This window comes from Halolamina pelagica, from assembly GCF_001307315.1.
Classification (GTDB): domain Archaea; phylum Halobacteriota; class Halobacteria; order Halobacteriales; family Haloferacaceae; genus Halolamina; species Halolamina pelagica_B.
In genome coordinates, this window is sequence record NZ_LGUC01000001.1 from 1119315 (window position 1) to 1174771 (window position 55457).

Sequence of the window (55457 nt, forward strand, 5' to 3'; positions counted from 1 at the left end):
GTTCAATTCCCCTTCCGGCCCGCTTCTCGCCTTTCGGAGAACGTGAGAACCCGAGAGCGTCGCGGAAGGATTCGTACGACGGAACGAGCGACCAGCGGGAGCAACGTTCCGGCAGTCCAGAACGCCGTCCGTCCGCTCCGAGCAGCAACCACCTGTGTTTCCCAGTCGGTGATATGTTGCACAACGTTAATGCCGTGCTTGAACGTCTATTCAGACGTTATGAGCACCGACGTGTTCGAACGACTCGACCGGGGGATCGACCGTGTCCGCGAGGAGATCAACGAAGCCATCGACGCCTCTCAGCAGCTCAGCGAGGAGCTCCGGACGACCGTCGAGGAGTCGCTGGAGGAACTCGACGACCGACTGGAGACGATACGGTCCCAGACCGAGGAGCAACTCGACGCCGCAGTCGCCGACTCGCAGGAGTCGGGCGAGGAGGTCCGTCAGGAGGCGAACGACGCCCTCGACGACCTCGAAGACACAGTCGCGACGCTCCGAGAGCGGGTCGAACAGATGGGGGAGGAGGCCCGCCAGGACAGCATCGAGGCGATCGATACCCTGCAGGCCGAACTCGACGACCTCCGGGAACGAGTAAACGAGTGATGGCCGTCGCCGGGAGCGACCCTGGCGCCCCGGGAGCGCGCCCTTTTTGCCCGCGTAGCCGGAATTACCGGTAATGGCGAAAGTGAGCGTCGGCCTTCGCGGCTGGCGGTTCGACGAGGACGAGGTGTTCACCGACGACGGGGAGTGGGCGCCGCTGGACGACATGCCCGACGACAGCCGGAACCGGCTGCTGCGGCTGGGCCTGTTGATGGACCAGCCCTGTGACGCCTGCTACCTCAAGCACGGTGAGGAAGAGAAGCGACGCGCGAACCCCGCCGCCATCGTCTACGGCGAGCCCGGCGACGAGGTCCTGCTCTGTGACGAGCACGAGGGCGACTTCCTCTACTGGTTCCGCGAGGAAGGGGGGAGCGAACTCGCCGGCGAGGAGCAGTTCCGCGACGAGTTCCACGAGTGGTTCGCCGCCGGCAACCGGGCCCCTGACGGGTACGGCCCCGACGAACACGTCGAGGAGGCGCCGGACGAACTGCCGGACCTCCCGACGCCGGAGGAGGCCCAGCGCCGACTCGAGCAGTCCGTCGAGTTCGAGGAGAAGCGCTACGACCTGCGAGCGCCAGACGGTGATGAGGAGGGCGAGGAGGACCTCGACGTGGCCGATCTCGATCTGGACACCGAGTACCCCAGCGGATGAGCGAGGAGCGACCGGCCGACGCCGGCCCGGACATCTCGGTCTGCATCGTCGACGCCCAGACCCCGGGCAACGTCGGCACCATCGCGCGAGCGATGAAGAACTTCGGCCTCGAGGAGCTGCTGCTGATCGACCCGCCGGCGATCGAACCCGACGGGGAGGCGTACGGCTTTGCGGGCCACGCCCGCGAGGACGTGCTTCCCGGCGCCGAGGAGATCGACTTCGACGACCTCTGTGCGAACTACCACACCGTCGGCTTCACGGCGATCACGGGCGAGGACAGCCGGAAGCACGTCCGGTTCCCCTACAGCACGCCCGCGGACCTCGTCGAGGAGCTCCGGGGCGTCGACGCGCCGATCGCGCTCGTGTTCGGGCGCGAGGACAAGGGGCTCTCGAACGAGGAGCTGAGCCGGCTGGATCAGGTCGCCGCCATCCCCGCGAGCGAGGCCTACCCCGTGATGAACCTCGGGCAGGCGGCGACCGTGACGCTGTACGAACTCCGAACGCTCACCCTCGAGGACACCCAGCTGCCCGACACCGAGCCCCACCGGGCTCCCCCGAGAAAGTCGAGCGCTTCCACGACTACTGGGGCGAGTTCTTGACGGCGATGGGCCACCGCGAGCACAAACACGAGAAGACCGAACGCATGTTCCGTCGGCTCGTCGGCCGGGCGAACCCGACCGATCGCGAGATCACGACGCTACTCGGCGTGCTGCGGCGGGCGACCGACCAGCTCGACGAGCGGAAGGAACTGCTCGACGAGCTCGACGAAGAAGACGAACTGCGGCGCTGACGGCGTCAGTCGGCGTAGTGGACCTCGACGCTCCCGTTCTCCGAAAGGTCGCTGTGGACGATCTCCTCGGAGTCACGGATCCCCAGTCGTGCCAGCGGGTCGTCGACGGTCGCTAACACGAACCCACAGGCGACGAGCAGGAACCCCGTCGCGGTCGTGGCCGTCGGCGCGCGGCCGAGGACGGCCCATGCCACCATCGCCGCCGTCACCGGCTCGAGGTAGGCCACGAGGTTCACCCGGACCGGGCCGACTCGGGAGAGCAGCTCGAAGTAGAGCAGGTAGCCCACCACGGCGGCGCCGAACACGAGATAGAGGAAGGGGAGCGCCGACGCGCCGCTTGCGACACCGGCCGGGAACGACTCCCCGCGGATCACCGCGGCGCCGACGAGTACCGTGGAGCCGAGCAGCATCGCCCACCCCTGCAGCGCCGCCGGCGGCAGCCCCACGTCCAGCGTTCGCAGGCCGACCGAGCCGCTGGCGAACAGTGCGACGCCGACGAACACCAGCACGACGCCCGACAGCGGCACGTCGCCGCCGCTCGGGTCCGCGATGACGACGACGCCGGCGAGCCCGAACAGCAGCCCGAGCCCGTCGACGACGTCCGGCGTCTCCTCGGCCAGCAGCATGCCGGCGGCGACGGTCGTCAACACCGGCGAGAGGCTGACGATCACCGAGGAGACCGACCCCGAGATCGAGGCGGTGCCGAGGTACAACAGCCCGTGGTAGCCGGCGACGACGAAGGTACTGACGACGGCGATCGCGAGCCACTCGGCGCGGTCCCGTGGACGGAACCGTCCGCTCGCGGCGGCGACCGCCGAGATGACTGCGCCGGCCAGCAGGTAGCGCAGGCCGGCGAACCACAGCGGCGGCACCGACCCCAGCCCCAGTTCGATGGCGACGAACGAGCCGCCCCAGATCCACGCGAGGGAAACGAACAACACAGCGGCCAGAAGTTGGCCGCGACTCCAGCGAATCGAACTCATTTCGTGTTTAGAACGAATCGAGAGGTGTACTTATGCTTGTCTCTCCCGGTATGGCGATTTTTTGAATCTGTTTCGGGAAATTGGGGAAGAATTAGTGAGAGCACTCACTTCACCACAATCCCTTTGGTTCGAGGTCTCGAACGACCGGTATGGACGAACGCGACGTGCGCCTGCTGAAGGCGATCTCCGATCTCGGCACCGGCAGCCCGGAGCGACTGCACGAGGAGACGGAGATCCCCGTCTCGACGATCCACTACCGGTTGAACAACCTCCGGGAGGCCGGCGTGATCGAGAACGAGCTCTACGACCTGGACCTCGACGCACTGGGGCTGGGCGTGACGGTCGTGATCGAGGTGCTGGCGGACTACAGCGGCTCCCACGAACAGCTCAGCGAGCGGCTGCTCGGCGTCGAGGGGGTGACGGAGGCGTACTTCACGATGGGGGAGACGGACTTCGTCGTCGTCGCCCGGCTCCCCGACAGCGACGACGTGGAGCGACTGATCCGCGCGTTCGAAGACATCGAGGAGGTCGACCGCACCGACTCGACGTTCGTGATCAAGTCCCTCCGGGACGGCCAGCGACCGCTGGAGAGCTACTCGCTCGACACGCTGGTCGGGATGCTCGCCGACGAGTAGTCGAGAGAACCGAGAACCGCCTGTTCAGGCCCGCTTCTGGATCTCCTCGCGCAGCACCTCGCTCACGAGGTCGCCGCCGGCCTGCCCGCGCAGCGCGCCCATGCACTCGCCCATGAGCCCGGAGAACGCGCCCATCCCCTCCGCTTCGACCTGCTCGGCGTTGCGCTCGACGACCTCCTGAACCGCCTCGCGCACTTCGGCTTCGCTCACACCGCCGACGCCTGCCTCCTCCATCGCCTCCTCGGCCGTGAGTTCGGGGGTCTCGGCGAGCGCCGTCAGCACGGGGTTGACGCCCTCCTTCGGCAGGTCGCCGTCCTCGACGAGCAGGAGCGCTTCGAGCAGCGCGTCCTCCCGGATCGCGTCCACGTCGACGCCGTCGCGGCTGAGCTCGGTCAGCGTCGACTCGAGCGTCGAGGCGGCGAACGTCGGGTCCACGCCCGCCTCGACGGCCTCCTCGAACAGCACCATCCGGCGGCCGAAGGCGACCTGCTCGGCGAGCCCCTCGTCCAGCCCGAGTTCGTCGGCGTAGCGCTCGACGCGCTCCGTGAGGAGTTCGGGCGTCTCGATCTCGCTGGGGTCGGGCTCCACCGGCGGCACGTCGGTCTCGGGGTACATCCGCGCCGCGCCGGGGAGCGGTCGGAGGTAGCGCGTGGTGCCGTCGTCGTTGGCGCCGCGGGTCTCCTCGGGCACGCCCTCGATGGCGGTCCGGGCGCGGTCGGCGGCGGCTTCGATCGCCTGTTCGGCCACGTCCGCGCCCGCGGCGACGATAGCCACCGCGTCGTCCTCGCCGGCGTCGACGGTCTCGCGCAGCGCCGCGACTTCGTCCTCGGTCACGCCGTAGGCCGGCAGTTCGTCGGTGTGGAAGATGCCACCCGCGCCGGCGCGCTTGGCGTGATCGGAGAGTTCGGTGCCGAGTCGGCGATCCGGCTGGATCTCCCGGCCGACGAGCCCGTCGAAGCCGTACAGCGGGACGGCCTGCACCTCGCCGCCGGCGTCGAGCGCGCCGCGGATCACGCCGGATTCGGTGTCGGCGAACGTCTCGCTCACGTCGACGACATCGCCGACGGCGGCGTCGCGGGCGTCGAGTTCGTCGCGGATCGCGAGCAGTTCGACCTGCCGGTCGACCTCGTTGGCGACGATGTCGCGGATGTCGCCCAGCGCCTGGACGCCCTTGATCTCGACACGGGCGCCCTCCTCGATCGAGACGTTCACGTCCTGCCGGATCGTGCCGAGCCCGCGCTTGACCGAGCCGGTCGAGCGCAGCAGCATCCCGATGTGTTCGGCGGCTTCGTGGGCCTGTTTCGGCGAACTGATGTCGGGCGCGGTGCCGATCTCGACCAGCGGGATGCCGAGACGGTCCAGGGAGTAGCGGACTCCTTCGTCGGTCTCCTCGACGCGCTGGGCGGACTCCTCCTCGAGCATCACGTCAACGATGCCGACGCTCCCCTCGTCGGTCTCGATCTCGCCGTTCTGGGCCAACAGCGTCGAGCGCTGGAAGCCGGAGGTGTTCGAGCCGTCGATCACCAGCTTGCGCATCACGTGGGCCTGATCGACCACGTCGGCGTCGAGCAGGTCGGCGATGCTCATCGCGACCTCCAGGGCTTCTTCGTCGATGCGGGCGGGCGGCTCGTCGTCCTCCTCGACCAGGCAGGTGGTGTCGTAGGCGAGGTACTCGAACGTGCGGTCGACGCGGCTCTCCTCCATCGCCGCCTCGTCGAGCTCGCCGAGCTCGCTTCGGGTCGGGTGGAGTTCGCGGGTGATCGTGTGGGTCGCCTCCTCCGGTTCGCGGAGTTCGGTGGGCGACTCGCAGAACAGCTTGGTCTCGGTGTCGAGCTGTTGGTGGATCTCGAGGCCGGCCACGAGGCCGAGCTCCTCGTAGTCGCGGGCGTCGTCGCTCATACTCGACGTGGGGGGCGGTGGGGGTAAAAATGGTCGCAGTCGCGGGCGGTCAGCCCGCTCGGCGAGTCCCCTCAGTCCTCGTCGCCGAGGATCCCGCGGTGGGTCATCTTCTCGGGGTTCAGAACCTCCTCGGCCTCTGCCTCGGTCAGGTAGCCCTCAGCCACGGCGACCTCCTTCACGGACTTCCCTTCCGCGAGCGCTTTCTTCGCCACCTTCGACGCCTTGTCGTAGCCGATCGCGGGGTTGAGCGCCGTCGCCAGCGCCATCGAGCGCTCGACCTGGGCCTCGCAGTGTGCCTCGTTGGCTTCGAGCTTCGCCACGAACTTCTCGGCGAACGTCGTCGAACTGTTCGCGAGCAGTTGGGCGGACTCGAGGAAGTTGTGCGCGATCACCGGCTTGTAGAGGTTCAGGTCGATCTGGCCCTCCGCGGCGCCCGCGGAGACGGCGGCGTCGTTGCCGACGACCTGTTTGTGGACCTGGTTCACCGCCTCGGCGACGACGGGGTTGATCTTGCCGGGCATGATCGAACTGCCGGGCTGGTTCTCGGGCTGCTCGATCTCGCCGAGGCCGTTGCGCGGGCCGGAGGCGAGCAGGCGGAGGTCGTTGGCGATCTTGTTCAGGCTCCCGGCGATCACCCGCAGCGCGCCGTGGGCCTCGCTCATGGCGTCGTGGGCCGCCTGCGCCTCGAAGTGGTCGTCCGCTTCGCGGAAGTTCAGGCCCGTCTCCTCGCTCATGTACTCGGCGGCGAGTTCGGGGAACTCGGGGTCGGTGTTGAGCCCGGTCCCGACTGCCGTCCCGCCGAGAGCCAGCTCCGCGAGGCGCGGGCGGACGCTCTCCAGTCGGTCGATCCCCTTCTCGACCTGCGTGCGGTAGCCGCCGAACTCCTGGCCGAGACGGACCGGCGTCGCGTCCTGGAGGTGCGTGCGGCCCGTTTTGACGACGCCGTCGAACTCGGCCTCCTTCGCTTCGAGTTCGTCCCGGAGCGTCGCCAGCGCGGGGCGAAGGTCCTTCTCGACGGCCTCCAGCGCGGCGACGTGCATCGCCGTCGGGATCACGTCGTTGGAGGACTGCCCGAAATTCACGTCGTCGTTGGGGTGGACGACGCGCTCGCCGACCTCCGCGCCGGCGATCTCGGCGGCGCGGTTGGCGATCACTTCGTTGGCGTTCATGTTCGAGGAGGTGCCCGATCCGGTCTGGAACACGTCGACGGGGAACTGGTCGTCGTGCTCGCCGGCGATGACCTCGTCGGCGGCGGCGACGATCGCCTCGGCGGTGTCGTCGTCGAGGTGGCCCAGCTCACGGTTGGCCTGTGCGGCGGCCTTCTTCACCACGCCGAGGGCGCGGACGAACCGCCGGCCGAACACGACGTCCGAGATGGGGAAGTTCTCCACCGCACGCTGGGTCTGGGCGCCCCAGTAGGCGTCTGCGGGCACCTGCACTTCGCCGAGGCTGTCCTCTTCAGTTCGGTAGTCCTCGCTCATGCGCGTTGGGTCGGCCGGTACAGCGTAAAACCCTCCGGTGTCGGCGTGGGCCGCCGCCGTCGCTTGCTACGCCTCGTCCTGCCGCTCGGCGTACTCCTCGGGCGTGAACGTCTCGATCTCCAGGGCGTGGACGCTGTCGGTCATCGCCTCGCCGACGGCGTCGTACACCATCTGGTGCTGGGCGACCAGCGTCTCGCCCTCGAACGCGGGGGAGACGACGACTGCCGCGAAGTGTGCATCCTGGTGGTTCCGGTCGTGGTGTGCACGCGGGAGGCTCACTGTCGCCTCGGCGTCGGGAATCTCGGCCTCGATGATGGCTTCGAGTTCGTCGCTGTCCATACCCCACTTCCCGGGGGCGACGGGGAAAAACAGGTCGGTGGATACAGGCGTGCGTGCTCGCCGCCGAAGGCCACACTCAAGCCGGCAGGCCGTCGACCCGTGGGCGTGTCCGTCGACGATCCCGCAGCCGCCGCGCGAGCCCACCTGCTCGACGAGGCGGCCGACAGTATCGACGCCGTGCTCGCCGCCGCCGACGCGGTGGCGGGGGACTGGCCCCGGCTCGCGGACGGCCGCCCGGCGACTGCCGACCGGGAGGCACTGGTGGCGGAACTGCACACGACGCTCGACGACGCGGGCGTGCTGGAGACGCTCCCCGAGACGCTCGCCGGCGCCGTCGACGCCGCGGGCTACGCCCTCCCGGCGACGCCCGTGGCCGCGCCGCCGTACGTCGTGCTCACCTCCACGGGGCCGGTGCTGCGCGGCACGGTCGACGACGGCCGCCTCGTCGCCCGGATCGACTGTTTCGAGGTCGTGCGCCGACCCGACGGTATCGACGCCGCCGTCGCGTACGCCCACCGGGCGGCGCGGCCGGCCGCGGCGCTGTCGGTCTCGTTCGTGGCGTCCGAGGAGTGAGGGTGGACGGGAGCTACGTCCAGTCGTCGAGCCCGGTCTGGACGAGCGACTCCTCGATCCGCTCGAAGCCGCGTTCGACCTCGTCGGCGTCGACCTCCCACTCGTCGACGACGTACGCGCGGGCGGCGTCGATGTCGGGGTCCACGTCCAGATCCACCTCGTACTCGTCGGTGACCGGCGGGTCGAAGAACAGCTCCCGGATCCGGTCGGCGTTCTCGACGTACACGTCGTCGGCCTCCATCACGCCCCAGATGTCGCCGTGTTCCTTCACGGCTTTCACCGCGGTCTTGGGGCCGTAGCCGCTGACGCCGTCGTTGAAGTCAGTCCCCATCAGCAGCGCCACGTCGACGAGCTGTTCGTAGCTGATCTCGTGTTTGTCGAGCGTCTTCTGGAGGTCCATCAGCTCCGGCTCGCCCTTCGAGGTGAGCTGGCGCAGCGTCCGCGGCGCGCCGAACACCATCGTGTCGTAGTCCTCGCTGCCGGCGTAGTCCACGTCGCCCCGGGCGGCCATGTGGGCGCACTGGGCCTCGCCCTCGGCCGGCGCCTCGATGTACGGCACGTCCAGCCGGTCGAACAGCCCCCGGGTGGTCTCGTGGATCGTGTCGGTCAGGCGCTGGGTGCGGGCGTCGAGCCGCGCGGCCTCGACGCCGTCGCCCGCCTCCTCGGCCTCCTGCCGGCGCTCCTCTGCCTTCTCGCGCTGCTCGCGGCGGCGCTCGACCTCGTCGCTCTTGAGGTCGGTGACGCCGCCGTCGAACACGAACACCGGCGTCACGTCGTGTTCGAAGAACTTCGGCAGCCCCTGGACGACGCCGACGAGGTTCGCGACCTCCTCGCCCGAGCCGGTCGTGTACACGGAGTCGGCGGTGAACTTCACCGTCGTCGTGAGGTAGCGGTAGAGCCAGTTGTGCGCGTCGACGGCGACGACGCTGCCGGCGAGCGAGTCGAAGGAGACGTCCTCGATCGCGGCCACGTCGCGGAGATCCGCGTTGCCCATAGAGCGCGTAGCCGACGGGCGGGCTTGAAGGTGGAGGTTCGCCGATCAGGGCTCCGGCAGATCGGTGGTGCCGCCGCCGCGAGCCCCGTCGGCGCCGTCACGCGGCGCCCCGACGAGGTCGGGTGCCCCGTCGCCCTCGTGGCGGTCGAGGAACGCGCGTTCGTCGTCGCTCAGGTCGCGGTCCTCGTCGGTTCGGAACGTGTCCAGCCCGCACTGGTAGGTTGCGGCGTCGCGCTGGCCGGGTCGTTCGAGCACCAACTCCGCGAGCCCGGTCTCCCGGCCGGTGAACACGAACCCTGCCTTGTACAGCGCGTGGTACGCGAAGGGGTTGTTGACCGCGATCCGGCAGCGCCGGTATCCCTGTTCGGCGGCGTGCTCGGCGACGAACGCGGCGAGTCGGGCGCCGATGCCCTCGCCGCGGCGGTCGTGACGGGTGGTGATGTAGCGGATCCACAGCACCCCGGATCGGTGCGGTCCTCGTTGAACGCGGCGGCGGCGACCACGTCACGTTCGAAGGGGTCGTCCTCGCTGCCCGGGTCGGGACGCGCCACGTCGGCGTCGATGCGCGGCGGCGCAGCACGCGGGCCGCCGGGGTCGCGGGCGACGGCTTTCCCCGTGTTGCTCATGACGAACTTTCCCGCATAGCTGAACTCCCGGAAGTCCAGTCGGAGCCTCGGCCCCGCCTCCGGCCAGCCCAGCAGCGCGAACTCCATGCCCGACTCTCACGGCTGGATGCTTATCAGCGTTCGCTCGTCCGAGGGTTGATTTCGCCGGGTGACCAACCTCCGGCAATGACTGGCTGGCTGGGCCGCGGCGACGTGCGGTTCTTCGACCGCGTCGCGCGGCTGTACGACGTGTTCATGCCGCCCTCGGGGACCGACTGGGCGGTCGAGGCGTTCGAGTTTGCGGACCGCCCGGTCGAGCGCGTGCTTGACCTCGCCGGCGGCACCGGTCGCGTCGCGGCGGCGCTCCCCCGGACTACGAGCCCGTGGTCGCGGACGTGTCCGCGGGGATGCTCGCCCGGGCACGCGACCGCGGGCTCCCGACCGTCCGCGCGGACGCGGGCCGGCTGCCGCTCCGTGACGACGCCGTCGACGCGGCGGTCGTCGTCGACGCCTACCACCACCTCCCCGACCGCGAAGCGGCGGTCCGGGAGGCTAGCCGCGTCGTCGCGCCCGGCGGCGTCGTGGTGATCCGCGATTTCGACCCGACGACGGTGGTCGGCCGCGGAATCGCTCTCGGCGAAGCGATGTTCGGGATGGACTCGACGCTCGTTTCCGCCGACGCGGCGACGCAGGCCCTCACGCGGGCGGGACTGGGGGCGCGCGTGCTCGACCGCGGACCCGTGTACACGGCCGTCGGTCGTGTTCCGCCCGCGGACTGATCGGAACGGGAACGAAGGAGTCAGTACGGAGGAGGGGAAAGCCGGGGCCATGAGCGAGTCGTTCCTCTCGAAGCGGGTCGACCGGTCGGCCGCGCCGCTGGCGGTCGGCGACGTGATCGCGATCGTCGCCGTGATCGCGATAGGTATGGAGTTCGGACACAACACGCTCACGGGGCCGGTGGCGCTGCTGGAGACCGCGGCGCCGTTCCTCGTCGGCTGGGCCGTCGTGAGCATCCCGATCGGCGCCTACTCCGCCGGCGCCGCCGAGTCGGCGAAGGCCGCAGTGCCGCTGGCGCTGCGCTCCTGGGTGCCGGCGGCGGCTATCGGCGTGCTCCTCCGCGGACTGCTCCAGACCAGCCTCGACCAGGGGCTGCTGATCTTCTTCGGCGTGATGCTGGTCACGGGCGGTGTCGCCCTCGGCGGCTGGCGCTGGGTCGCGTTCAAACTCCGGTAGGCGGCGCAGCACTGACGGTTCTTGCGTTGGGCTTGTTTCGCCGATGGCCCCGCGCCAGTCGACGTCGCATCACCTGCCACCATAAGTTACGAGAATTCACGGTGGCGGTTCCTCAAGCGTTCCCAAAAGGCCACTAGTGGCCACGGCGCTGGCTATCTCGACGACCGGAGTAACAGTTAATATCGATGCTGGCAAAGATCCTATCGAGGTATGATCGGCTACTACGACTACGTTCTGGCCCTGATTCCGGGAGTGTTGATCGGAGTGACGGCAGCGCTCTCCCTGTTCGGGATACCGTTGCGCGGCGCCCTGTTCCTCGGGGCTGGGGCGTCGACGATCGTAGTCGCCCACGCCTTGTTCGTCAGGAGCCCAGTGCCCGACGGCTACCAGGCGCCCGACGGGCCCGCCCGCTCGGAGTCGTCGGCGTCGAACGCCGACTGACCGCCGACGGCGCCAGTCCGCGACTGGGTCGGCAAGTACGCTTTAGACGCTTGCCACCCACGGTTCGTGTATGACCGAAACGCTGTTCCTGCGGAGTGACGAGCTCGACGGCCTCGCGACCCCGGCGGAGTTCGTCGACGCCGTCCGCGAGGGGTATCGCCAGCGCGGCGAGGGCGCCGCTGCCGAACCACGGACCAAACTCGGGCGCGAGGCGCCGCCGGGAATGCTGACCACGTACGGGGCGATCCTGCCCGACACGGGCGCGATGGGTGGCTACATGTACAGCGCCGGCTTCGCCGAGCGCGACGCGTGGTTCGCGACGCCGCTGTTCGACGCCGACTCCGGCGAGCCGCTGGCGCTGCTCGACGGCGCGTCGATGAACCCGTTCAAGACGGGGGCGACCGGCGCGGTCGGCGTCGACGCGCTCGCCCGCGAGGACGCGGACAGCGTCGCCGTCATCGGCTCCGGTGCCCAGGCGCGGGGGCAGCTGCGCTGTACCGCCGCGGTGCGCGATCTCGAGACGGTCTGGGTGTACTCCCCGACCAAGGAGTCCCGCGAGAGCTTCGCCGGCGAGATGAACGAACGCCTCGACGCCTCCGTCGCCGCCGTCGCCTCCTCCGCGGCGGCGATCGAGGACGCCGACGTGGTGATCACGGCGACGACGGCGTCGGAGCCGGTGTTCGACGGCGACGACCTCGAGCCCGGCACCCACGTCACCGCGATGGGGCAGTACGACCCCGACAAGCGCGAACTCGACGCCCGGAGCATCGAGCGATCGACGTACGTCCCGGACCTCCGCGCCCGGGCGACCCAGGACGCCGGCTCGTTCATCCACGCGCTGGAGGCGGGCGTCGTGGACGAGGACCACATCCACGCCGAACTCGGCGAGGTGGTCGCCGGCGAGGCCGAGGGCCGAACCGACGACGAGGAGATCACGGTGTTCGACTCCGGCGGCACCGGGATCGAGACGGTCGCCGGCGCGTACCTGCTGTACGAGAAGGCGGTCGACGACGGGCTGGGCGAGACGATCGACTTCTCGCCGGCGAGTCAGGCACTGACTGGGGAGTAACACCCCCGTGTTCGACTGGCTCTTCCCCACCTGGACCTCGCCAGGGTTGCTCGCCCTCGTCGTCGGCCTCCGGACGCTCTGTAACGTGGGCCTGACGGCGTCGATGCGGGAAGCGTCGGGCGCCGACCGCGCGGTGGCCGCTGGCGCGGCGCTGACACTCGCCTCGCTCGTGCTGACTGTCGGCGTCCTGCGCGGCTCGTTCGGGCTGACAGTGAGCCACGTCGAGAGCCTCGTGCAGGTGTCGCTGCTCGTGCTCACCGGCGCGGTCGTTCTCCGGGGTAACGGGGGGAAGCGTGCCAGAAACCGGGCGATCCTCGCTGGCGCGGGTGCGGTGGTGCTGTATCTGCTCTCAATCCCGCTGTTCGGTGAGGCGACAGTGGCGCCGTAGCCGGCGTCGCTCGCGGCGGCACAGCCGCCGCTCGTGGCCGCGAAAATCACCGGCGGAACGCGTCCGACGACAGGTATAACCCACCGTATCGCCTCGTTTCGAACGAGCGGAGCGACCGCCACACATCACCATTCAGCCCGGATCGGGCACTCATCATGCAAGACACAGCCAAATACCTCATCCACGCGAAACTATCGGCGGACGGTGTGATCGAGCGGAGCGACGTCGTCGGCGCGGTGTTCGGCCAGACCGAGGGACTACTCGGCGACGAGATGGACCTGCGGGACCTGCAGGACTCCTCGAAGGTCGGCCGCATCGACGTGAGCGTCGAAACCGAGGGCGGCCAGTCCTTCGGCGACGTGACCATCGCCTCCTCGCTCGACAAAGTCGAGACCGCGATCCTCGCGGCGTCACTGGAGACGATCTCCAGAGTCGGCCCCTGTCAGGCCCGCCTCGAAGTGACGAACATCGAGGACGTCCGCGCCGCAAAGCGCCGTATCGTCGTCCAACGCGCCAAGGAACTGCTCGCGAACTCCTTCCAGGAGACGGTTCTCACGAGCGACGAACTCCACGAGGAAGTCAGGGAGTCAGTCCGCGCCGGCGAGATGAACGAGTACGAGGGCTACCCCGCCGGCCCCAACGTCGAAGACGGCGACGCCATCGTCGTCGTCGAGGGGCGGGCGGACGTGGCCCGACTGCTCGAGTTCGGCGTGAAAAACGCCGTCGCCGTCGAGGGGACGAACGTCCCCGACGCCGTCGCCGAACTCACCGAAGCCCGAACGACCACCGCCTTCCTCGACGGCGACCGCGGCGGCCAGCTCATCCTCCGGGAGCTCGGCCAGGTCGGCGACGTGGACTTCGTCGCGTTCGCGCCCGAGGGCGAGTCGGTCGAGGAGCTCCAGCGCGGCGAACTGCTCGCGGCGCTCCGGGAGAAAACGCCGTACGAGGTGTACGAACGCGCCCGGCAGGCGGGCGACCCCGAGTCCGCCCGCGAGGTCGCGACCGGGGGCTCACGCCCCGGGACCACGGCGGCCTCGCCCGCCGTCGACGGCGAGACACCGACGCCCCGTGAGGAGTCGGCCCAGCCGGCTGCCGCCGAACGCTCGGCTGACGCCGACGCCGGGGCTTCGTCGGACAGTCGCTCCGGCGACGGGTCGGCCGCGTCGGCGACGGACGGTGGATCGCAAGCGGACGGCGGGTCGGGGGCGATGGCCCAACCGTCGCTCGTCGACCAGGTCGAGGGGCGTCCCGACGCCCCGGACGCCGCGGCGGCGTCGACGTTGACCGACCACGTTCGGGCGGTCGTCGGCGAGAACGCCGGCACGGTTCGGCTGCTCGACGAGGAGTGGGAGCCGCTGACGGAGGCGCCCGCCGACACGGCCTACGAGACCGTCGACGAGAGCGAGGGGGCCTACGCGCTGGTGCTCGACGGGGAACTCGACCAGCGAACGCTCGACGCTGCGGCCGACCGCGACGTACAGCACGCGGTCGCCAGAACGACCGGCGAGTTCGTCAAACAGCCCGCGACCCCGCACGTGCGGCCGGTCGACGGTTTCCTCTCCTGATCGGGGCTACCGTTCGGGACACTCCGGCAGGTGCGACGCGATGTCCGGCACCGACTCCCCACAGAGGCTACACTCGAACGGCTCGGTCTGTCGACCGCCGCGGTCGGTGTAGTCCACCTCGTACCCTTTCTCCGACAGCACCTCGCTGACCACGTCCCGCTTCTCGTGGGGCACCGACGCCCGGAGGCGACGCCGAACCGAGTCCGCGGAGATCTCCTCGATCTGGCTTTCGTTCTCCGCCAGCCATGCCTCGATCACGGCCGACAGCGCGTGCTCGTCGCGGAGATACGCGATCCCCGTCAGCCCGCCCGCGACGCCGGCCGTCGACCCCCCGCCACCCGGGCCGCCGGAGATGTTGAGCGTCCCGATCAGCGCCCGCACGTTCTTCGCGAGGTTCTGCACGGGGAGGTCGTCGCGGGGGACGGGCCGTGCTCCGCGAGGTACCGGACGGCTCGCGAGTCGGCTGGCTTCTTCGGCATGCTTTCACACGGTACTGTACGCTCCAGAAATGTATGCGTATCGGCAGGTCAGCCGTCGTCGACGACGGCACGCAGCAGGTAGCCGGCGCCGTCGTCGTAGGCGTCGGGCTCGACGGCGACGCGCTCGAAGCCGAGCTCGTGGTAGAGGCCCTGTGCAGCCTCGTTCTCGGCGGCGACCCGAAGCACGACTGCCCTCCCGGGGTCGAGCCGGTCGAACAGCGCCTGAAACAGCGCGCGTCCCCGGCCCTGGCGACGGTAGTCGGGGTGGACGACCAGTTCGGCGGCGTAGACTGGCTCGCCCGGAAACCAGAGGAGGTAGCCGACGACGGCACCCGACGCCGTCGAGACGAACAGGCTGCCGCCGGCGACGGGGGCGAGCAGTTCGGGCGCCGGTTCGGGGAGATACTGCTGGAGGCCGCGAACTGCGGGGCGGTCCTGGGGGCGACCCTCGCGGATCACACCACGAACGAGAGCATGACGCTCGCGAGCGCCCCGACCAGCGTGGCGAGCAGGTTCACCGTCTCGTTTTCGAGTCGGTCGCCCTCGACGGTGGCGCCGAGCACGCTGTCGGCCGTCATGCCGGCGAACCCGCCGACGGTGACTAGCGCGACGACGGTCGTCGACCCCTGGGGACGCTGAGCAGGACGACCGCCAGCAGCCCGACCAGCGCAGCGCCGAGGAGGCCGGCGAGTTCGCCCTGCCACGTGACGGCGCCGTCGGTGCCGGGGGGACGCGCTCGCCGGTCGTCACCAGCCGCGGGGTGTCGAACAGGCCGCCGATCTCGCTGGAGAGCGTATCGCCCGTCGCGGTCGCGAGCGAGCCGGCGAACGCCAGACGGAACAGGTTCGGGTCGATCGGGAACTCGCCCGTCGAGACGGCGGCGAAGCCGACGACGGCGGCGAGTGCGATCCCGGCGTTGCCGAGCACGTTCCCGAGCCCGCGGGCGCCCTCGTTCTCCTCGGCGACGCCGCGCTCGGCTTTCTCCTCGTAGCGGAACTTCGTCGTGAGCGACCCGATGCCGAAGAAGGTGAGCAGGATGACGAACCACCCCGGCCCGCCGAACCCGATGCTGACGAGGCTGAACACGACGCCCGCGAGCATCCCTTCCCCGGAGGCGGTGCCGGTGGCGTAGGTGAACCCGCCGAGGAACAGGGCGACGCCGAGTGCGAGCGCCACGTCCAGCACGTGAACTGCGGGCACGAGCGCGCCGACGACGAGCATCGAGGCGCCGACCGCGAACGTCACGGCGGCGGTGTCACCGGGCGAGAGCATCGAGCGCGTGAGTGCGCCGATCAGCGCCGCCATCGCGGCGTGGAACGTGAACGTCGTTGCGGCCCCGAACCCCACGTCGACGCCCGCCATCGCGAACGGCGTCGACGCGAGGGCGACGACGATCAGTTGGGCCAGCAGCGCGGCGACGAAGGCGGCGACCGCGAACGCCGCGACGACGAGGAACTGCTCGTCGAGGCGGTCGCGGACGGCAGTCGCGCCGAGGTTCCCGACGCCGACGGTGACGACGCTGGCGGCGAACGCCGGGAGCGGCATCGTGTAGGTCGCGGCGACCGGCGGCGCCGCGAGGAAGGCGAGGACGGCGGCGGCGAGGGCGAACGAGGCGAGGCCGTACAGCCGGCCGGCCTGTCGGTCGCGCGGTCGGGCGAACAGCGCGAACAGCGGGCCGTCGTCGACGAGAAACGCCGCGGCGCCGGCGACAGCGAGAAACGGCAGCGCCGTCGCCCGCCCGAGAAGCGGCGCTGACAGTGCGAGCAGGGAGACTGCGGCGAAGCCGGCGTCGCGCCTGAGCCTCCGGTTCACGTCGTCGGCTACCTGCGACGCGTACTTAACGCTCCCGACACCTCGCCGGGCGTCGAGCGCGTCGGCTCCTCGGGACCGAAAGTATCGGCCGCCGACGAAGGGTTTTCGAGCACGCGACCGCTACTCGGCCTCGTGGGAGCGTACGACGCCTATCTCGCCCTCCGCCATCGCCTCGCCGACGCCGACGGCCCCGCCCATGTCGCGTTGGTGCTCACCGAGCGTGATTTACTGGAGCAGGGCGCCTACGAGACGCTCGAAGCGACGCTGCGCTGGGCGTTCGACTACGGCGCCGAGCGCGTCACCGTCTCGGTGTCGGTGCTCGACGAGGCGGTCGTGCCGACGCTCGTCCGGGAGCTCCGGGGAATCGACGCACCGCGGGCGGTGGCCGTCCGCGGCCCCGACGACGCCGAGCGCGCGGCCGCGCCGATCCGGATCAACGTCGGCCTCGGGGGTCGCGGCGAGTTCGCCCGCGCGGTCCGGGAGATGGCCGAAGACGTGGCTGCCGGCGACCTCGACCCCGCGGACGTCGACGAGGAGACGGTGACGGATCACCTCGTGTTCCCGGAGGAGCCGGATCTGCTGATCAAGACCGGCGCCGAACGGCTCTCGGACTTCTTGATCTGGCAGTCGACCTACTCGGAGCTGTACTTCACGGACGTGAACTGGCGGGACTTCCGGAAACGGGACTACCTGCGGGCGGTGCTCGAGTTCGAGGACCGGCAGCGCCGTTTCGGCGAGTAGTCGGGGCCAGGTTTATTCTCCCGTCGGCGTAGACTCCGGGTATGCGTCCCCGCAGATCCCTCCACGTCGTGTTCGCCCTCCTGCTCGCTCTCGCGGCCGTCGCTGCCGTGCCGGCTGCGGACGCCCGCGCGCCGCCGACGCCGGTGTGTGGCGTCTGCTCGTTCGACACGACGGTCGACGGGACCGACGTCGCCGCGGACGAGAGCGAACTCACGGTTCGGATTCACGCGAACGGCTCGACTACCTGGATCGCGACGGTCGAACTCGCTCGCGGGGCCGCGTCGATGGCCGAGAACGACTCGTTCCGGCGTGCAGTCGTCGACGAGGCGATGGGCTGGAGCGTCGCCGAGCCTGAGGCCGTCCGGAGCAGCGTCGACGACGGTACGCTGACAGTCAGGTACCGCGACGACGAGGCCGCAGAGCGCCACGTCGGCGCGGTGGTGTTCACGCCCCTCACTCCGGAGGGCCCGAACGCCCTGTTCGCGTCTGGGGGTGAGGGGCCGCGCTACCTCGGCACCGACCGGTTCACGCTCCGCGCGCCGGCGGGGTACGACCTCCACGGCGGCGGAGAAACGGGAGACGCGGGCGAACTCGTCTGGACCAGAGCCGACGGTACGGAACGAACGTCCCTCGACGTGAGCGACGACCCCGTCGCGGTCGACGCCGATTCGGCCGCCCCGGGAATCCGGACGTGGTTCGCGCGGCTGCTGAGCTAGTCGGCGGACTCGGTGCCCCGAGCGTCGAGTTCGGCCTCGATCTCCGGGGCCGCCCCACCGGGGAGCTTCTCGCGCAGGCGCCCGGCGACGGTGCGGGCCTCCGCGAGTTCGGTCTCCGCGACCGCGCGGACGATCGCGGCCGCGCGCTCTCGGCGGGTGCGCTGCCACGAGCGCTCGCGGGACTGGTAGGTACGGATCCCCCGCAGGAAGTCGGTCTTCGAGAACTCCGGCCAGTACGGCGCACAGAAGTACGCCGCGGCCTCGTTGCCGTTGGCGTGCCACGGCAGGAAGTTCGAGGTGCGCTCGTCGCCGCCGGTGCGGATGATCAGGTCCACGTCGCGGACCTGCCGGCCGTAGAGCCGATCGTCGACGAGTTCGATGTCGATATCGCTTGGCGCGAGGTCGTCGTCGTCGACGTCGTCCAGCACGTCGCGGGCGGCCCGGAGGAGTTCGTTCCGACCGCCGTAGGCGAGCGCGACGTTCAGCCGGAAGGAGTCGTACCCGGCGGTGTGGTTCTCGGCGTACCGGATCGCCTCCTGGACGCGCTCGGGGAGGCGGTCGGTCTCGCCGATCGCGCGGATCGCCACCCCGTTCTCGTGGATACGGTCGTTGTCGGCGATGGAGGTGAGCTTCTCCTCGAGCAGGTCGTAGAGGTGTTCACGCTCCTCTGGCGGGCGCTTGAAGTTCTCCGTCGAGAACGCGTAGAGGGTGAGCTCTTTCACGCCGAGATCCTGACACCACTCGAGCACCTGCTCGGTGGTCTCGGCGCCGGCGCGATGCCCCTCGGGAGCGTCGTCGCCCCGTTCCCGGGCGTAGCGCCGGTTACCGTCCTGGATGATCGCGACGTGGGAGGGACCGCCGTCGCCCTCGCGACGGAGCAGCCGCTCGTAGGCCCGCACGAACTGTTTTCGGACCCACTGCTTCATGGGTGTCGGTGCGCCGTCGTGAGGTATGAGTCTTGTGACGTATCGAGGCCACGGCTCGCTCACTGCCGAGACCGCCGCCCCGCGGCGGGAGAAACTGTGTCGTGGCCGTGTGCAATCGCCGTCGACGCCCGTTCGCGGGTCGGGTCCCACAAACGGTTTAACCGAGAGCGACGCAGTAGGGGCCATGGACCCCGTCGCGCTCCAGTTAGACATCGATTTCCGGCAGCTCGGCGTCGAGGCCGGATCCGGCGCCCTCATCGGCGCCCTGATCGGCTTCGCCGCGAAGAAAGTCGCCAAGATCATCGCCGTGCTGGTCGGCATCGAGCTGGCGGTGTTCAAGTTCCTCGAGTCCCGGGAGATCATCACCGTCGACTGGGACAAGCTCACGTCCGGGCTGATGGGCGCTGGGCAGGACGCCGCCACCGGGACGCCGCCGTCGTGGGTCGAGACGATCCTCTCGACGGTGTCGGTGTCGGCCGGCTTCACCGGCGGCTTCTACGTCGGCTGGCGGCGGGCCTGAGCGGCAGTTCGAGAACGCGCCGGCAGTTCGTTACCGGGTTTTGAGGTCGTCTTTCTCCTTGACGATGCTCGTCTCGGCCTCGCCGCTGGTCTCCTCGTTGACCAGGTCGTAGAAGTCGTTCTGCATCCCCGCCGGGAACGTGACGACGCCGATCCAGGAGCCGTCGGCCTGCCACTCCTCGCGTTCCAGGTCGCCGTACTGGCGGATCTTCGCCTGTGCGCTGCCGGCGTAGTCCGCCGGGACGTTGACCGCGACCGTGATCTCGTCGAACCGAATGGGGATCACCGGCCGGAGCGCGTCGAGCGCGTCGTCGACCTGCGTCTCGACTGGCTCCATCGGATCGACCGTGAAGCCGGCCTCCTCGAGCGCCCGCTCGATGCGCTCGGGGGGTGGGGCGCGTTGTCCATCTGGGGGTTGACGGCGTTGCGTGCGATCTTGTTGATCAGCGCGTTGTGCTTCTGCTCCTCCATCTCCTTGCGCTGCTCGGCGGTGATCTGGATCTCCCCGCGCTCGACGACCTCCGGGATGATCTCCATGGGGTCGGTGGTGTCGAACACTTCCTCCAGCGCGCTCTCGGCGGGCCGATCGCCACGTGAGGCGTTCTCGAACACGTCTTCGGCGGCGATCACGTCCTCGAGCTCCCCCTCGAACTCGCCGCGTTTCATCTCGAGTGCGGCGTCGGGGTCGATGAGCACCTCGAAGCGCTCGCCGTGAGACTCGAGCCGCGCGGTGACGGCATCCTCAAGCGGAATCATGCTTCAGGGTTCCACGGCCGGGACCATAAACCGTCGCCCTCCGTTCAGCCGAAGGCGCCGAGACTCGACTGCATCTCCCGCTCGCTCGGCCCCTCGCTCACCTCGTACCCGACCAAGCTTCGCAAGTCGACGGCGTAGGTGCTCCCGGCCCGCTCGAGCAAGAGGATCCGACCCTTCACGCCCCGAACCGTCCCCGTGGCCATCGTTTCGGTCACCGGCCGGCCGTCGAGATCGAGGCCGTAGTCGAACTCGAACGTCTCGATCGGGTCGAAGTCGGCCAGTAGGGCCTCCCAGGCGTCGTCGGCGACCGAGCGGCCGAGCCCGTCGATCTTCGTCGGCATGCGGACGCGGTCCGGGATGCGCTCGGCGATGCCGGCCTCGATGCGCCGGGCGGCGCGACCGTCGTCGACGGTCCGAACGTGCGCTGCACGATCGGCGCCCTGCTCCAACAGTCGCGTCTCGAGGCGCCACTCGCGCGTGACGCCGACTTTGAACACGTCCGGAGCGAACGCGGCGAGATACACCGCGTGGTCCTCGAAGCAGTCCATCTCGTCTTTCAGACACTCCCCGGTACACTTGGCACAGACCCAGACGTGACTGTGGGCGTCGCAGTACGGCGCCCCGTCGGCGTCGCAGGCGGTGTGGCCACCCTCCTCGACGACGCCGGCGCAGTGGCGCTCGCCCAACTGATAGGCGATCTCGGTGCCGGGCGTCAGATCGACGTACTCCACGTCGCCGTCGCGGGCGAGCAACAAGCCGCCGTCGCCGGCGTCGTACCCCACGAACTGCACACGCCGGCTTGGACGTGGTCCCGCATATGACTGTTCATCCGGGCGGTCGGTCAGGGTGCCGACCCGACCGGCCACGCGAATATTTCTCCACAACTGGCACAAGAATATGTGTGCTGACTATTAGTTACGGGTTATTACCAGTAGATTTTTCAAACCACTGCGCTTGTTCCTGACTGCCATGCCAGAGGATAACTCGGGGGCGAAGCGTCGAACCGTACTCAAAGCGACCAGTGGTGCCGTCGCGGCCGGGGCGTTCTCCGGGCTCGCGTCGGCGGACGACGCGACGGTCGAAGTCAACGTGGGCTACGAGAACGATCGTGGTCGCGGCGCCGCGATGGAGGCGGCGAGCGAGGTCGTCCGGGAGTTCAACTTCGACGCGCTCACGATGCGCGTGTCCCGGAACGCGATCGAGGGGCTCGAGCAGAACCCTCACGTTCGCTACGTCGAGGAGAACGGCACCATGGAGGCGCTGGCCCAGTCGGTCCCGTGGGGACAGGACCGCGTCGACAGCGAGGTGGCCCACGCCAACGGCGACACCGGCGAGGGCGCCGATATCGCCATCCTCGACACCGGAATCGACTCGGACCACCCCGATCTGACTGCGAACGTCGGCGCCGGCAAGGCGTTCGTCTCCTGTAGCACGAAAGGCGGCTGTCGCTACGGCGCCAAGCCCGCGGACAACACCTGCTACAACTCCTGGGACGACGACAACGACCACGGCTCCCACTGCGCCGGCATCGCCGACGCCGTCGACAACAGCCAGGGGATCGTCGGGGCGTCGACGACGGCGACGCTCCACGCGGTGAAGGTGCTGGACAAGTGCGGCTCCGGGTCGTTCTCGGACATCGCTGCCGGGGTCGAGTACGTCGCGGACCAGGGTTGGGACGTCGGCTCCATGAGCCTCGGCGGCTCCAGCAGTTCCTCGGCGCTCAAAGACGCCTGCCAGTACGCCCACGACAAGGGCGTGTTCCTCGTCGCCGCCGCCGGCAACTCCGGGCCGTGTACGGACTGTGTCGGCTACCCCGCGGCCTACAGCACGGTGATGGCCGTCTCCGCGACCAGCTCCGACGACAGCCTCGCCGACTTCTCCTCGACCGGCCCGGAGGTCGAGATCGCGGCGCCGGGTGACAACATCAACTCCACGGTCCCGGGTGGCTACAGCCAGTTCTCGGGAACGTCGATGGCGTGTCCGCACGTCGCCGGTGCCGCCGGGCAGCTGATGGCCAACGGCGCGAGCAACACCCAGGCTCGGGACACGCTGAACAGCACGGCCGAGAATATCGGGCTCGCGAGCAACGAGTCGGGGAACGGCCTCCTCGACGTGGCCGCCGCGCTGGGCTACGACTCGAGCGACAACTGAGTTGGCGATCTGGTCCCCGTTCCTGCCGCTGTTCGGCGTGAAAATACTGGGGGTGATACCGGTCGGCCCCACTGCTCGACCGGTGACCCGGTCTCAGGCGTCAGAGGCGTCCCGCACGTCCATCGAGCGGCAGTTCGGACACCGAACGCCGATCATCCGCGTCTTCGGGCGATCGAACTCGGTGCCACACGACGCGCACTCGTAGCTGAACACGTCCCCGTCGTCGTCGGACCCGCCGGAGATCGCGTCCGAGATGGAGCGAAGGAGCCCTACGCTCATTGGCTCTCTACCGTGAATTTGTCCCGCGAACCGTTTCAACGTTCGGCTCGTTCCCCCACAGGTAGAACGGGTGCGCCTGACCGCCGGAAAATCAGTGAACAGCGGCCGGATCGATATCCGCCTCCCGCAACGCGTCGACGTAGTCGTCGTAGGCGACCTGGATCGTGTACTCCGCGACCGCCCGGGCGTCCGTCCAGTCGCCGTCCGTCTCACAGAGCGTCGTCAGCAGGTCGAGGCCGCGCTCGGTCCCTGCCTCGGTCTCCGCGCGCAGTTCACGGAACAGGTCGGCGCGCCGGCTGTCACCCGCGTCGACGAAGAAGGAGACCAGCCGCGAGTGGGTGCGCTCGGCGACGAGCCCCCGCCCCACCATCCCCGCGGCGACGCGGTGGATCGCCCCCTCACGGCCGCGGAGGTACTCGTGGAGCGGGCCGCCGTCGTGTGGCTCGTACCCCGAAGCGCTCGCTGGCAGTGCCGCGAGGACGCGTCTCCGGTGCTCTTGTTCCCGGTCGGCCACGTCCTCGAACGCCTGCCGGACACGCTCGTCGTCCTCGTCGACGGCCCAGCGGGAGAACGTCGTGTGTGCGGCGTGTTCTGAGTCGGCGGCCGCTTCGAGCACGCGCCGCGTCGTGGGGTCGGCGTCGGTCAGCGCGGCCAGCAGCGACGCCGAGCCGAGCCGGTCCAACTCGGTCGATTTCGCGGCCTGCACGCGGTCGCGGAAGGTGCCGCCGTCCATCTCGCCGTCGGCTCAGTCGTCGTCGGCCGCGGCGTCGGCGGCGTCGGCCTCGGCGTCCTCGATGCTCGGCGGGTAGCTCCCGCGGTCGAGTTTGAGGTCGGACTTGGGGCGGGCCATACACGTCAGCGCGTAGTCCTCGGCTTCCTCCTCGGTGAGCGCGCGCTGCTCGACGACGGTCTGTTCGACCTCGCCCTCGATGATCTCCGCGGAACAGGCCAGACACATCCCCACGCGGCAGGAGTACTCCTGGGCGATCCCCTCCTCCATGCAGACCTGCAGGATCGGGCGGGTCTCCGGGACCTCGATGGTCTCGCCGGTGCCGACGAACTCCACGGTGTGCTCGGTCATACTCCGGGGCTGGGTGGGGCGCCGAGAAAAGCGTTTCCTGATACGCCCCTACTCTTCCTCTTCCTCGTCTTTCTGTCGGATCGTGAGGACGGGAACGTCGGCGGTGCGGACGACGCGCTCCGTGACGCTCCCGAGCAGGAACCGCTCGACGCCGCTGCGCCCGTGGGTACCCATCACGACCAGGTCGACGCCTTCGCTGTCGACGTAGTCGAGGATGCGACGGTAGGCCGTCCCGGAGACGACGTGGGTTTCGACCTCGACGCCCGCGGTCTCGGCGGCGTCGACGACCTCCTCCACCGCGCGCTGGCCTTCCTCCTCGAGCGCGTCGATCACGAGCTCGGAGCCGGACTCGATCGACGAGAAGGCGCTGGCGTCGACGACGTACAGCGCGTGGATGGTGGCGTCGTACGTCTCGGCCAGCGAAACGGCGTGTTCGATCGCGGTGGTCGCAGCGGGGCTTCCGTCTGTGGGTACGAGGATGTCGTCGTACATCTCGTCCGCACAGTAGGTCGGCAGGGATTAGAAACCCCGGTTCAGTCAAGCGCCTCTCGGACGGCCGATTCGCACGCCCGCATCCCCTCGTAGCGTTCGTTCTCGCCGTCGCCAAGCGACACGGACTCGACGACGCGCCATCCCTCGTCTTCGTAGGCCAGGCCCTTCACCCAGTCCTCGGTCGCGAGGAGCACGCCGTCGATGCCCTCGCCTTCGGTTTCGCTGACCTCCACCGCCATCTCGATCGCGTCAGACCGGTTGAACGAGGCGAGTTCGGCGTCGCGCAGCGGGCGATCCGGGAGAGAGTCGAGCACGCTCATAGCTACGTGTCGACCTGCGTGGCCAAAGGCGCTTCCGAACGTTCCCTCGCGGCACGGCCGCTTCCGAAGCTTCTTGCTACAGGGGGCGACAGGAACCCCTATGTCCCGACTCGACCGGGTCCAACGAGCCGTCGTCGCGGTCGCGGCGGTCGCGCTCCTGGCCCGGTTTGTCGGCCTCGGCGCGCGCCCGTTCCACTGGGACGAGGCCCGCGTCGGCTACTGGACGCTGCGCTCGCTTGAAACCGGCGTCTACGAGTACCGCCCGGTCGCTGGCGGGCCGTTCCTCTACGTCGTCTCCCGCCGACTGTTCGCGCTCGGGCTGACCAGCGACGCCGCCGCACGCGCCCCAGTCGCCACGATCGGCGGCCTGCTGCCGCTCGCGGCGTTGCTGTTCCGGCGCGCACGGGATCGAGCAAGGGAACGGGATCGAGTAACGGGGCTTTCGGACACCGAGACGGTCGCGCTCGCGCTCCTGCTCGCGCTCGCGCCGCCGCTGCTCTACTACGCCCGTGTGCTTCGGGGGACCTGCCGCTGGCGGCGTTCGCACTCGTCGCCGTCGGCTTCGTGTGGCGCGCACACCACCGAGGGGATCGCCGGGCGTTCTACGCCGGCGCCGCGGCGTTCGGGCTGGCGCTCACTACCTCGGGGTTCGTGCTCGCGGTGCTGGGGTGCTGGCTGCTCGCCGCCCTGCTCACCGTCGACGAGGGCCGCATCCGGGGGAGGAAGCGACAGCGATCCGGGAACGCGTTCGCCAGGGTGCCGCGAGCGTCGTCCGTCGCCGCGTCGCACTCCTGCGGGGGACCGCCGTCGCCGTCGTCGTCGCGCTCAGCTTCTACGTTCCGCGCGGGCGAACCGACCTCTCGGCGCCCGCGTCGCTGCTGGCCGCGCTCGAATCCGGCACCGTCGGCGCCGTCCAACGCTTTCTTGCGGTGCGCGTGCTGGGTCGGCACGCGCCGCCGACGTACACCAACGATCACGCGCTGCTCCCGTACGTCGCCGGAACCGCCGAGGTGCTGCTGGCGGCGGCGCTCCCGGTCGTCGGCCTCGCGATCTGGGGGTTCTTCCGGGAGCGCTACGCCGGCCGGTCGCGCCCGGTGGTGAACTTCGCCGCCTACTGGGCCGGTGCGGGACTGTTGCTGTTCCCGCTGGCGACGGAGGTGAACCAGCCCTGGGTCGCCGTCCACGTGCTCGCTCCGGCGACGGTGCCCGCGGCCGTCGGTCTCGCCGCGCTCTGGAACGCCGCCGCCGAGAGCATCGCGGCCGACGAGGCCGCGCGACTCGCCGCGGCGCTACTGCTGCTCTCGGCTGCCGGCGTCCACACTGGCGCTGTCGTCGCCGGTGAGGTGTACGACGCGCCCGAAGCCGACGACGCGCTGCCGGGGTACGCCCAGCCCGGCGCCGAGTTCCGTGCCCCCGCCGCGGCGATCGAGCGCGCGGTCACGGACGGTACGGGCGTCGACGTGCTCTACGTCGGCGCCGACCTCGCGGTGCCCGACGAGTCGACGCTCGATCGCCCTCCAGTTCCCGAGGCGGCACGCGGGGCGTTCTCGGCGCGGCTGCCGCTCGCGTGGTACGTCGAGCGCGCCGGCGCCGAAACCGCGAGCGTCGACGCTCCGAACGCGATGGACGAGTCGGCGCCGCCGGTCGTCGTCACGACGCCGGCCCACCGGCGCGCGGTCGCCGACCGGCTGTCGGGTTACGAGCGCTACGAGATCGAGCAGGGCCTGACGGACCGGCGGCTCGTGGTGTTCGTGGAGTCCTGAGAACGGAAGCGGGTGGTTTGGGCGCTGAGCTACCGGAAGCCCATCGCTTCGATCTGTTCTTGATACCGGTTTCGGATGGTGACCTCGGTCACCTGGGCTACGTCAGCGACCTCGCGCTGGGTCTTCTTCTCGTTACAGAGCAGCGACGCCGCGTAGATCGCCGCGGCGGCGAACCCGGTCGGGGACTTCCCCGAGAGCAGTCCCTGCTCGGCGGAGACGTCGATGATCTCGGTCGCCTTCGACTGCACCTCCTCGCTCAGGCCGAGCTCGGAGGCGAAGCGCGGCACGAACTGCTTGGGGTCGACCGGTTTGAGCTCGAGGCCGAGCTCCTGGGAGATGTACCGGTAGGTTCGGCCGATCTCCTTCTGGGGCACGCGTGAGACCTCGGCGACCTCGTCGAGGCTGCGGGGGATCCCCTCCTGCCGACAGGCGGCGTACAGCGCGGCGGTCGCGACGCCCTCGATCGAGCGCCCGCGGATCAGGTCCTCGTTGAGCGCGCGCCGGTAGATCACCGACGCGACCTCACGTACCGATCGCGGCACGCCGAGGGCGGAGGCCATCCGGTCGACCTCCGAGAGCGCGAACTGGAGGTTCCGCTCGCCGGCGTCCTTCGTCCGGATGCGCTCCTGCCACTTGCGCAGGCGGTGCATCTGGCTGCGTTTCTCGGAGGAGAGCGACCGACCGTAGGCGTCCTTGTCCTTCCAGTCGATCGTCGTCGTCAGCCCGCGATCGTGCATCGTCTCGGTGATCGGCGCGCCGACCCGAGATTTGCTCTGGCGCTCGGAGTGGTTGAACGCCCGCCACTCCGGGCCACGATCGATCTGGCGCTCGTCGAGCACCAGTCCGCAGTCGTCACAGACGAGTTCGCCCTGGTCGTCGTCGGTGACGACCTCGTCAGACCCACACTCCGGGCAGGTGAGAACCTCGTCGGCCGACTCGTCCTCGGACTCAGACTCCCGCTGTCGCTCCCGGCTCGGACGTTCCATTAAAAGGTTTCTGGTGACCCCGACAGATAAGGCTTTTTTCGTCCTTGGGTAGAGCACAGAACTAATCGCCCGACTGAGTCGCCATGCTGTGGTTCCTGTCAGATCCCACCAGCTGGCGGGGGCCCGGATGTCGTCGTCGTGTGATTACCACTGCGAATTAAGAAAGACTTTTGCATAACTAGTAGCTATGCGTGAGTATGAGCACGAGCCCCACGCGCGTCGAGTCCGCGGTGTCGTCCTGTCGCCCGTCGAACGTCGAACCTGTCGCGCTCTCGGCGTCGTCGCTGTCGACGACTGCACCGGAGTACCTGCGGGAGCTGAAAGCCGAACTGGCGTCGGAGGGTTACCAGCCCGCGGAACTCACGGTGGCCGCCAGCTTCGCGGAGGACTGTTCGCTCGCGACCCAGTCCGAAGCTGATCGACTCCGTGACGTGGTTCGAGCGGGGGCGTTCCTCGGCGTCGGCGTCGTCCGCGTCGAGGTCGAGACGGTCAGCAACCCCGAGAAGGTCCGGCCGGCGCTCGAAGCGCTCGAAGAGCGGGCCCGTCGCGAAGGCGTCACGCTTTCGGTCGACGGTCTCGACGTGTCGGCCTGAATGGGCAAACGGGCACTGGCCGAACGACTCCACGGGCTCGCGGGGTTCCGCGACCCCGACCTCAGCCTCGAACAGTACCCGACGCCGCCGGATCTCGCGGCACACCTTCTCCACCTCGCGGATCTCCAGGGCGACATCGCCGGCCGGACGGTGCTCGATCTCGGCGCGGGTACGGGCGTGCTCGCGCTCGCGGCCGCCTGCCGCGACCCGACGCGCGTGCTCGCTCTCGAGCGCGACGCTGACGCCCTCGCCGTCGCAGGGGAGAACGAGCACGCGGTCGCGCCGGGAACCCCCGTCGACTGGGTTCGCGCCGACGCGACCCGCGCGCCGGTGCCGTCGAACTCGGTCGAGACGGTCGTGATGAACCCACCGTTCGGCGCCCAATCCGGCAACGAGGGGGCCGACCGGGCGTTCCTCCGTACGGCGGCGACGGTCGGAAGCGTCTCCTACTCGATCCACAACGCCGGCAGCCGCGACTTCGTGGAGTCGTTCGCCGCCGACGAGGGGGCACGGTCACCCATGCCTTCGCCGCGGAGTTCGACCTCCCCCGGCTGTACGACCACCACGAGCGCGAGCGCGAGGCGATCGAGGTCGAACTGTTCCGGATCGAGTGGGCCTAGTCGGAGCGCCCGGGCATCTGCCACTGCCGCGGTCCCGAGACGGACAACTCGTCGACGACGAGCCACAAGCCGGCGGCAAGCAGGGCGTAGCCGACTACCAACAGCGCCCCGTTGAGAAACGTCACGCAGCTATCGGCGGCGATCCCGATGCGGACACCGCTTCGAAAGATCTCGAGCGCGCCGCCCATTCGGTCACAGCCCCCGCCGAACGCGGTCACCGGCGCGGCGAGGATCAGCACCATCCCCCAGACGGCGAAGATCGCGCCGCCCTCGGTTTGCCGCCACACGGCGGCGGCTACCGCCGTCGTACCGACGCTGACGACCACGACGGGGAGCGACGACACCGGCCCGGCGCCGTCGACGCCTGCCGCCGCGAGTCGGACGGAGGCCGAAACCGCGAGGAGCTCGGCGGCCACGACCGCGGTCGCCCCCGCGAGCGCGAGCGCCGCGCGCGCCGGTAGCTGTCTCGACGGGAACACGTCCCCCAGTGGTTGGGTCAACGACCTAACTGTTTCGTCGCCACGAACCGTCGGAGCTATGGCCCGACCGGCCGGGCGGTCGGACATGGACGAGACGGTCCTCGAGATGCTGGATCGGAACGCCGACCACGCCGAGACGTTCGACACGCGGTTCGAGGGGCTCGAACACGAACAGCACCCCGACGCAGTCACGGTCTGCTGTTCGGACTCCCGGGTGCTCCAGGACCACCTGTGGGGCAACGACGAGCCGGGCCACCTGTTCACCTGCGGCAACATCGGCAACCGGGTCGTTCAGCGCACCGGGGCGGGCCCGCGCGTCTCGGGCGACGTGCTCTACCCGCTGGCGCACACCAACACCGACGTGGCCGTCGTCGTCGGTCACACGGGCTGTGGTGCGGTCACCGCGACGTACGACAAGCTCACTGACGGCAGTGCGGAGCCGCCGGGCATCGAACACTGTCTCGACCTGCTCGCACCGGGCCTCGAGTCCGGCGTCGACCGGCTCCCGGCCGGCCTCTCGCGTGAGGACGCCGTGAACCACCTCGTGGAGTACAACGTCGACCGCCAGGTCGAGTTCCTGCTCGACAGCGACGACGTGCCGGAGTCGGTGCAAGTCGTCGGCGCCGTCTACGACTTCCAGGACGCCTACGACGGGAAGCGCGGCGAGGTGCACGTGATCAACGTCGACGGCGAGACGGACCCCGACGCGCTGCGGGCGGCCCACCCCGAGATCGACTCGCGGGTCCAGCGCCGCTGGACGTACTGATCGCTGTCAGAAAACCGACTGCAGCCGTCGGACTCAGAGGTCGACGCGATCGCCGATCTCGACCAGTTCCAGTTCGCGCGGGTGGTCGAAGGAGTCGACGTGATCGTGAAGCGCCGTCGGGTCGGCAGTGAGCCCCTTCCACATGTCCCAGTGACTCGGCAGAAGGCGGTCGACCTGCAGCGCCCTCGCGGCTTCGACGGCTTCGCCCTCGTCGTTGTACCACTTGGTGTACGCCGGCTCCCGGCTCTGTTTGTCCGGGATCATCCCTGCGGTCCCGAAGGCGACGATGCCGAGATCGATGTCGAACTCCTCCCCAGCGCCGTGAACCACTCGGCCGGTCGGGAGTCGCCGGGGTGGAACACCGACCCGGCGTCGTGCTCGAACACGTAGCCGACGGGGTGCTCGGCGTCGGGGTCGTTCACCTCGACGACGTGGACGGTGAACTCGCCGATCTCCAGCACGTCGCCCTCCTCGACCTCGCGGAACTGCTCGTCGTCGATCGCCCAGCGGTCCGCCCACGCCTGCTCCTCGCGGGCGGCCGCCATCGACGCGTCGGGCGCGACGAAGGGCGCGCCGGTCCGCTCGAGGATCGGCGCCTGGGACTCGCCGTGGACGTGATCGCTGTGCTCGTGGGTCGCCAACACCGCGTCGGCGTCGTCAACGTCGGCCGGGTCGAAGGGAACCGGGATCATCCGGACGGTGCGTGGCGGGTCGCCCGTGCCGAGATAGGGGTCGACGAACAGCGTCGTCCCCTCGCTCCCCTTCAGCACGAACCCGTTGCAGCCGAGGTACCAGACCGCCACGCCGTCGGGGTCGGCCGCCGCGATCTCCCGCGGGAGCCAGTCGCCCCAGTCGCTCGTGGTCATGTGCTCTGTTCGGGTCGGGCCGCTCATAGCCGTTGTGACGTAGCGAGTGGAAGCCCACCCCTTCAGGGGTGGGAGGATGTCAAACCCCCGAAGATACTCAAGGGTCGGTCGTGTTAGGTAGTCACATGAACTCCTCCACCCGCGAGACGGCCGCGTTCCTCCAGATGGCCGAGGCGATGGCCGCCGCGGCGGGCGACGCCGCCGCTGCCGCCGCGGACACACTCCCGAAGCGGACCTGATCGCCGGTCGCGATACGGAAACCGCGACAGTTCGCGCGCCAGTCTGGCTTGCACAGCCACGGCGTAGACTCGACGATCGCGATACGGAGATCGCGACAGTTCGCGCGCCAGCTGGCTTGCACAGCCACGGCGTAGACTCGGCGATCGCGATACGGAGATCGCGACAGTTCGCGTGCCGTGACTGGCACGGACCGAAACGGGGAAACCCGCTCCCGGCCCACTCCCGCGTAATGGAGACGGGCCGCATCGACGTGTCTTCGCTCGACGGACCGTTCGACCTGCAGTCGACCCTGGAGAGCGGGCAGACGTACCTCTGGGAGCGCGCCGACGGCGACGGCTACACCGAGTCGGCCGCCCACGGGGGCGACGCGTGGTACGAAACCGTGCTGCCGCCGACGCCGGGGCTCACCGACCGACCGACGGTCGTTCGCGCGCGCCAGCGCGGGGGTGTCGACGAGGGGGTGATCGAGTGGGAGGCCGGCGCCGTTCCGGAAGACGCCGCCGATGCGGCGCCCGCCGACGCTCCCGTGGCACCCACCGAGCCCGTCGACGGCGAGGCGATCCTCACCCACCTGCTCCGCCTCGACGACGACCTCGCGGCGATCTACGACGCGCTCGAGGACCTGCCGCTGCTCTCGCGGGCGTTCGAGCGCTACCCCGGGATGCGGCTGCCGCGCGACCCGCCTTTCCCCTGCCTGATCACGTTCATCTGTTCGGCGCAGATGCGCGTGGGCCGGATCTTCGGCATGCAGAGCGCGCTTCGGGAGGCGTACGGCACACCCGTCGACCTCGGCGACCGAACCCTCCACGCCTACCCCACCCCGGAGGCGCTCGCGGCCGCGACCGAGGAGGAACTCCGCGAGTTGAGTCTGGGCTACCGCGCGCCGTACGTCCAGCGGACCGCGGCGATGGTCGCCGACGGCGAGGCACGCCCCGAGGACGCCCGCGGCCGCCCCTACGAGGAGGCCCGCGACGCGATGACTCAGTTCGTCGGCGTCGGCGACAAGGTGGCCGACTGCGTCCTCCTGTTCTCGCTGGGCTACCTGCAGGCGATCCCGCTCGACACGTGGATCCAGACCGCGATCGGCGACTACTTCCCGGACTGCGAGGGTGGGAACTACACCGAGACCTCGCGGTCGATCCGGCAACGACTCGGCGCCGACCTGCCCGAGCGCGGGGACGTGTTCGGCGAGAGCGGCGCCGACGCCTACGCCGGCTACGCCCAGACGTACGTGTTCCACCACCTCCGGACCGACGGCGACTGAGCCCACCGAATCGGCGACACCGTCGTCCACCCGAACTGACAAGCCATCGCCTCCCCAACCCCTGGGTATGTCTACCACCCCCTACGGCGAGTGGGAGTCGCCAGTCGCTGCCGCGGACGTCGCCGCCGATACGCTCCGGTTCGGCCCCGTCTCGGTCGACGACGGGAGCGTCTACTGGCTGGAACGCCGCCCCGACGAGGGGGGCCGCGGCGTGATCGTCCGCGCCGACGCGGGCGATCCAGCCGAGCCGATGGAGGTCACGCCCACAGAGACGGACGTACGGACGTTGGTCCACGAGTACGGCGGTGGCGACTTCGCGGTCCAGGACGGGCGCGTGTTCTACGCCCACTTCGACGACCAGCGGCTCTACCGCATCGACGGGACGGACGACGACCCCGAGCCGATCACGCCCGAACCCGAGACGGAACACGGGCTGCGGTACGCCGACATGGAGATCAGCCCCGACGGCGAGCGCCTCTACGCGGTTCGGGAGCGTCACGAGGGCGCCGCCGCCGACGTGATCAACGAACTCGTCGCGCTCCCGACTGACGGGAGCGCGCCGCCCGAAGTCGTCGCCGACGGTCACGACTTCTACGCGTTCCCCCGGCTCTCGCCCGCCGGCGACCGCCTCGCGTGGACGACGTGGGACCACCCGCGGATGCCCTGGGACGGCACCGAACTCCACGTCGCCGCCGTCGACGACGACGGCTCGCTCGCCGACGAGCGCGTGGTCATGGGCGGCCCCGAGGAGTCGGTGTTCCAGCCCGGCTGGAGCCCCGCGGGGCGACTCCACGCCGTCTCTGACCGAACGGGCTGGTGGAACCTCTACGCGCTCGACCTCGACGGCGACGACGAGCCGACGAACCGCACGCCCGAGGCGGCGGAGTTCGGCGTCCCGCAGTGGACGTTCGGGCTCGCCACCTACGCGTTCCTCGACGACGGCCGGGTGGCAGTCCTGCGGAACGCCGACGGCGAGTGGTCGCTCTGCCTGCTCGACGAGGACAACGAACGCACCGACGCGGGGCTGCCGTACTCGGCGTACCCCCACGCGCGCCTCGCGACCGACGGCGAGACGCTCGCGTTCGTCGGCGGCGGGCCGACGACGCCGGAGACCGTCGCCCGCTGGACACCCGGTGAAAGCCCCGAGCCCACTCAGCTCCGGCAGTCGTTCTCGCTCGACCTGGCCGACGGTATGGTGTCGGAGCCGGAGCACGTCGACGTGCCGACCCGCGACGGCGAGACCACCCACGCGTTCTACTACCCGCCGACGAACGCCGACGAACGGGCTCCCGAGGACGAGGACCCGCCGCTCGTGACGATGGTCCACGGCGGCCCGACGAGCCAGACCCTCCCGGTCGCGACGCTCGGCGTCCAGTTCTTCACCACCCGCGGGTTCGCCGTCGCCGACGTGAACTACCGTGGTTCGACCGGCTACGGCCGCGACTACCGCGACGCGCTACAGGACGAGTGGGGCGTGCTCGATACGGCCGACTGCGTCGACACTGCCGAGCATCTCGCAGAAACAGGCCGTGCGGACCCGGATCGTCTGGCGATCACCGGCGGGAGCGCCGGCGGCTACGCGGTGCTCTGTGCGCTGGCGTTCCACGACACGTTCGACGCCGGCGCGAGCCACTACGGCGTCGCCGATCTGGAAGCGCTCGCGACCGGCACCCACAAGTTCGAGTCACGCTACCTCGACGGGCTCGTCGGCCCGCTCCCGGAAGCTCGGGACACCTACGAGGCGCGATCGCCCGCGCTCCACGCGTCGGAGATCGACGCGCCGTTGCTCCTACTGCAGGGGGGTGAGGACCGTGTCGTCCCCCAGGAGCAGGCCGAGGACATGGTCGACGCGCTGGTCGCGACGGAGACGCCGTACGCCTACGCGCTGTTCCCGGCAGAGCGACACGGCTTCCGGACCGCGGAGGCGACTCGCCGGGCGCTGGAGCTCGAACTCGCGTTCTACGGGGAGACGTTCGGCTTCCAGCCGGCCGACGAGATCGAGGAGGTCAAACTCCACGAGGGCCAGCGGTCGGTCCGGCGGGTGGAGTAGCCCCTTCGGCTACTCAGAGCGTGAGCGTCGTGTCGGGCATGCCGAGGAAGGCGGTTTCGTACCCCTCGTGTCTGGAGATCTGCGGGGGCGAGTCGACCGTGATCGTGAACTCGTCGCCGGCAGCGACGCCCTCGACGACCGCCCCGTAGTGGATCCCGAGGTCCGGGCCGAGCCACTCGTTCAGGTAGCCGTCGAAGCGCGTCTCGCCGTCCCGTGACAGCGTCGCCGACAGCGACATCTGCGGCAGCGGGAAGCGGTTGTACGGTGTGCGCGGCGAGACGGCGACGTACTGCTGTCCCTCCTTGCCGCCGAATCGGGTGGCGTCGTCGAGGGTCGTGACCACGAACTGGGCGTCGCCGCTCTCGGTCGTTCCCCGGACCGTTCCGGGGAGGTCGTCCGCCGTGGGCGCCTGCATCGTCGGGACCATGTCCATCTGCATCGGCTCGGCGGCGCCGAGGGTCCCCTGTCGAGCCTCGGCGATGTCCTCGAACGGGAGGTCACGGAGCTCCGAGGGCTGGTAGTCGAGCGTGAACTCGAACTCGGCGGCCGCTGTGTCGGCCAGTGGCCCGGTTCGACGCTCACCGCCAGCCCCCACCGAGACGGTGACAGTGTACTCGCCTGCCTCGGGGAGTTCGATGTTGTCGCCGAAGTGATACCCCATCTGCTGGGCGAGCATCGGCCACGGGTTCAGGCCGTCGACGACCGACTCGCCGTCCCGGGTCACGTCGACGCGGGGGCTCACGTCCGAGGGGATGACCCCCGTCTCGCTGTGCCAGACGACCGGCATCAGGTGGAGCGCGTCGTCCGATCCCACCTCGACCTGCGTGGTGTCGCTACCGGTGACAGTCCAGAACCGGTGGGGGTAGCTGTAGGTCAGCGCACAGCTGTAGCCGCCGTCGCTGCCCATCTCCCCCATCGCCATCCCCTCCGTGTGGGTGGGGACGTAGACGGCGTCCGGACGGTTTTCCACCAGCGACGGCTCCAGGCTGCTCGATTCGAGTTCGAACCCGAGACAGCCCGCGAGGCCGCCGACGCCGGTGGCGCCGACGCCGGCGAGGAACGCCCGCCGGGAGCGCTTACGCATTGGCCACCTCCGCGTTCTCGGCGGCGGTCGCACGGGGGTCCGCGGGCGGGAGCGCCCGCAACGAACGCGGCGGGACGAGGAAGTTCCCCCGGCGGACGGTGTTGATGTACTGCAGGATCCCGTTGTTGGTGCGCTGGCCCACCGCGGAGTCGCTGTCGATCTGATCGCCGTTCATCGCCTCGCGGGTGGTGACGAAGTCCGTGATCGTCCGCTGGAGCGAGAGGAAGTGAAGCCCCGCGTGGTCACGATCGGTCGAGTCGAAGTCCCGGCGCAGGATGATCGGCGTGTCGTCTTCCCGCACGTCGACCATCTTCTGGCTGTGGCCGACGACGCCCTCGCGCCGTGCCGTCTCCATCGGGTCGCCGCAGTCGTCCATCCGTGTGTCGCTGCCCAAGTTTCCGCCAGCGCCCTCGACCACATCGTTCTGCGCGTGGTGGGGACAGAACATCTTGGAGACGCGCTGGTCGCGGGTGTCCTGCTCGTACCACTGCGTCAGGTTCAGCGTCAGCGTCGAGAGCTGCTGAGTCGTCCCGCCGGCGAAAGGGCCCTGCTGAATCGTTACGCGGTCCTCGGTGGGTTGGTTGCCGTCGAACGCCGACTCGAACCCCATGTACAGCGGCGCGTCCTCCGGCACCGGGTCGTCGTCGGGCACGCCGTCGACGTCCTGGTTCTCGGCGGGGAGCCCGTCGCCGACGAAGCCGGTCCGGCGCTCGGCGAGGCTGAACACGTCCGTCAGCGCGGCTTCGGGCTGGGAAACGCCGTTGAGTTCGCCGAGTTCGCCCTTCAGCGCCTCCTCGGCGCCCATCACGACCTCGCCGTGGTCGCTGGCGAGGTGGACGATCGCGTCGACGGCGTCGGCGTCTGGATCCTCGAAGGAGGAGAGCGCGGTGGGTTCGGGCAGATCGACGCTCTCGGGGAGGTCGTCGTCGAACCGGTCGAAGTAGTACGGCGAGTAGCTGATCGTCAGCAGCAGCCCCGCGGCCGATCGCTCGTAGGCGCGCTCGACGCCCGCGAGCGCGGCTTCGACGGTCTCGCGTTCGGCGTCGGTGGGTGTCCCGTCGCCGTAGTCGAGCGCCAGCAGCACGCGGTGGCGGGGGTGGTGGTTGTTCCCCGCGTCGGTCGTCGGGAGCGCGGCGTTCCAGGCGTGCTGGCGCTCCGGGAACGTGGCTGACGGCTCCTCGGGGCCACGTGGCACGTCGATCGACGGTCCGCGGTCCAGACAGGCCGACAGCGCTGCCGCGCCGCCGATGGCGACGGCGGACTTCACGAACGCGCGGCGGTCGATGCCGGGGGAGTCGCTCATACCCGTGCTACCACTGCGAGAAGAAAGTGGGTTCTGGTGCGCCTCTCGAAACGGCGCCCGCGCCGGTTACACTTCGAGGAGGTCGTCGACGAGCCGGGTGAACCGATCGACGAGACGGTCGCCCATCTCCGGCTCGACCGTGGCGAGCAGCGACTGCGTGGCCTCGGGATCCGACAGTGAGAGATGGACTCGGCCTCGTTCGTCCCGGCGTTGATCGACGAGGCCCGCCTCCCGGAGTCGATCGACGTGGTAGGAGAGGGTGCTCCGAGCCACGCCGACAGCCTCAGCGAGGTCGGCTGCCGGCTGCTCACCACCCAGGAGCGTGACGAGTACCGCGCGGGCGGTCTCCCGGCGCGCTAGCGCGATCCGTTGCCGTTCCTGGTCGTCGTACCCCGGCGGGAAGTAGTGGGTACGGCCGTACCAGTCGTCGGCGACGACACGGTCCGCCCGTCGGAGCCGCCGGAGATGGTACTGAAGCTGGCCGGTCGCGAGGTCTAACTCCCGGCCAAGCGCGCTCGCGTGCCGGCCGGGATGCTCGCGGACGTGTTCGAGCAGGCGCTCACGGGTGTCGTTCATCGTTCCTGGTCACCCCAGTGTGCCGCGTCGTCGTCGTGCCCGCCGTCGGCCCGGGCCGTGCCCGCCGTCGGCTTTCCGACGAGGTAGACGGCGGCGATCACCAACGCCGCCATCACCACGTCGAGTCCGTGCTCGAGGGTGTGGTGGATCCCCGGCCCGACGGTGCCGAGGTAGGCCGCCAGTCCCACGGCACTTCGGGCGAGTAGCGTCGACAGCGCCAGCGCCACCAGCAGGTAGCGCCGGGAGCGTCGCCGGACGAACGCGGCGATGGCGAGGCCGGCGACGACGGCGGTCAGCGCCGCCGCGAGGCTCAACAGAATGAATATCGTCGGGCCGTTCCCGTGGACGCCGGCCGCGAGCGGCCCGCCGGTGGCGACGCCGTTCATTATCGGCGCTTTGCACTCGATGGGGATACGCCTCTCGATACGCTCGCCTCGTGAACGACCGAGCGTCGATCTCTTGACGCGGGTACGGAAAACGAGTGAGTGCGGCGCTGGTGGCCTGAGCGACCGGCTCAGTCGTCGGCCAGCGGCGCGCCGTGTTCGGTCTCGGGCTTGTTCCGCAGACAGGAGGAGAGGTGACCGTTGCCGTGGTCGGTCTCCTGTGGCACCTCCTTCTCACACGGCGTCGTGAACGTCGAGAGCTGCTCGTTCGCGTCCTCGATGCGGCCATCGGCGAGCGCGTCGAGCGCGTCCTGCAGGATCGACTCCGCCTCGGGATCGTAGAGCTCCTCGGCGAGATCGAACTCCATCCGGAGCTCCTGTTTGATGGTTTCGTCGTCGATGCTCGACGGGTCGTCGTTCTCCAACGCGAGCGCCTCGCGGATGCTCTCGGGGTCGACCTCGCCGCTCCGGACGCGGTCACGGAACGTCAGCAGCGCACGCCAGCGCTCCTGTTCGAGGTCGAACTCGTCGGACTGTATCACCATGTGACACCGCGTGTGGAACTTACAGCCCGACGGCGGGTTGGTGGGGCTCGGCACGGTCCCTTTGAGCTCGATGTTCTCCCGCTGTGCCGACGGGTCGGGACGCGGGATCGCCGACAGCAGGGCCTCGGTGTAGGGGTGCTGCGGGTTGCTGAACACTTCGTCGGTGTCACCGATCTCGACGATCTCGCCCAAGTACATCACCGCGACGCGGTCACAGACCTCCCGGACGACGCTCATGTCGTGGCTGATGAACAGCATCGAGAGGCCGAACTCCTCCTGGATGTCGTTCAGCAGCGAGAGGATCTCCGCGCGGATCGACACGTCGAGCGCGGACACCGGCTCGTCGGCGACGATGAACTCTGGGTTGAGCACGAGCGCGCGGGCCAGCGCGATGCGCTGTTTCTGGCCGCCGGAGAACTCGTGGGGGTAGCGGTCGTAGTACTCGGCCTCCAGCCCCACGCGTTCGAGCAGGTCCTCGACGATCTCGCGCCGACGCTGCTTGTCGGTCATCCCGTGGACCAGCAGGAGTTCGGCGACCGAACTCCCGACGGTCATTCGCGGGTCAAGACTGGAGGAGGGGTCCTGGAAGATCATCTGGGCGTCCCGGCGGAACGCCTTCAGCTCTTCGTCGTCGAACGTCGTCACGTCGTTGGGGTGGCTGCCGTCCCCGTTACGGCTGCGGCCCGCCCGGTCGCCGCCGTTGAAGATGACCTCGCCCTCGGTGGCTTCCTCGAGTCGGATGATCGAGGAGGCGGCGGTGGACTTCCCACAGCCGGACTCGCCGACGAGCCCGAGCGTCTCCCCCTCGGCGATGTCGAAGCTGATGCCGTCGACGGCTTTGGCAGCGCCGACCTGCCGGGAGAGGATCCCCTGAGTGATCGGGTAGTGCTTCTTGAGGTTCCGCACCGAGAGGATGGGGTCCTCAGTCACCGGAAACACCTCCGGTTACCGCGCCGTCCTCCTGTGTGAGTTCGCCTTTCACGGTGTCGGGGTCGTACCCCTGCTGGTAGTGGACACAGGAGACGGTGTGGGTGTCCGACAGCGGCTCTTCCGGCGGCTGGTCGCCGGCGGTGCACTCCTCGACGGCGTAGTCACAGCGCGGCGCGAACCGGCAGCCGTCCGGCGGGCTGATCGGCGACGGGAGCGATCCGGGGATCCCCTCGGCCGAGCGCGCCTTCCCGGGTAAGCACTCGAGCAGCGCGCGCGTGTACGGGTGGGAGGGGTCGTCGAAGATCTCCTCGACGGTGCCCCGCTCCATCACCTTCCCGGCGTACATCACGACGACGTGGTCGGCGATCTGGGCCACGACCCCGAGGTCGTGGGTGACGAAGAGGATGCTCATGCCGTACTCGTCCTGCAGATCCTCGAGCAGATTGAGGATCTGGGCCTGGACCGTCACGTCCAGCGCCGTCGTCGGCTCGTCGGCGATCAGCAGGTCGGGGTTGGTGACCAGCGCCATCGCGATCATCACGCGCTGTTTCTGGCCGCCGGAGAACTCGTGGGGTAGTCGTCCAGCCGTGCGGCGGCGTTGGCGACACCCACGTCGTTCAGGAGATCGATCGCCCGTTCGCGGGCTTCCTGTTCGGACGTGTCCGGCTCGTGGGTCTGGATCGCTTCCACGATCTGCCAGCCCACCGTGTAGCAGTGGTTGAGCGCGTCCTGGGGGTTCTGGAACACGTGGGCGATGCGCCCGCCGCGGATCTCCCGGAGTTCGGACTCGCTCAGAGCGGTGATCTCTTCGCCGTCGAACTTCACGCTCCCGGTCACTTCACCCGGCGGCGTCGGGACGATCCGGGTAATCGACTCGCTGGCGACGGTTTTGCCCGACCCGGACTCGCCGACGAGACAGACCGTCTCGCCTCTGGGAATCTCGAAGTCGATGCCGTCGACCGCGGTCAGTACGCCGTTGTCGGTATCGAACTCCGTCGTGAGTCCGTCGACCGTCAGTAGTGGTTCGTCAGTCATTGTTCTGCCTCCGCGTCGGCTTCGGGGTTCAGTGCGTCGAGGAGCGCGTCCCCGAGGAAGTTGAACGCCAGGATGGTGAAGAAGAGGAACAGCCCGGGGATCAGCGTGATCCACGGCGCGAACGCCAGGTCCGAGCGCCCCTGCGCGATCAGCACGCCCCAGGAGGGGATCGTCGAGTCACCCAGCCCGAGGAACGCGAACTGCGCCTCGAACAGGATGAACGACGGGATCAGCAGCGTGATGTCGGTCACGATGCTGCTCGCGCTGTTGGGCATGATGTGCGAACGGATCACTCGGTACGTGCTCGCGCCGCTGAGCTGGACCGCCTTGATGTACTCCTCTTCGGTCTTGGCCAGCGCGTTACTCCGCACGTAACGGGCGGTCCCCTCCCACGAGAACAGTGAGAAGAGGACGATGAACAGGAACAGGCTGGCCCCGTAGATGTAGAGGATCAGCAGGTAGAGGATGAACGTCGGGAACGACTGCTGGATGTCGACCCAGCGCATCAGGACCTCGTCGACGAGGCCGCCGGCGTATGCGGCGACCGTGCCGACGATGCTCCCGATGGTGACGACGAACAGCGTCGCGATGAAGCCGATCTTCATGCTGATCTGCATCCCGTAGACGATGATCCGGAAGATGTCCTTCCCGTCACCGGTCGTCCCGAGCGGGTGTTCGAGTGAGCCCTGGCAGGTGCCGCCCGCGACATCACCGACACAGTTGATCGGGTACACGTTGTTGATCTCGAGGAACATCGGCGGCTGGTACTTCGACATCAGGTCGACCGTCGGCGCCGGGATGACCGCCGGGCCGATGACGCCGATGACGAAGATGAACAGCAGCCACCCGAGACTCGCCATCGCGGGACGGTTGCGCTTCATGTCCCGCCAGTAGTACTTCGTCATCCGGGGGTTCTGGTACAGCGGGAGCACCATGTACGCCCCGAACAGGAGCAGCGAGAACGCGAACATCCAATCGAGCTGGGTCACGTCGTACCCCCAGCCGATGAACTGGAACGTCGGGGTGTACTGGTTCCCGAAGTCCATCCCGATTGCGGCGTCCCACGTTCCGGTAACGAAGAAGTAGTCGAACGCCCAAACGATGCCCATCAGCGCTGTTCCCAGCGCGACGATGATGAAGTTCGGCGAAATCTCGCGTTCGGACTCCTCGTCGATCTGGGCCCAATCGATCTCGTCGAAAGATTGTCTGTCCGTTGCCATTATCGATCCTCGAAGCTGATTCGCGGGTCAAGCACTGTGTACACCAGGTCCTGGAGCAGGTTCCCGATGGTCGCCACGAAGGTGAAGAACAGGGTCGAACCAAGCACGAGGTTCGTGTCCTGTGCGACCACCGCGTCGTAGAGCGTCCGCCCCAGCCCCGGGATCCCGAACACCACCTCGACCAGCAGCGACGAGCCGGTGAAGATGGCCAGGAGGTAGCCGACCATCGTCGTCGACAGCGGGACCATCGTCGGCCGGATCACGTGGCGTGCGTAGATCCGGTACGTGGAGACCCCTTGGCCTTCGCTGTCTTGACGAAGTCCGCGTTCGCGTACTCCGCGGACTCGTTACGCGAGACGCGCATGATGGCGCCGATGGAGCCAGTGACGAGCACGAATATCGGTATCGTGAGCTGTATCACGTTCTCGACGCTGAACATCGGCACGTCGGTCTGGTAGACGATGGGGATCCATCGTAACTGGACCCCGAATATCAACAGCAGTATGATCCCGAAGAAGAAGTTCGGGATCGCGTAGCCGAAGAAGGCCAACCCAGTGGCTGCGTGGTCCTTCCAGCTGTACTGGTTGGCCGCAGAGTACACCCCGACGATCGGGCCGATCAACACGGTCAGGATCGTCCATGGCACTGAGTACTGGACGGTGTAGTAGAGCGCACTAGCCAGTGCACTCGTCACCGGCTGGTTGCGGGTGTTCGACCACCCCCACTCAAGCGTGTACACACCGACCACGTAGTCCATGAATCGCACGTGGAGCGGCCGATCGAGTTGGAGTTGAGCCTCCATGCGCTCTTCAGCCTCCGCTGGGTTCTCCCCGTCCATCGCTGCCTGTGTCACCGCCTGCTGGACCTGTGGGTTCGGCGCCGCCGTCAGTAGCCCCCACGTGATCGACACGATGATGAACGTCACGATGGCCGCCCACGCGACCCGTCGGACGATGTACCATTCCATTCCCATTGGTTATAACGACCTCATTTGTGTATCCCTGAAAGCTTCGACCGTGGTTTCCGCTGTATATGCATAATCCCCATCCGTGTGTATGTGTGGCAACCGTCGAACCGGTGTTTACCGGTACGACACGATTACCCCATGTGTGTTTCGATGGATAGCTTCCTCGTACGCTCAAAAAACGCCGAAGGCCCGATGCGGCGTTACTCCTCGCGGTACCAGGCGGGGAAGTCCCAGCCGCTGAAGAAGTTCTCCGCGGGGCCGTTGATGTCGGCCGCGTAGCCGGAGCGGCTGCTCGGGAAGGCGAGCATCCCCATCGGCTGGTCGTCGGCGACGTTGACGAAGATCTCGCTCATGATGTCGTTGAGCTCTTCGGTGCTCTCGGCGTTGTTGGCCTCCTCCCACAGCGTCTCGGCGTCCCAGGACGGGTAGTAGCCGTACGGGTTGTAGAAGGAGTCCTTCTGGAAGAACACCTCTGCGGTGAGCGGGTTGAGCGGGTAGGTGTTGAGGCCGAACACGACCGTCATGTCCCACGGGTTCGCGCTGGTGGCCTTGTCACGCGGACCGGCGTTGTAGGAGCCGTTGGACCACTCGAGCTCGTCGGCGTTCTCCGGCACCTCCTGCTGCCAGTACTCCTGGGAGAACTGCGAGCCCTGAATCGCGTTGACTTCGACGGCGATCCCGGCGTTCTGCTCGAACTCCTGGGCGATGAACTCCGCCATCGAGCGCTCGGTGTTCTGCCCGGCGCTGTGGTAGAGCGTGATCGTACACTGATCGCCTTCGGGGTTCAGGAGTCGACCCTGGCCGTCGTAGCTGTAGTCGTACTCGACGTTGTCGATCGCTTCCTTGATCCGGCTCTGAGTCGGCTCCTGGCCGTAGAGGTCCCCGGTCCCGTACTCCGGCACGTCGGCGTCACTGGGGTACCACGTGGACCAGCGAGGCTGCCAGGTGTACTCGACGTTCGCGTAGCCACGGAACACACCCTCGACCAGCGCCTGCTTGTCGACGGCGCAGCCGAGCCCCTGGCGGAACTTCTTCTCGCGGAAGAGGTTGCCCGGGCCGGCGTTCCATCCGTTCTCACGCATGTTGTAAACGCAGACCTCGTTGTACGGCTGGGGAATGAGGTAGACCTCGACGTTGTCCAGGCTGTCGAACTCTTCGACACGCTCGGGCGGGACTGCGGCGTAGTCGGTCTCGCCGGTCTCGAGCGCGCCGAGGCGGGAGGCCTGCTCCTGAACGACCCGACTCTCGAGGGTCTCGAAGTACGGCGCGTTCTCGAAGAGCTGGTTGATGTCGGTCGCCTCCTGCATGTAGTAGTCCTCGTTGCGGCTGTACGTCTGGCCGCTGGAGCGGTTCCACTCCTCGAGGGTGTAGGCGCCGAGGTTGCCGGTGAACTCGAGCTCGAGCAGCTCCTGATCCTCCTGCAGTCCCTTGTCGTCCTCCTCGTCCACGTACGGCTTGAGGAGATCCTTCGGGATCGGGTACAGCAGCGGGTCGTACGTCTGCGGGTAGAGCAGGTTCGCACTCGGGAGCTCGATCTGGAACTCGAACTCGCCGGTCTGCTCGACCGTGACCTCGCTGGGCCACGAGTTCTGTGCGGACGTCGACGCCCACTCAGACTGGTGGACCTCCTGCACGAGGTAGACGAAGTCTTCGGCAGTGACCTGCCCGTAGCCGGCGCCGAACTCGAGGTTCTCTCGAACCTTCGCGGTCCAGACTTTCCCGCCGTCGTCGGTACTCAGGTCGTACAGCTGGGGGATCACTTCGTTACCCGGCCCGAAGGTGTACCCCATGTCGAGGGCGTAGCCGATCAGCGTGCCGGCGCCGGCCTCGGTGTTGTAGAGCGGGTTCAGCGTGTCGACAGGACTGGAGGTGACGGTGTTGTACGTGCCGCCGACCTCGGGGATCTCGACCTCGCCCTCGGGCGTGGGCGTGTCCTCACCCATCGCGTCTCCTTCAGTCTCCGTCGGCGAATCCGTCGCCGTGTCGGTGCCGTCGCCGCCCGTACAGCCGGCCATCCCGGCTGCACCGGCGACGCCTAGGGCCTGAAGCCATCGGCGCCGGTCGATTCCCGCATTCTTGTCGTCACCACGTCGTCCGTGAGGGTCAGACATGTGGTCCTTCTGTTATCCGAAATAGCTGATAAAACTGTCGTTTGGTACCATGGGGCTTTTACTCATACGTAGACGGGGGTAGCGGCCGATTTGTAACACGATTCGGTAGCAGAAAGTTCGGCCCACAGCACTCAATGACTCGATTCTCCCGTGTCTTCCGCCATTCGGCGATCTGGCCGAGGAAACACGATCTCCCCACTTGCTGGGGGAAGTGAAACGCCCAGTCGTTCATCGTGGCGCGGAGTTCGACCAAGTGGCGCGGAGTTGCCGAGCGTCGTGACACACGGGCTGACCGCCCCTTCCGCGGGTTCCGACCCCGTATAGCGTGGGTGGTTTATCAGCTAGGTCGGTGGTAGAGCGCTTCTAGGTCGCGATTTCTAAGAAATTGAGAATCGTCATCTTCCCCTATACCCCGCCGGTGCCATGGTCTAGATGTGATGAGCTCAGTACCCACGACGACCCGACGGCGCGTGTTGCAGAGCATGGGTGCGGCCGGTGCGACGGCAGTCGCCGGCTGTGTCTCCGCCCCGCCAGCTGAGGAGCAGGCGGCGAAGTCGACCCCGCAACCCCCGAACATGAACGAGAGCCCCGTACTCGACACCCAGCGCATCGCCGGAAACCCGACTGCAGTGCCGCCGCCGATCGACCGCGACAGCCCGACCACCGTCAGCGTCGAGATGACCACCCACGAGCAGGTCGCCGAGGTCGAACCCGGCGTCACCTACACGTACATGAGCTTCGACGGCCGGATTCCCGGACCGATGATCCGGGCCCGCGTCGGCGACCACGTCGAGATGACGGTCACGAACGACGAGTCGAACTCGATGCCGCACAACATCGACCTCCACGCCGTCCGCGGTCCGGGCGGCGGCGCCGAGGCGTCGATGGTGGCCCCCGGCGAGACGAAGACGTTCACGTTCAAAGCCACCTACCCCGGCCTGTTCACCTACCACTGCGCCGTCCCGAACCTGGACTACCACATCTCCAGCGGGATGTTCGGCGCCATCCTGATCGAGCCCGAGGTGGGGCTGCCGGCAGTCGACCACGAGTTCTACCTCGGCCAGCACGAACTCTACACCACTGGCGACGCCGGCGAGGAGGGCCACCACGACTTCGACTTCGAGGCGATGAAGGACGAAGAGCCGACGTACGTGCTCATCAACGGCGAGAAGTACGCTATCGGCCCCAACGGCCACAACGAGATGCAGATCGAGACCGGCGAGAGCGCCCGCGTCTACTACGTCTCCGGCGGGCCGAACCTCTCCAGTTCGCTCCACCCCATCGGCTCGGTCTGGGACGAGGTCCACCCGCAGGGCGGCATCGGGAGCGATGTCCACCGCAACATCCAGACGACGCCGGTGCCCCGGGGTCGGCGGTGATCGCGACGCTGCACTCGCCCGTCCCGGGCCTGATCAAGATCGTCGACCATGCGCTCACCCGAGTCGGCCGCAAGGGCGCGCTGGCTGTCATCGACGTACAGGGCGACCCGAACCCCGACGTGTTCGACCCCGGTCAGGAGTCGAGCAGCCAGGCCGAAGGGCCAGCCGAGTTCGACGGCTGGTTCGACAACGTCGACAACTACGACGGCGTCGCCGACCGGACCGATGAGGACGAGATCACCGTGCAGGTGGGTTCACAGGCCAACGGCGGCGGCTTCGGGTTCTCGCCGGCGGCCGTCGCGGTGTCGCCCGGCACGACCGTCACGTGGGAGTGGACCGGTGAGGGCGGCAGCCACGACGTGCAGGCCGACGACGGGAGCTTCGCCAGCGAGATGGTCGGTGACGCCGGTCACACCTTCAAGCGGGCGTTCGACGACACGGGAACGACGAAGTACTACTGCATGCCCCACAAAACGATGGGGATGAAGGGTGCGATCGTCGTCAAGTGAGTGGCGCTTCCACCGACGAACGCCGTTTTCGCGTCTCGTTTTCGTGGACATCCCTCGCGCGAGCGGTGGCGATCCGCTCGTAGCTATCACTGCGAGTGAATTACCGGTGGAGCAGTAACATTCAGGATGCGCGAAACCGTACGGGCAGTCGCAATGACCTTCGACCTCACCTGGTACGGCCACTCGACGTGGAGCGTCACCGTCGACGACACCGAGTTCCTGATCGATCCGTTCTTCGACACCCCGTTCACCGACACGGATCCGGCTGAGTTGGACCCGGACTACGTCCTGATCACCCACGGTCACGCCGACCACATCGGCGACGCCGGCCGGTTCGAAACAGCCCACTTCGTCTCGACGCCGGAGATCACGAGCTATCTCGCGGACAACTACGGCATCGAGCACGCGACGGGGATGAACCTCGGCGGCACCGTCGAACTCGGCGACGCGTTCGTCACGATGGTGCGGGCCGACCACTCCAACGGGCTGGACACCGAGTACGACGCCAGCGGCGGCATGCCCGCGGGCTACGTGATCAGCGAGACGAAGCCCACACAGGAGACAGACGCCGACTCGACCGCGTTCTACCACGCCGGCGACACCTCGCTGCACTCCGAGATGAAGGACGTCATCGGGCCGTTCCTCGAGCCCGACGCCGCCGCGGTGCCGGTCGGCGACCACTTCACCATGGGGCCGGCACAGGCCGCGATCGCGGTCGACTGGCTCGACGTGGATGTGGCGTTCCCGATGCACTACGACACGTTCCCGCCGATCGAGATCGACACCGACGAGTTCGTTCGCGAGGTCAAAGCGACGGGTAGTGACACCGAGGTCGTCGTCCTCGACGGCGACGAGTCCTACACGCTGGCGGAGTAGGCGTCGACGGGACGGCGCCATCGTCGGGGCCCTTCGGCTGGGCGCCTGCACCGGCGGCCGATTCCTTCGGCCGGGGCAGCAAGATTTAGGCGGCGACCGGACCAACTTCGGATCGCGATGAGCAAACAAGTCACCACAGTCTCCGAGGACGGTTACGCTTCCACGACCGAGGTCCGCGATTTCTCCGTCGACATCGACCCCGGCGGCGAGTCCGCACCCGACACGCTGGAGTCGCTGCTCGCTTCCTACGGCGCCTGCTACGTGCCGGCGCTGCGCGTCGGCGCGAAGCAGCGCGACGTGGGCGAACTCGGAAAGGTCGAACTCTCGATCACGGGCGAACTCAACGACGACGACAAACTCGCCAGCATCCACTTCGACATCGCCGTCGAGAACGACGTGAGCGAGGCCGACGGCGAAGAGGCGATCGACCGCGCGTTCGACCTCTGTAAGGTCCACGACGCGCTCAAGGGCGACCTCCACGCTGAGACGACGTTCGAAGGCGACGCGTTCTGAGCCGGCGACTGCCCTCGCGGCTCAGCCCTCGATTTCTGTGACCCGTTCGCGCTCTACCGAGGCTGGCTCCCGGTCGCGCCGGTACTCCCCGTAGGTCATCGCCTCGCCGTCACAGATGACGAGGTCGGTGCCGACAGGTGATAGATCCGGACCGCGATCGCGCGGCGGCGAGTCGCGGACGACGGGTGGTATGCTACTGGTACCCATACGTAGGGCTACGAGGGAGACTGCATAAGTCTTTGCCCAATACTTCCCTGAGAACCCGTTTAGCGGCCGTTTTGGGGCGTGCCCACTCAGGTGAAGCTTTTTGGCCACGCGGGTGCCACCGCCAACCGTGCCGGCGCTTTCAGTCCACCTCAACCGAGATCGGCCGCGCGACATCGACGCGCCGGCGTCGTACGTGGCCGACGGGCCGTTCGACGTGGCCCTCGAAAACCACGGGGCGGGCTCACACGTCCACCTCAAACTGGACACGTCGCTCTCGCGAGCCGCGAGGCTCCGGGACGACAGCCGCTACATCGACGCCGAGACGACGACCCGCATCGGCGTCGACACCCAGCCGATGAGTGAGCCGGTGACGGGCGAGCTGACGATCTCTGCCGGCTACGGGGCCGAGACGGAGACGGTCGAACTCCGAATCGAGCCGTCCCGCGCGGGCGGCTACGGGATCGACGTGGACGAGACCCTCGCACAGCCACAGTCCGCGGAGAGCGTTCTGGACCGGCTCGACGCCGAGACGATCGGGCTGCTGGCACTCGCCGCGCTCACGCTGACCGTGGCTGTCGCGGTCGCGGTCCTCGTACAGAGCGGCGTCGTCATCGCCGCCGCGGCGTTCGTGGCGCTGGTGACCGTCGTCGGCCTCGTGCTGGCGTTGACCTAACGCTCGGGTACCCGAGCCCGCGGGTGGATGGATTTTTGCTGTCGCCGCTATCAGGCTCGTGTATGTCCACCGCAGCGGCGACGCGCGAGGCCGTGCGCGAGCGACCGTTCCTCCTGCTCGCGCTCCGTGCCGGCGTCGTCAACTACACCGCCGCCGCCGAGTACCTCGATACGGGTGAGACCGAGCCCGTCGCCACCGCGCTCCGCCGGTTCGCCGAGGACCTCCCGGCGCTCGACACACGCGACACCGAGCCCAAGGTCCGGATGGAGAGCGGCGTCGGTCTCGTCGACACGGCAGAGGGGGCGCCCGACGGCGCGCTCCTTTCGGTCGGCGGCACGGCAGTCGCTCCCGACGCGGGCTCGCTGACGGCCGTGATCGCGACGGGCGACGTGGGGACGAGCGCGCTGGGGGCGGTCTGTGGCCGCCTCGATGCCGAGGCGATCGACGCCGCGGCCGCGGCCGTCGCCGACGGCACGCTGTTGGTCGTGGTCGATCGTCGGGCCGGCGTCGACGCGCTCCGGGCGGTCGAGGACGCGCTGTCGCGCGTCCCGCAGTGAGGCGGCTGATCACGGGATCCTCCCGCCAGCCACGCTTCCGACGGCTTCAAACCGCCGGCTGGAGAATCCCCTCGCATGACCCTATCGCTGACCGACACCCTGTCGGGCGAGCGCGAGCCGTTCGAGGCGAGCGGTGAGTCGGTGCGGCTCTACGTCTGCGGGCTGACGGTCTCCGACGACCCGCATCTCGGCCACGCCCGCCTCTGGGCGCAAGCCGACATTCTCCACCGGTGGCTGGCCCACGAGGGGTACGACGTACGCCACGTCGAGAACGTCACCGACGTGAACGAGAAGATCACTGCTCGCGTCGGCGAGCGTGAGGCGTGGGAGACCGAGGCCGACGTGGCCCGCCACTACACGAACGAGGTGCTGCAGCGGATGCGCGACCTGAACCTCCTGCGTGCCGAGGTGTACCCCCGCGTCTCCGAGCACGTGCCGGAGATCGTCGAACTCGTCGAGACGCTGATCGAGCAGGGGTACGCCTACGAGTCGAACGGCTCGGTGTACTTCGACGTGACCGCCTTCACGGAGTACGGGAAGCTCTCGAACCAGGAGATCGACGCCGTGGAGGAGCAGGGCGACCCAGACGAGCGCGGGGAGAAGCGCAACCCCGCGGACTTCGCGCTCTGGAAGGCCGGCGGCGTCGACGCCGACGCGGTCGAGGAGCACCGCAAGCACGAACACGACGGACCACTCCCGGAGGGACAGACCTGGGCGTCGCCGTGGGGCGAGGGCCGCCCCGGCTGGCACATCGAGTGCTCGGCGATGTCGATGACACATCTCGGCGAGACGCTCGACATCCACATGGGCGGACAGGACCTCGTCTTCCCCACCACGAGAACGAGATCGCCCAGAGCGAGGCCGCGACGGGCGAGCGATTCGCGAACTACTGGCTCCACGTCGGCTTCATGCAGGCCGGCAGCGAGAAGATGTCCTCCTCGCTCGGCAACTACTTCACTGTCGCCGACGCCGTCCGTGAGTTCGGCGTGAACGTGCTGCGCACGTTCTTCGCCTCCGCGGAGTATCGCTCCCAGCAGGCCTACACCGAGGAGACCATCGAGGAGGCTCGCCGCCGCTGGGACCGCCTCGAACGCGCCTACGAGACCGCCGTCGAGCACGCCGACAGCGCCGACGCGCTCACGAAAACGGAAGACGGCGAGTTCCGTGACGCGCTCGCCGCGGCCCGAGCCGGGTTCGAGGCGGCGATGAACGACGACCTCAACGCCCGCGAGGCGATGGCCGAACTGCTCGAAGTCGCGACGGCGGTCAACCGCCACGTCGAGGCCGGTGGCCCCTACGACTACCGCGCGCTGCGGGAGTCGATCGAATTCTTCGAGGAGTACGGCGGCGACGTGTTCGGGCTCCAGTTCGGCGACGTGACGGCTGGCGAAGCCGAGATCGCCGAGAACCTGGTGGAACTGGTCCTCGACGTGCGCGAGGAGGAGCGCGACGCGGGGAACTACGAGCGCGCCGACGACCTCCGGGACCGACTCGAGGCACTCGGCGTCGAGGTGGAGGACAGCGACGACGGGCCGACCTACCGGTTCGACTGACGGCGACCGACGGCGGCGGTCCGGCTACTCGCCCGCGTCGGTCGTGAACAGTTCCGTCTCTTCGGGGATCTCGAACAGCCCGAACCGCACACCCGCATCGAGCCAGCCGTAGCCGTAGGAGAACGAGGCCAGCGCGTTCACTGGATCGTCGGCCGCCCGGAAATGGCGGCCGTCGTCGAGGTAGGAGTCGGCCATCTCGTACGTTTCGGCGGCGGCCTCGCCCAGCGGCGTCCCCGGCGGCGCCGCGGGTTCGGCGGCGTCGAGGGCGTCGGCGAGCATCTCGCCGTAGCGGTCGGTTTTCTCCTCTAGATCGGCGGCCATAGTCCGGCGTCCAGCGCTCGGGCGGTAAGGCTGTCGGAGGCGCCGAACGCAGTCTTGCACGAACAGCACACCGACAGCATAACCTACATACCCGGCACCGCCGTACCGACGGCTATGAGCGAGTACGTCGAAGAGGCGGTGGAACACCGTCGACTGATTATCGCCGGAACGGGGATCGCCGGGCTGACCGCAGCGATCTACGCCGGGCGCTCGAACAACGACCCCCTCGTGCTCGAGGGCGACGAGCCGGGCGGGCAGCTCACCCTCACGACCGAGGTCGACAACTACCCCGGCTTCCCCGAGGGGATCTCCGGCCCCGAACTCGTGAACAACATGAAAGAACAGGCCGAGCGATTCGGCGCCGAACTCGATCACGGGATCGTCGTCGACGTGACGGGGCTCGGGGAGAGCGAGGACGGCACCGACGCGCCGCCGTTCCGCGTGGAGATGCGCGACGGCGACGTGTACACCTGTGACGCGTTCATCGCCGCCTCCGGCGCCTCCGCGCGCACGCTCGGGGTCCCGGGCGAGGACGAACTGATGGGCTACGGGCTCTCGACCTGTGCCACCTGTGACGGCGCGTTCTTCCGCGACGAGGACATGCTCGTGATCGGCGGCGGCGACGCCGCGATGGAGGAGGCGAACTTCCTCACCAAGTTCGCCGACACCGTCTACATCGCCCACCGCCGTGACGAGTTCCGCGCCGAGGACCACTGGATCGACCGAATCATGGACAAGGTCGACGACGGCGAGGTGGAGATCCTCTGGAACACCGAACTCACGGAACTCCACGGAACGCCGGAGGACGGCATCGATCACGCCTCGCTCGTCCGCCATCCGGCGGGCCACCCCAAGGAGAAGCTGGAGGCCGGCGAGGAAGACGTCGAGTCGTTCGAGATGGACGTGGGCGCGGTGTTCTACGCCATCGGCCACACGCCGAACGCGGGCTACCTCGAAGGCACGGGCGTCGAACTCGACGACGAGGGCTACCTCATCACGCAGGGCGGCCGCGACGGTGGACAGACTGCGACCGACGTGCCGGGGATCTTCGGCGCCGGCGACGTGGTCGACCACCACTACCAGCAGGCGGTCACCGCCGCCGGGATGGGGAGCGAGGCCGCACTCGACGCCGACGACTGGCTCGAAGAGCGCGAGCGAGCGGACGAACTCGGCGTGGAGGCTGTGGCCGAAGCCGCAGCTAGCGACGACTAAGGCTGTCGCCGGTGTTGACAGCCCGGGACGACTGATGGTGTCGCCGACGCGAGCAGCCGGGGACGACTAACCCGGGCACTCCCCCGTTTCGCGAGCCGAGACCCACAGAACCTTACGTCCGACCCCCGATTCTCGCGTATGGCTGATACGGAGACGTTCACCATCGAAGGCCCCGAGGGCGAAACTGACACCGTGGAACTGCCGCCCGTCATGCTGGAGCTGATGCGCGACGGCGACGAGCCTGACGCCCAGATCATCGCCGACATCGTCCTGCAGGCGTTCGCCCAGCAGGCCCACGCCCGCGTCCACCACGCCGAGGGTGGCGTGAGCAACGAGGTCGAGTCCGCGAACGACACGCTCGAAGAGCTGTTCGAGGAGCGCTTCGGCATCTCGCTGTCCGAAGCGATGGGCCACCAGCACTAACGGCCGCGCCGCTTCTCACACCGTTTTCACTGTCCGATAGCTGCTGCGCCGGCGAGAGTTTATCACTGATAGGGCGACCACCCAGCCCGTGCGATGAGCACTGCCACGGGTCGAACGAGGCGGGAGCGCGACTCACCGACTCGTGGCGCCGTCGAGTCGCCTGCTCGCTACTAACGACGCGGGGGTCAGAGCTTCCCCTGGCGCGCCAGCGTCCGGACCGTCGCTGCGCGTTCCTCGAGCGCGTCCCACTCCGCCGCGTCCTTGTCGTCGACGTGGGAGTACATCAGCCCCATCCGCCCCGTTCCACGCAGCGTCTCCTCGTTCTCCCGGAGGAACGTCCAGTAGAGACTGTTGAACGGACACGCCCCTTCGCCCGTGTCTCGCGACACTGCGTACGGACAAGACGAGCAGTAGTCGCTCATCCGGTTAATGTAGCTCCCCGAGGCGGCGTAGGGTTTCGAGGAGAGGGCGTCGGTGCCGAACGAGCCCATGCCGACGACGTTGGGCGTCGTGACCCAGTGGAAGGCGTCGACGAACCCCTGGTGGAACCATTCGTTCAGCTTCCCGGGATCGGCTCCGTAGACCATCGCGAAGTTCGAGAGCACCATCAGGCGCTCGATGTGGTGGGCGTAGCCGTGCTCCCGGACGTGGCCTACCGCCTCGGAGAGACAGGCCATGTCGGTCTCGCCCGTCCAGTACGCCGGTGGTAGCTCCGCGGTCTGATCCAGTTGGTTCGCGTCGGCCATCTCCGGCATCGAGCGCCGGTAGACGTGTCGCATGAACTCCCGCCATCCGAGGAGCTGCCGGACGAACCCCTCGACGCTGTTGATCGGCACCTCCCCCGCCTCGTAGGCGCGCTCGGCTCGGTCGATCACCTCCATCGGCGTGAGAAGGCCCAGATTGATCGCCGCCGAGAGCAGCGAGTGGCTCATCGCCCACTCGCCTTCGACCATCGCGTCCTGGTACGGCCCGAACTCGGCGAACCGGCCGTCGACGAACGTTTCGAGCGCCGACAGTGCCTGGTCACGCGTCACCGGCCACCTGAACGGTGCCGCCTGGTCGCTGTCGACGAACGTCTCGAACGCCGCATCGACCCACGACGCCACTTCCCGAGTGGTCGCGTCCGGTTCGAACGACGGCGGCTCCGGCGGCGACCAGTCCTCCGGCGGCGTCTCCCGGTTCTCCTCGTCGTAGTTCCACTCGCCCCCTGCGGGTTCGTCGCCGTCCATCAGGACGCCAGTCTCGCGACGCATCCAGTGGTAGAACCCCTCCATCCGGTAGGTGTCGGGGTCGTTCGTGTTCCGGCTCTCCGCCCACTCGTCGAACTCGGCCGGGGTGAGGAGGAACGTCGGGTTTCGGACGAACGAAAGGGTCCCACCACGAGCGTCGACCAGGGCTCGTAGCCGACTTTCGGCGCCGTGGGCGGCCGGCCTGGGCATCGTCAGGTGGTCGCCGGGATGCGCGTCGAAGTGAGCGTCGAGCGCCGCGGCGAACGTGTCGGCCTGTCGGTAGTCGACGGTCAGTCCGCGCGCCCGCACGTCGTCACGGAACTGCCGCATCGCGGCGAAGACGAGGGTCAGCTTGTGTGGGTGGTACGGTCGCCGATCGGCGAACCCGGACGCCTCGATCAGCAGCACACGGTCGTGCTCGTCGAGTGAGGCTGCGGTCCGATCCAGTTGCGTTCCGAGCAGCCACAACGTCATCCGCTTGACTGGGTAGCCGGCGGTCGGCGGGGTCGTTGCATACGCCCCGTCTCGAGCGTCCGCCGTAAAGTTCGACCGGCGGCGGCCGGTGGAGTTTAGAGACTACCAGGCCACTGGTGGGTATGGAGTTCGAAAACGTCCTCCGCGACTGGTTGCTCGGACTGATTGCTGCGCTGCTGGCGGCGATCGCCCTGTCGACGACGCCAGCCGGTGAGGCGTACCTCGGCGTCCTGGAACCGTTGGTGATCGTGCTCGCGCTGGTCACGTTCCTCGCGTTCGTCCTGGTCACGGGCGCCTTCTTCATCTACACCGCGAGTTTCCGGGACTGAGCCGTTCGACGTGTTCGCCGGCGTGCGTGGGTTTTTGCCGCCACAGTGCGACCGGCTCCCATGGAGTACACGACACTCGGCGACACCGGCATCGAGGTCTCGCGCATCGCGCTTGGCTGCATGAGCTTCGGCGACCCCGACTGGCGCGACTGGGTGCTTGGCGAAGAGGCGGGAACGGAACTGATCGACCGCGCGGTCGAACTGGGGATCAACTTCTTCGACACCGCCAACATGTACTCGAACGGCGAGTCCGAGCGCATCCTCGGCGACGCACTCGGGGAGTACGACCGCGACGAGATGGTGGTCGCGACGAAGGGCTACTTCCAGATGCGGGAGGACGACCCCAACTCGGGGGCCTTTCCCGGAAAGCGATCGAGCAGGAACTCGACGCGTCGCTCGACCGACTCGGGATGGACACTGTCGACCTCTACCAGACCCATCGTTGGGACTACGACACTCCGATCGAGACGACGATGCGCGCGCTCGACGACGCCGTCCGGCGCGGGAACGCCCGCCACGTCGGCGCCTCGTCGATGTGGGCCCACCAGTTCGCCGACGCGCTCCACACCAGCGACCGCGAGGGGGTGGAGCGCTACGCGACGATGCAGAACCACTACAACCTCCTCTATCGGGAGGAGGAACGCGAGATGCTGCCGCTGTGTGACCGGGAGAACGTCGGCGTCATCCCGTGGTCGCCGCTGGCCCGCGGCTTTCTCGCGCGCCCCCACGAAGAACTGGAAGCCACGACCCGCGGACAGAGCGAGTCCGACGCCGCCCGCCACCCCTACCTCGAGAACGGCGGCCGCGAGGTGAACGAGCGCGTCGAGGAACTCGCCGCCGAGAAGGACCTGAAGATGGCGCAGATCGCGCTGGCCTGGCTACTGCACAAGGACGCTGTCGAC

At 68.6% G+C, this 55457-nt stretch carries 54 protein-coding genes and 10 pseudogenes (1 of these 64 only partly in view); 32 read left to right on the top strand and 32 right to left on the bottom strand.

All coding sequences use genetic code 11. The features are described from left to right. The first annotated feature begins 219 nt into the window (after positions 1-219). The 3 genes and pseudogenes from SY89_RS05925 (at position 220) to SY89_RS05935 (ending at position 2042) form a co-directional block, all read left to right on the top strand. Positions 220-603 carry a hypothetical protein gene (locus SY89_RS05925; RefSeq protein WP_054583518.1) on the top strand — a complete coding sequence of 128 codons (384 nt, stop codon included), beginning with the start codon at positions 220-222 and terminating at the stop codon, positions 601-603. A gap of 73 nt (positions 604-676) precedes the next feature. Continuing rightward, positions 677-1252, top strand: coding sequence for a hypothetical protein (locus tag SY89_RS05930; protein ID WP_054583519.1), 576 nt, complete (start codon positions 677-679; stop codon positions 1250-1252). Next, a pseudogene (locus SY89_RS05935) lies at positions 1249-2042 on the top strand (RNA methyltransferase). Before SY89_RS05930 ends, SY89_RS05935 begins: the two are co-directional and overlap by 4 nt. Before the next feature lie 5 nt (positions 2043-2047). Here SY89_RS05935 and SY89_RS05940 read toward each other — a convergent pair. Next, positions 2048-2983 (bottom strand): DMT family transporter, encoded by a 936-nt coding sequence (locus tag SY89_RS05940; protein ID WP_189319118.1) that lies wholly within the window; start codon positions 2981-2983, stop codon positions 2048-2050. Positions 2984-3174: 191 nt separating this feature from the next. On the opposite strand from SY89_RS05940, the gene SY89_RS05945 reads away from it, so the two are divergent. After that, positions 3175-3660, top strand: coding sequence for an Lrp/AsnC family transcriptional regulator (locus SY89_RS05945; RefSeq protein ID WP_054583520.1), 486 nt, complete (start codon positions 3175-3177; stop codon positions 3658-3660). Positions 3661-3684: 24 nt separating this feature from the next. Here SY89_RS05945 and gatE read toward each other — a convergent pair whose 3' ends face one another. From gatE to SY89_RS05960, 3 genes are all read right to left on the bottom strand, one after another. Then, complete coding sequence (gene gatE, locus SY89_RS05950; RefSeq protein ID WP_054583521.1) at positions 3685-5559, bottom strand: Glu-tRNA(Gln) amidotransferase subunit GatE; 1875 nt, start codon at positions 5557-5559, stop codon at positions 3685-3687. Positions 5560-5630: 71 nt separating this feature from the next. After that, entirely contained in the window at positions 5631-7040 is a 1410-nt protein-coding gene (locus tag SY89_RS05955) for a class II fumarate hydratase (RefSeq protein WP_054583522.1), read from the bottom strand. Between the two features lie 66 nt (positions 7041-7106). Next, positions 7107-7379 (bottom strand): BolA family protein, encoded by a 273-nt coding sequence (locus SY89_RS05960; protein ID WP_054583523.1) that lies wholly within the window; start codon positions 7377-7379, stop codon positions 7107-7109. Positions 7380-7478: 99 nt separating this feature from the next. On the opposite strand from SY89_RS05960, the gene SY89_RS05965 reads away from it, so the two are divergent. Next, complete coding sequence (locus SY89_RS05965) at positions 7479-7952, top strand: hypothetical protein (protein ID WP_189319119.1); 474 nt, start codon at positions 7479-7481, stop codon at positions 7950-7952. A gap of 13 nt (positions 7953-7965) precedes the next feature. Here the strand turns inward: SY89_RS05965 and fen are convergent, their stop codons facing one another. Together fen and SY89_RS05975 are read right to left on the bottom strand one after the other, a co-directional pair. After that, positions 7966-8946, bottom strand: a complete 981-nt coding sequence (fen, locus tag SY89_RS05970; RefSeq protein WP_054583524.1) for a flap endonuclease-1 — start codon at positions 8944-8946, stop codon at positions 7966-7968. 45 nt (positions 8947-8991) lie between these two features. Continuing rightward, positions 8992-9659, bottom strand: a pseudogene (locus tag SY89_RS05975) (GNAT family N-acetyltransferase). A gap of 275 nt (positions 9660-9934) precedes the next feature. On the opposite strand from SY89_RS05975, the gene SY89_RS05980 reads away from it, so the two are divergent. The 6 genes from SY89_RS05980 to dnaG all read left to right on the top strand — a co-directional run bounded on the left by SY89_RS05980 (position 9935) and on the right by dnaG (position 14247). Further along, positions 9935-10330, top strand: a complete 396-nt coding sequence (locus SY89_RS05980) for a class I SAM-dependent methyltransferase (RefSeq protein ID WP_321163893.1) — start codon at positions 9935-9937, stop codon at positions 10328-10330. Positions 10331-10379: 49 nt separating this feature from the next. Further along, entirely contained in the window at positions 10380-10784 is a 405-nt protein-coding gene (locus tag SY89_RS05985) for a DUF3054 domain-containing protein (RefSeq protein ID WP_054584676.1), read from the top strand. A 210-nt stretch (positions 10785-10994) separates the two neighbouring features. Continuing rightward, positions 10995-11225, top strand: a complete 231-nt coding sequence (locus SY89_RS05990; protein ID WP_054583525.1) for a hypothetical protein — start codon at positions 10995-10997, stop codon at positions 11223-11225. A gap of 70 nt (positions 11226-11295) precedes the next feature. Next, positions 11296-12294, top strand: coding sequence for an ornithine cyclodeaminase family protein (locus SY89_RS05995; RefSeq protein ID WP_054583526.1), 999 nt, complete (start codon positions 11296-11298; stop codon positions 12292-12294). Between the two features lie 7 nt (positions 12295-12301). Next, on the top strand, positions 12302-12682 hold the full coding sequence (locus SY89_RS06000; protein WP_054583527.1) for a hypothetical protein: 381 nt from the start codon (positions 12302-12304) through the stop codon (positions 12680-12682). A gap of 155 nt (positions 12683-12837) precedes the next feature. Beyond that, positions 12838-14247, top strand: coding sequence for a DNA primase DnaG (gene dnaG, locus SY89_RS06005; RefSeq protein ID WP_054583528.1), 1410 nt, complete (start codon positions 12838-12840; stop codon positions 14245-14247). Between the two features lie 6 nt (positions 14248-14253). Here the strand turns inward: dnaG and SY89_RS06010 are convergent, their stop codons facing one another. The 3 genes and pseudogenes from SY89_RS06010 to SY89_RS06020 form a co-directional block, all read right to left on the bottom strand. Next, positions 14254-14649, bottom strand: a complete 396-nt coding sequence (locus SY89_RS06010; protein WP_054583529.1) for a hypothetical protein — start codon at positions 14647-14649, stop codon at positions 14254-14256. Positions 14650-14774: 125 nt separating this feature from the next. Then, positions 14775-15185 carry a GNAT family N-acetyltransferase gene (locus SY89_RS06015; RefSeq protein WP_054583530.1) on the bottom strand — a complete coding sequence of 137 codons (411 nt, stop codon included), beginning with the start codon at positions 15183-15185 and terminating at the stop codon, positions 14775-14777. After that, positions 15182-16538: pseudogene (locus SY89_RS06020) on the bottom strand (DUF92 domain-containing protein). Before SY89_RS06020 ends, SY89_RS06015 begins: the two are co-directional and overlap by 4 nt. A 132-nt stretch (positions 16539-16670) precedes the next feature. Here SY89_RS06020 and SY89_RS06025 point away from each other — a divergent pair. Together SY89_RS06025 and SY89_RS06030 are read left to right on the top strand one after the other, a co-directional pair. Then, positions 16671-17279 carry an undecaprenyl diphosphate synthase family protein gene (locus SY89_RS06025; protein ID WP_054583531.1) on the top strand — a complete coding sequence of 203 codons (609 nt, stop codon included), beginning with the start codon at positions 16671-16673 and terminating at the stop codon, positions 17277-17279. A 41-nt stretch (positions 17280-17320) separates the two neighbouring features. Continuing rightward, entirely contained in the window at positions 17321-17995 is a 675-nt protein-coding gene (locus SY89_RS06030; protein WP_054583532.1) for a hypothetical protein, read from the top strand. Here the strand turns inward: SY89_RS06030 and uppS are convergent. Continuing rightward, complete coding sequence (gene uppS, locus SY89_RS06035) at positions 17992-18921, bottom strand: polyprenyl diphosphate synthase (RefSeq protein WP_054583533.1); 930 nt, start codon at positions 18919-18921, stop codon at positions 17992-17994. The genes SY89_RS06030 and uppS overlap by 4 nt on opposite strands. A 184-nt stretch (positions 18922-19105) precedes the next feature. Here uppS and SY89_RS06040 point away from each other — a divergent pair, with 184 nt between their 5' ends. Then, a complete protein-coding gene (locus tag SY89_RS06040; RefSeq protein ID WP_054583534.1) occupies positions 19106-19441 on the top strand; it encodes an FUN14 domain-containing protein in 336 nt (111 codons plus the stop codon). Positions 19442-19471: 30 nt separating this feature from the next. Here the strand turns inward: SY89_RS06040 and SY89_RS06045 are convergent. Both SY89_RS06045 and SY89_RS06050 read right to left on the bottom strand, forming a co-directional pair. Further along, positions 19472-20196: pseudogene (locus SY89_RS06045) on the bottom strand (ribosome assembly factor SBDS). A gap of 44 nt (positions 20197-20240) precedes the next feature. Further along, on the bottom strand, positions 20241-20987 hold the full coding sequence (locus tag SY89_RS06050; RefSeq protein WP_054583535.1) for a DUF2797 domain-containing protein: 747 nt from the start codon (positions 20985-20987) through the stop codon (positions 20241-20243). A 178-nt stretch (positions 20988-21165) separates the two neighbouring features. Here SY89_RS06050 and SY89_RS06055 point away from each other — a divergent pair, with 178 nt between their 5' ends. Then, positions 21166-22347: a S8 family peptidase gene (locus SY89_RS06055; protein WP_054583536.1), complete on the top strand. Its 1182-nt coding sequence runs from the start codon at positions 21166-21168 to the stop codon at positions 22345-22347. Between the two features lie 93 nt (positions 22348-22440). Here SY89_RS06055 and SY89_RS06060 read toward each other — a convergent pair whose 3' ends face one another. From SY89_RS06060 to SY89_RS06080, 5 genes are all read right to left on the bottom strand, one after another. Continuing rightward, complete coding sequence (locus SY89_RS06060) at positions 22441-22626, bottom strand: hypothetical protein (RefSeq protein ID WP_054583537.1); 186 nt, start codon at positions 22624-22626, stop codon at positions 22441-22443. A gap of 91 nt (positions 22627-22717) precedes the next feature. Next, entirely contained in the window at positions 22718-23359 is a 642-nt protein-coding gene (locus SY89_RS06065) for a hypothetical protein (protein WP_054583538.1), read from the bottom strand. A 12-nt stretch (positions 23360-23371) separates the two neighbouring features. Beyond that, positions 23372-23707 carry a 2Fe-2S iron-sulfur cluster-binding protein gene (locus tag SY89_RS06070; protein ID WP_054583539.1) on the bottom strand — a complete coding sequence of 112 codons (336 nt, stop codon included), beginning with the start codon at positions 23705-23707 and terminating at the stop codon, positions 23372-23374. A 48-nt stretch (positions 23708-23755) separates the two neighbouring features. Then, the gene (locus SY89_RS06075) at positions 23756-24199 is read right to left on the bottom strand and encodes a universal stress protein (protein WP_054583540.1); all 444 of its coding nucleotides are present in this window, start codon (positions 24197-24199) and stop codon (positions 23756-23758) included. Positions 24200-24240: 41 nt separating this feature from the next. Next, complete coding sequence (locus tag SY89_RS06080) at positions 24241-24519, bottom strand: hypothetical protein (protein WP_054583541.1); 279 nt, start codon at positions 24517-24519, stop codon at positions 24241-24243. Positions 24520-25085: 566 nt separating this feature from the next. Between SY89_RS06080 and SY89_RS06085 the strand changes: the two genes are divergently transcribed. After that, entirely contained in the window at positions 25086-26282 is a 1197-nt protein-coding gene (locus tag SY89_RS06085; RefSeq protein ID WP_144427142.1) for a hypothetical protein, read from the top strand. A gap of 29 nt (positions 26283-26311) precedes the next feature. Here the strand turns inward: SY89_RS06085 and SY89_RS06090 are convergent, their stop codons facing one another. Continuing rightward, positions 26312-27268: a transcription initiation factor IIB gene (locus SY89_RS06090; protein WP_054583543.1), complete on the bottom strand. Its 957-nt coding sequence runs from the start codon at positions 27266-27268 to the stop codon at positions 26312-26314. Positions 27269-27465: 197 nt separating this feature from the next. On the opposite strand from SY89_RS06090, the gene SY89_RS06095 reads away from it, so the two are divergent. Continuing rightward, the gene (locus SY89_RS06095; protein ID WP_054583544.1) at positions 27466-27861 is read left to right on the top strand and encodes a hypothetical protein; all 396 of its coding nucleotides are present in this window, start codon (positions 27466-27468) and stop codon (positions 27859-27861) included. Next, positions 27862-28481: pseudogene (locus SY89_RS15765) on the top strand (METTL5 family protein). Here SY89_RS15765 and SY89_RS06105 read toward each other — a convergent pair. Further along, the gene (locus SY89_RS06105; protein ID WP_189319191.1) at positions 28478-28981 is read right to left on the bottom strand and encodes a hypothetical protein; all 504 of its coding nucleotides are present in this window, start codon (positions 28979-28981) and stop codon (positions 28478-28480) included. The pseudogene SY89_RS15765 and the gene SY89_RS06105 sit on opposite strands and share 4 nt — an antisense overlap. 64 nt (positions 28982-29045) lie before the next feature. On the opposite strand from SY89_RS06105, the gene SY89_RS06110 reads away from it, so the two are divergent. Further along, the gene (locus SY89_RS06110) at positions 29046-29726 is read left to right on the top strand and encodes a carbonic anhydrase (protein WP_054583547.1); all 681 of its coding nucleotides are present in this window, start codon (positions 29046-29048) and stop codon (positions 29724-29726) included. Between the two features lie 33 nt (positions 29727-29759). Here the strand turns inward: SY89_RS06110 and SY89_RS06115 are convergent. Then, positions 29760-30592, bottom strand: a pseudogene (locus SY89_RS06115) (MBL fold metallo-hydrolase). A gap of 469 nt (positions 30593-31061) precedes the next feature. Between SY89_RS06115 and SY89_RS06120 the strand changes: the two are divergent. Both SY89_RS06120 and SY89_RS06125 read left to right on the top strand, forming a co-directional pair. Beyond that, positions 31062-32096 (top strand): DNA-3-methyladenine glycosylase family protein, encoded by a 1035-nt coding sequence (locus SY89_RS06120; RefSeq protein WP_054583548.1) that lies wholly within the window; start codon positions 31062-31064, stop codon positions 32094-32096. Between the two features lie 67 nt (positions 32097-32163). After that, positions 32164-34146 carry a S9 family peptidase gene (locus SY89_RS06125; protein ID WP_054583549.1) on the top strand — a complete coding sequence of 661 codons (1983 nt, stop codon included), beginning with the start codon at positions 32164-32166 and terminating at the stop codon, positions 34144-34146. A gap of 13 nt (positions 34147-34159) precedes the next feature. Here SY89_RS06125 and SY89_RS06130 read toward each other — a convergent pair whose 3' ends face one another. The 9 genes and pseudogenes from SY89_RS06130 to SY89_RS06170 all read right to left on the bottom strand — a co-directional run bounded on the left by SY89_RS06130 (position 34160) and on the right by SY89_RS06170 (position 44204). Continuing rightward, entirely contained in the window at positions 34160-35230 is a 1071-nt protein-coding gene (locus tag SY89_RS06130; RefSeq protein WP_054583550.1) for a DUF7350 domain-containing protein, read from the bottom strand. Continuing rightward, a complete protein-coding gene (locus tag SY89_RS06135; RefSeq protein ID WP_054583551.1) occupies positions 35223-36533 on the bottom strand; it encodes a DUF7405 family protein in 1311 nt (436 codons plus the stop codon). Before SY89_RS06135 ends, SY89_RS06130 begins: the two co-directional genes overlap by 8 nt. A gap of 66 nt (positions 36534-36599) precedes the next feature. Further along, positions 36600-37109 carry a winged helix-turn-helix transcriptional regulator gene (locus tag SY89_RS06140; RefSeq protein WP_054583552.1) on the bottom strand — a complete coding sequence of 170 codons (510 nt, stop codon included), beginning with the start codon at positions 37107-37109 and terminating at the stop codon, positions 36600-36602. Continuing rightward, positions 37106-37495: a DUF7471 family protein gene (locus SY89_RS06145; protein WP_189319120.1), complete on the bottom strand. Its 390-nt coding sequence runs from the start codon at positions 37493-37495 to the stop codon at positions 37106-37108. The genes SY89_RS06140 and SY89_RS06145 overlap by 4 nt, the downstream gene beginning before the upstream one ends. Before the next feature lie 128 nt (positions 37496-37623). Further along, positions 37624-38967 carry an ABC transporter ATP-binding protein gene (locus tag SY89_RS06150; protein ID WP_054583553.1) on the bottom strand — a complete coding sequence of 448 codons (1344 nt, stop codon included), beginning with the start codon at positions 38965-38967 and terminating at the stop codon, positions 37624-37626. Further along, positions 38960-40002, bottom strand: a pseudogene (locus SY89_RS06155) (ABC transporter ATP-binding protein). Before SY89_RS06155 ends, SY89_RS06150 begins: the two are co-directional and overlap by 8 nt. Then, positions 39999-41222: an ABC transporter permease gene (locus SY89_RS06160; RefSeq protein ID WP_054583554.1), complete on the bottom strand. Its 1224-nt coding sequence runs from the start codon at positions 41220-41222 to the stop codon at positions 39999-40001. The pseudogene SY89_RS06155 and the gene SY89_RS06160 overlap by 4 nt, the downstream one beginning before the upstream one ends. Next, positions 41222-42195, bottom strand: a pseudogene (locus SY89_RS06165) (ABC transporter permease). Before SY89_RS06165 ends, SY89_RS06160 begins: the two are co-directional and overlap by 1 nt. 194 nt (positions 42196-42389) lie before the next feature. Then, the gene (locus SY89_RS06170) at positions 42390-44204 is read right to left on the bottom strand and encodes an ABC transporter substrate-binding protein (RefSeq protein WP_239685523.1); all 1815 of its coding nucleotides are present in this window, start codon (positions 44202-44204) and stop codon (positions 42390-42392) included. A 533-nt stretch (positions 44205-44737) separates the two neighbouring features. Here SY89_RS06170 and nirK point away from each other — a divergent pair. The 4 genes from nirK (at position 44738) to SY89_RS06185 (ending at position 47577) form a co-directional block, all read left to right on the top strand. Next, positions 44738-45679, top strand: coding sequence for a copper-containing nitrite reductase (gene nirK / locus SY89_RS17595; RefSeq protein WP_144427143.1), 942 nt, complete (start codon positions 44738-44740; stop codon positions 45677-45679). Further along, on the top strand, positions 45676-46188 hold the full coding sequence (locus SY89_RS17600) for a halocyanin domain-containing protein (RefSeq protein WP_239685524.1): 513 nt from the start codon (positions 45676-45678) through the stop codon (positions 46186-46188). The genes nirK and SY89_RS17600 overlap by 4 nt, the downstream gene beginning before the upstream one ends. A gap of 153 nt (positions 46189-46341) precedes the next feature. After that, a complete protein-coding gene (locus SY89_RS06180; protein WP_054583556.1) occupies positions 46342-47064 on the top strand; it encodes a metal-dependent hydrolase in 723 nt (240 codons plus the stop codon). Between the two features lie 117 nt (positions 47065-47181). Next, entirely contained in the window at positions 47182-47577 is a 396-nt protein-coding gene (locus SY89_RS06185; protein ID WP_049984160.1) for an OsmC family protein, read from the top strand. 21 nt (positions 47578-47598) lie between these two features. Here the strand turns inward: SY89_RS06185 and SY89_RS06190 are convergent, their stop codons facing one another. Next, positions 47599-47784 (bottom strand): hypothetical protein, encoded by a 186-nt coding sequence (locus SY89_RS06190; RefSeq protein ID WP_054583557.1) that lies wholly within the window; start codon positions 47782-47784, stop codon positions 47599-47601. Between the two features lie 127 nt (positions 47785-47911). Between SY89_RS06190 and SY89_RS06195 the strand changes: the two genes are divergently transcribed. From SY89_RS06195 to cysS, 3 genes and pseudogenes are all read left to right on the top strand, one after another. Further along, on the top strand, positions 47912-48457 hold the full coding sequence (locus SY89_RS06195) for a DUF7524 family protein (RefSeq protein WP_054583558.1): 546 nt from the start codon (positions 47912-47914) through the stop codon (positions 48455-48457). 62 nt (positions 48458-48519) lie between these two features. Next, the gene (locus SY89_RS06200; protein ID WP_054583559.1) at positions 48520-49014 is read left to right on the top strand and encodes a DUF7523 family protein; all 495 of its coding nucleotides are present in this window, start codon (positions 48520-48522) and stop codon (positions 49012-49014) included. Positions 49015-49089: 75 nt separating this feature from the next. Further along, positions 49090-50567 (top strand): annotated as a pseudogene (gene cysS / locus SY89_RS06205) (cysteine--tRNA ligase). Positions 50568-50591: 24 nt separating this feature from the next. Here cysS and SY89_RS06210 read toward each other — a convergent pair. Further along, the gene (locus tag SY89_RS06210; RefSeq protein ID WP_054583560.1) at positions 50592-50888 is read right to left on the bottom strand and encodes a DUF357 domain-containing protein; all 297 of its coding nucleotides are present in this window, start codon (positions 50886-50888) and stop codon (positions 50592-50594) included. Positions 50889-51002: 114 nt separating this feature from the next. On the opposite strand from SY89_RS06210, the gene SY89_RS06215 reads away from it, so the two are divergent. Beyond that, a complete protein-coding gene (locus tag SY89_RS06215) occupies positions 51003-52100 on the top strand; it encodes an NAD(P)/FAD-dependent oxidoreductase (protein ID WP_054583561.1) in 1098 nt (365 codons plus the stop codon). Positions 52101-52238: 138 nt separating this feature from the next. Continuing rightward, positions 52239-52523 carry a DUF7545 family protein gene (locus SY89_RS06220; protein ID WP_054583562.1) on the top strand — a complete coding sequence of 95 codons (285 nt, stop codon included), beginning with the start codon at positions 52239-52241 and terminating at the stop codon, positions 52521-52523. Positions 52524-52708: 185 nt separating this feature from the next. Here the strand turns inward: SY89_RS06220 and SY89_RS06225 are convergent, their stop codons facing one another. Continuing rightward, entirely contained in the window at positions 52709-54226 is a 1518-nt protein-coding gene (locus tag SY89_RS06225; protein ID WP_054583563.1) for a cryptochrome/photolyase family protein, read from the bottom strand. 122 nt (positions 54227-54348) lie between these two features. Between SY89_RS06225 and SY89_RS06230 the strand changes: the two genes are divergently transcribed. Both SY89_RS06230 and SY89_RS06235 read left to right on the top strand, forming a co-directional pair. Beyond that, on the top strand, positions 54349-54555 hold the full coding sequence (locus tag SY89_RS06230) for a hypothetical protein (RefSeq protein ID WP_054583564.1): 207 nt from the start codon (positions 54349-54351) through the stop codon (positions 54553-54555). Positions 54556-54615: 60 nt separating this feature from the next. Beyond that, a pseudogene (locus SY89_RS06235) lies at positions 54616-55457 on the top strand (aldo/keto reductase); it runs 135 nt beyond the window's last position.

Excerpts from the sequence above, each read along its gene's own strand:
- SY89_RS05925 (WP_054583518.1), top strand. The coding sequence starts at position 220 with ATGAGCACCGACGTGTTCGAACGACTCGACCGGGGGATCGACCGTGTC.
- SY89_RS05930 (WP_054583519.1), top strand. The coding sequence starts at position 677 with ATGGCGAAAGTGAGCGTCGGCCTTCGCGGCTGGCGGTTCGACGAGGAC.
- SY89_RS05945 (WP_054583520.1), top strand. The coding sequence starts at position 3,175 with ATGGACGAACGCGACGTGCGCCTGCTGAAGGCGATCTCCGATCTCGGC.
- gatE (WP_054583521.1), bottom strand. The coding sequence starts at position 5,559 with ATGAGCGACGACGCCCGCGACTACGAGGAGCTCGGCCTCGTGGCCGGC.
- SY89_RS05955 (WP_054583522.1), bottom strand. The coding sequence starts at position 7,040 with ATGAGCGAGGACTACCGAACTGAAGAGGACAGCCTCGGCGAAGTGCAG.
- SY89_RS05960 (WP_054583523.1), bottom strand. The coding sequence starts at position 7,379 with ATGGACAGCGACGAACTCGAAGCCATCATCGAGGCCGAGATTCCCGAC.
- fen (WP_054583524.1), bottom strand. The coding sequence starts at position 8,946 with ATGGGCAACGCGGATCTCCGCGACGTGGCCGCGATCGAGGACGTCTCC.
- SY89_RS05985 (WP_054584676.1), top strand. The coding sequence starts at position 10,380 with ATGAGCGAGTCGTTCCTCTCGAAGCGGGTCGACCGGTCGGCCGCGCCG.
- SY89_RS05990 (WP_054583525.1), top strand. The coding sequence starts at position 10,995 with ATGATCGGCTACTACGACTACGTTCTGGCCCTGATTCCGGGAGTGTTG.
- SY89_RS05995 (WP_054583526.1), top strand. The coding sequence starts at position 11,296 with ATGACCGAAACGCTGTTCCTGCGGAGTGACGAGCTCGACGGCCTCGCG.
- dnaG (WP_054583528.1), top strand. The coding sequence starts at position 12,838 with ATGCAAGACACAGCCAAATACCTCATCCACGCGAAACTATCGGCGGAC.
- SY89_RS06030 (WP_054583532.1), top strand. The coding sequence starts at position 17,321 with ATGCGTCCCCGCAGATCCCTCCACGTCGTGTTCGCCCTCCTGCTCGCT.
- uppS (WP_054583533.1), bottom strand. The coding sequence starts at position 18,921 with ATGAAGCAGTGGGTCCGAAAACAGTTCGTGCGGGCCTACGAGCGGCTG.
- SY89_RS06040 (WP_054583534.1), top strand. The coding sequence starts at position 19,106 with ATGGACCCCGTCGCGCTCCAGTTAGACATCGATTTCCGGCAGCTCGGC.
- SY89_RS06055 (WP_054583536.1), top strand. The coding sequence starts at position 21,166 with ATGCCAGAGGATAACTCGGGGGCGAAGCGTCGAACCGTACTCAAAGCG.
- SY89_RS06060 (WP_054583537.1), bottom strand. The coding sequence starts at position 22,626 with ATGAGCGTAGGGCTCCTTCGCTCCATCTCGGACGCGATCTCCGGCGGG.
- SY89_RS06065 (WP_054583538.1), bottom strand. The coding sequence starts at position 23,359 with ATGGACGGCGGCACCTTCCGCGACCGCGTGCAGGCCGCGAAATCGACC.
- SY89_RS06070 (WP_054583539.1), bottom strand. The coding sequence starts at position 23,707 with ATGACCGAGCACACCGTGGAGTTCGTCGGCACCGGCGAGACCATCGAG.
- SY89_RS06075 (WP_054583540.1), bottom strand. The coding sequence starts at position 24,199 with ATGTACGACGACATCCTCGTACCCACAGACGGAAGCCCCGCTGCGACC.
- SY89_RS06080 (WP_054583541.1), bottom strand. The coding sequence starts at position 24,519 with ATGAGCGTGCTCGACTCTCTCCCGGATCGCCCGCTGCGCGACGCCGAA.
- SY89_RS06090 (WP_054583543.1), bottom strand. The coding sequence starts at position 27,268 with ATGGAACGTCCGAGCCGGGAGCGACAGCGGGAGTCTGAGTCCGAGGAC.
- SY89_RS06095 (WP_054583544.1), top strand. The coding sequence starts at position 27,466 with ATGAGCACGAGCCCCACGCGCGTCGAGTCCGCGGTGTCGTCCTGTCGC.
- SY89_RS06110 (WP_054583547.1), top strand. The coding sequence starts at position 29,046 with ATGGACGAGACGGTCCTCGAGATGCTGGATCGGAACGCCGACCACGCC.
- SY89_RS06120 (WP_054583548.1), top strand. The coding sequence starts at position 31,062 with ATGGAGACGGGCCGCATCGACGTGTCTTCGCTCGACGGACCGTTCGAC.
- SY89_RS06125 (WP_054583549.1), top strand. The coding sequence starts at position 32,164 with ATGTCTACCACCCCCTACGGCGAGTGGGAGTCGCCAGTCGCTGCCGCG.
- SY89_RS06130 (WP_054583550.1), bottom strand. The coding sequence starts at position 35,230 with ATGCGTAAGCGCTCCCGGCGGGCGTTCCTCGCCGGCGTCGGCGCCACC.
- SY89_RS06135 (WP_054583551.1), bottom strand. The coding sequence starts at position 36,533 with ATGAGCGACTCCCCCGGCATCGACCGCCGCGCGTTCGTGAAGTCCGCC.
- SY89_RS06140 (WP_054583552.1), bottom strand. The coding sequence starts at position 37,109 with ATGAACGACACCCGTGAGCGCCTGCTCGAACACGTCCGCGAGCATCCC.
- SY89_RS06145 (WP_189319120.1), bottom strand. The coding sequence starts at position 37,495 with ATGAACGGCGTCGCCACCGGCGGGCCGCTCGCGGCCGGCGTCCACGGG.
- SY89_RS06160 (WP_054583554.1), bottom strand. The coding sequence starts at position 41,222 with ATGGCAACGGACAGACAATCTTTCGACGAGATCGATTGGGCCCAGATC.
- SY89_RS06170 (WP_239685523.1), bottom strand. The coding sequence starts at position 44,204 with ATGGCCGGCTGTACGGGCGGCGACGGCACCGACACGGCGACGGATTCG.
- nirK (WP_144427143.1), top strand. The coding sequence starts at position 44,738 with ATGAGCTCAGTACCCACGACGACCCGACGGCGCGTGTTGCAGAGCATG.
- SY89_RS06180 (WP_054583556.1), top strand. The coding sequence starts at position 46,342 with ATGACCTTCGACCTCACCTGGTACGGCCACTCGACGTGGAGCGTCACC.
- SY89_RS06185 (WP_049984160.1), top strand. The coding sequence starts at position 47,182 with ATGAGCAAACAAGTCACCACAGTCTCCGAGGACGGTTACGCTTCCACG.
- SY89_RS06190 (WP_054583557.1), bottom strand. The coding sequence starts at position 47,784 with ATGGGTACCAGTAGCATACCACCCGTCGTCCGCGACTCGCCGCCGCGC.
- SY89_RS06200 (WP_054583559.1), top strand. The coding sequence starts at position 48,520 with ATGTCCACCGCAGCGGCGACGCGCGAGGCCGTGCGCGAGCGACCGTTC.
- SY89_RS06210 (WP_054583560.1), bottom strand. The coding sequence starts at position 50,888 with ATGGCCGCCGATCTAGAGGAGAAAACCGACCGCTACGGCGAGATGCTC.
- SY89_RS06215 (WP_054583561.1), top strand. The coding sequence starts at position 51,003 with ATGAGCGAGTACGTCGAAGAGGCGGTGGAACACCGTCGACTGATTATC.
- SY89_RS06220 (WP_054583562.1), top strand. The coding sequence starts at position 52,239 with ATGGCTGATACGGAGACGTTCACCATCGAAGGCCCCGAGGGCGAAACT.
- SY89_RS06225 (WP_054583563.1), bottom strand. The coding sequence starts at position 54,226 with ATGACGTTGTGGCTGCTCGGAACGCAACTGGATCGGACCGCAGCCTCA.
- SY89_RS06230 (WP_054583564.1), top strand. The coding sequence starts at position 54,349 with ATGGAGTTCGAAAACGTCCTCCGCGACTGGTTGCTCGGACTGATTGCT.